This window comes from Aeromonas sp. ASNIH4 (assembly GCF_002934425.1).
Lineage (GTDB): Bacteria > Pseudomonadota > Gammaproteobacteria > Enterobacterales > Aeromonadaceae > Aeromonas > Aeromonas hydrophila.
The window spans coordinates 3,181,057-3,238,727 of sequence record NZ_CP026217.1; the positions used below are offsets into that span (position 1 = coordinate 3,181,057).

The following is a 57,671-nucleotide window of genomic DNA, read 5'->3' on the forward strand; positions in this document are numbered from 1 at the left end:
CCGCTGCGGCGCTATCCCTTTGGCGATGAGCGCGGTGAGCACGGCTTCCGCCCTTGCCGCAGACAACGTCCAGTTGGAACGAAAAATTTCATTATTTATCTGCTGGTTATCGGTATAACCGCGCACTCTTACATAGTTATCGACCTGCTTCAGAATACTTGAAAGAGTATTTAGCACGGGATCGGCATTGGTACTCATGAAGGCGCTGCCACTGCCGAACAACAGACCTGAGCTCAGCTCGACGGTCAACCAGTTGTCATTGAGCGTTAACTTAACTACCCCGGCATCGACCAGAGAACCCATGCTCTCCTGCAATTGCGTATCGATCTTCGCAAGAGTCATACCATCTTGCGCGATGGGAACACCTGAGATGGGAGCCAAAGAGGGTGAGCGGGCTGTGGCGCTCTCCAGAACCGAGGAGGCGGCAGATACCTCGTTGTTCAACAACGACTTTCCCTGCCCTTCCAGCAAACCGTCGCTGCGTGGCTGCATGACGTTGAATGCCTGGGTCATGCCATCGATGACCGCGCGATACTTGTCCTTGTTGACCAGTGCCACCGAATAGAGCACCACGAACAGGGCAAAGATCAGCGTCATGTAATCGGCGTAGGAAACCAGCCAGCGATCGAGATGTTCCCGACCTTGCAGATGCAAACGGTAGCGCTTGCGCATGGCTATTCTCCCTTCAGATAAGCCTTCAACCGCCGTTCAACCTGAGGACCATTTTCGCCATGGGCGATTGCCATCAAGCCTTCCAGTGTCATCTCCTGAAACAGGGCGTAATGATAGTGAAAAGCCCGCAACCGGTTGGCAATCGGCAGGTATAACAGGTTGGCAAAGCCAACCCCGTAAATAGTGGCGACAAACGCAACGGCGATACCGGCACCCAGCGAGGCGGGCTCTTCCAGATGAAACATGGCCTGGATAAGTCCAATCACGGCACCGATGATACCTATGGTCGGACTGTAACCCCCCATGGCTTCAAAGACTCTGGCGGAGTGTTCGTTTCGCTCCTGCTCGATGTCGATATCCGCTTCCAGCAACATGCGAATATCATCTATCGACACCCCGTCCACTATCATGGTGAGCCCCTGCCGGGTAAATTCGTCGCTCTCCTGATCGGCCTGATTTTCCAGTGCCAGCAACCCCTGTTGGCGTGCAAACACGGCCCAGGCTTGCAATCGTTCAGCTTGGGCGACCAGATCCCAGGCGGGAGGCAACAGCATCCAACGGGTCTGTCTTATCGCTTCCAGCAGAAACTTGCGTGGCGTCTGCAAAATGACCGCCCCCCAGGTTCCCCCCACCACAATGACGAAAGCAGGCCCATCAAGCAGGGTGAGCAGGTTGCCGCCATGCCATAACTGGGCAATGGCGATGGCTCCCAGTGCCAGGATAAGGCCGAACATGCCCATCGTTAGCGGCCCAGCTCAACCAGGATTCGTTGTGCAACCCGATCCAGCGGCAGTGATTCCGTGGCGATGCCGGCTTTGGCAACCGCTTGCGGCATGCCATATACCACGCAGGAGGCTTCATCCTGTGCCCAGATAGTAGAGCCCTGCTCCTTGAGCAGACGCGCACCATCCCGACCATCTGCCCCCATTCCGGTCAACACGATGGCGAGCACCTTGTCGGCATAGGTTTTGGCGGCAGAGGCAAAGGTGATGTCGACACATGGCTTGTAATTCACCTTGTCATTGCCATCGACAATCCGGATACGGGCACCCGCACCACGCCCTTCCAGCAGCATCTGCTTGCCGCCCGGAGCCAGGTAAGCATGACCAGGTTTGAGCACATCGCCATCTTCCGCTTCCTTGACCCCGATCTGGCACAGACCGTTGAGGCGAGCGGCAAACGCAGCGGTAAAGGTTGCCGGCATATGCTGGATCAACAAGATGGGATGAGGGAAATCACCGGGTAATTTGGTCAACACGTTCTGCAGCGCAACCGGGCCACCCGTCGAGGTACCGATGGCCACCAGCTGATAGCTCTTGCCACTGCGTTTGAAGGCTGCCGCAGGCATGGCTCGCGGCGGCTCGGCCTGACGCTCTGCTGGCCGGGCGATTGGGCTGCCTAGCGGGGAACGGGCGGCAGGCTCAGGCGCTTTGGGACGAGCAGGTGCTGCCATCAGGAAACGCTTGCGAGAAATCTCCTTGACTCGCTGCTGCAACAGGCGAACGGCCTCATCCTTGTCACGGGCAATATCTTCAAATTTCTTGGGCAGGAAATCGAGCGCCCCGGCATCCAGCGCATCCAGCGTCGCCTTGGCCCCTTCATGAGTCAAAGAGGAGAACATCAGGATCGGAGTCGGACACTTGGCCATGATCTCGCGTACGGCGCTGATGCCATCCATCACAGGCATCTCGATGTCCATGGTGATCACATCCGGGCGCAGCTGGATCGCCTTGTCCACGGCCTCACGTCCATTTTGAGCCGTATCGATCACCGTCAGCATGGGATCCTGAGTAATGATCTCGCTGACCCGACGACGGAAGAAGCTCGAATCGTCGACAACTAATACCTTGACTGCCATTGTTATTTTTCTAACTCCTTGGGCCTGGGCTATCAATGTCTACGGGCATACGCCTTGAGCAGACTCGGCACATCCAGAATGAGTGCAATACCGCCATCGCTGGTGATGGTGGCTCCCGCCATGCCTGGGGTACCTTGCAACAGGCTGTCCAGCGGCTTGATCACCACTTCTTCCTGGCCAATCAGGTTATCCACGACAAAACCGATCTGCTGCGTGCCAATCTGCACGATGACCACATGACCCGTATCTTGCCGTGACTTCTTGTGCTTGCCCCTGACCAGCCAGTTGTACAGATAGAAGAGCGGGATGGCTTTTTCGCGCACTATGATGGTGAGCTGGCCATCCACCATGTTGGCCTTCTTGAGGTCCAAGTGGAAAATCTCGTTCACGCAGCCCAGCGGCAGCGCGAAGGTCTGCTCACCCACTTCCACCATCAGGGTCGGCAGAATGGCCAGGGTCAGCGGCACCTTGATTTCAAGACGGGTGCCCTTACCCCAGGTCGAATCGATATGCACCGAGCCATTGAGGCTGACGATACTGGTCTTCACCACGTCCATCCCGACACCACGGCCGGAGATATCCGAGATCTCGGACTTGGTAGAAAAACCGGGAGCAAAGATCAGATTGTAGGCATCGTTATCGCTCATCCGCGCCGCCGTATCGGCATCCAGCACGCCACGGCTGATGGCGATGGACTTGAGCTTCTCGGGATCCATACCTGCCCCATCATCTTCGATGCACAGCAAGATATGATCGCCCTGCTGGGAAGCACTCAGGGTAATGGTACCCTGCCGTGGTTTGCCTGCTTTTTCACGGACATCCGGCATTTCAACCCCATGGTCACAGGAGTTGCGCACCAAGTGAACCAGCGGATCCGCCAGCGCTTCAACCAGGTTCTTGTCCAGATCCGTCTCTTCCCCGACCATCACCAGCTCAATTTCTTTCTTGAGGGTACGAGCCAGATCACGAACGACGCGCGGGAAGCGACCAAACACTTTCTTGATGGGCTGCATGCGGGTTTTCATGACCGCACCCTGCAGATCTGCCGTCACCACATCCAGGTTGGCAACCGCTTTTGACATGTCTTCATCGTTGCTGGCAATACCAAGGCTGACCAGACGGTTACGCACCAATACCAGCTCACCCACCATGTTCATGATGACGTCCAGCGTCTTGGTATCCACCCGAACAGTGGTATCGCTTTGCACTGCGTTGTCTGCAGGAGCGGGAGACGGTTGCTTGGCTGGCGCAGGGGCTGGTGCAGGTTTTGCCGGTGCTGCAGCCGGTTTGGCGGCAACGGGGGCTGGGGCCGGCTTGGCTGCCGGAGCTGGCGTAGCGGCTGCGGGAGCTACCGCGGTCTGCACAGGCGCTGCTGGCGGCGTAATACTGGTTTGCGGCCCTTGGCCACGACCGTGCAGTTCATCCAGCAGACGCTCGAATTCATCGTCATCGATCAGTTCATCGACTTCTTTTTGTACTGATTTCAATGGATTGCTTTCGGGGGCACCGCCATGTTGGCCCTGACCATGCAACTGATCGAGCAGAGCCTCGAATTCATCATCGGTAATATCACCAGAGCTTGCCACCACCGGGCTAGTGGCAGCAGTCGGTGCGCCTCCCACCCCATGCAGTTCATCGAGCAGGCGTTCGAACTCATCGGCGGAGATCTCGTCGATGGATCCCCCACCGCTGACGACGGAAGACGCGGGGACGGGATCGGCGACAGGTTCCGGGATAGCTGCGGCCACCTCGACGACCTCTTCAACGGCAGGAGCCATCTCTTCGGACGCCACATTGCCACCCGCAGAAGCGGTCAACAGCTGCTCTTCCCCTTCAGGCTTGCAGAGCTCATGCAGGTCGTGCAGGATTTCAGCGGAAGCCGGGCTTGGTGGCTCGCGATTCTGCACCTGGGCAAACATCACATTGATGGCATCCAGCGCCTGCAAAATGACATCCATCAACTCGGCGGTAACGGTCCGCTTGCCATTGCGCAAGATATCGAACACGTTTTCGGCACCGTGACAAACATCCACCAACTCGGTCAGCGAGAGAAAGCCGGCACCGCCTTTGACGGTATGGAAGCCGCGAAATATGGCATTCAACAGATTCTTGTCATCGGGTCGCTTTTCCAAGTCGACCAGTTGTTCAGACAACTGTTCCAATATTTCGGATGCTTCGACCAAAAAGTCTTGCAGTATGTCTTCATCAACTTCGAAGGCCATGCGTCACTCCATTAAAATCCCAGGCTAGACAGCAGATCGTCCACATCATCCTGACCATTGACCACATCGGAACGAGTCTCAGGGTTCATGATGGGGCCTTCAGCTTCAATCCCGCTTACAGGAAGGCTGCGAGAAGAATGCTCAGCAGATGCCTCACCAAACATAGTCAGCATTTCTATTAATTTAGTTTCAACTTCCTGAACCAACTTGATGACCTTGCGGATCATCTGGCCGGTCAAATCCTGAAAATCTTGCGCCATCAGGATTTCTGTCAGCAGTTGCCGTAATTTATCGGCATCAGATTCAGAAGCCTTAATGAAATCATCCAGTTGGTGACATAAAGACTTGAACTGCCCAACACTCATCTCTCTGCTCATCAGGGCATTCCAGTTGGGCAGAACAAGCTGAATATTGTCATTTAGTCGATCGGCAATCGGTAGACTGGCTTCCACGGCATCCATGGTGCGATTGGCAGCCTTGTCCGTCATGTCGATGACATAACTGAGTCGCTCCCGCGCATCGGGAATTTCATGGGTGGCCAGATCGGGGATCCGGGGATCTAGCCGAAAATCTTGTAGGGAATCATGCAGTTGTCGGGTCAACTGACCCACTTTGTCAAACAGGGCCGCCGCATTGGGAGCACACGCATCGGCGATGAGCGTGTCGGCCTGTTCAAATTCACCTTGCTCAAGATGGGCAACAAGCATCCTTGCCTGATCGAGCGAAATCATTGCACTCGTTTTGGCCTTCATCCCTGCTGCTCCTTAGCCGATTCGTTCAAAGATTTTGTCGAGTTTCTCTTTGAGCGTTGCAGCAGTGAAAGGCTTGACGATATAGCCATTGACGCCGGCCTGGGCAGCTTCAATGATCTGCTCGCGTTTCGCTTCGGCAGTCACCATCAGCACCGGCAGGTGTTTGAGTTTGTCATCGACACGAATAGCCTTGAGCAGGTCGATGCCTTGCATGCCAGGCATGTTCCAGTCGGTCACGACAAATTGAAAATCACCGTTTTTCAACATTGGCAAGGCCGTGTTGCCATCGTCTGCTTCGTGGGTGTTGTTGAATCCCAAGTCACGCAGCAAGTTCTTGATAATCCGGCGCATCGTTGAAAAATCGTCAACAATGAGGATTTTCATGTTCTTGTCCAAAATTCCCTCCTAAATAGCCGCCAGAGCGGCTCACTTACATGATGCAGATCGCAGGTTTTGTTTTGCGGATTATGCCTTAGAGTTTTGTTTCAGTGTAGCCAGTACAAACACTTATACATGCCAATCTCTTAAACGCGCGCGTAATCTGTGCATCGCCTGACTGTGTATCTGGCTCACGCGAGACTCGCTGACGTTCAATATCTCGCCTATTTCACGCAAGTTCAGTTCTTCATCGTAGTAAAGGGAGAGCACCAGCGCTTCCCGCTCCGGCAGGCGGCCGATGTGTTCGGCCAGCGCTCCTTGAAAACGCTCGGCGGCCAGTTCATCAAACCCGTTGCTGCCCGGCTCGTCATCGGGGTGGCCAATGACATCCTCGCTGACGCCAAGATCTTCGATGCCGATGATCTTGCCGCAGGAGACATCCTGCAGCATGGCGTGATACTCACCGAGGCTGACTCCCATCTGGGCGGCGACTTCGCTATCGCGAGCATCACGGCCATGGGCTTGTTCAACATTTTCGATGGCTTCGGCGATGGTGCGGCTGTTGCGGTGCACCGAGCGCGGCACCCAGTCCCCCCGCCGGATCTCGTCGAGCATGGAACCGCGGATGCGGATCCCGGCGTAGGTTTCAAAGCTCGCCCCCTTGCTGCCGTCAAAATTGCGGGAGGCTTCGAGCAATCCAATCATACCTGCCTGGATCAGGTCATCCAGCAAGACACTGCTTGGCAGGCGAGCCAACAAATGCTGGGCGATCCGTTTCACCAGCGGAGCATGACGCTCGACCAGCACATAGGAATCCTGATGACGCAAGTACGCTTGGGCTTTATTCACGGGAACCTTCCTGTGCTATGACCGGCTTTTGCAGCAAATTTTCCAGGAAAAATTCGAGATGACCACCGGGTTGGTTAGGAATGGGCCAGCTTGCCGCCTTGTTGGCCAGCGCTCTGAACGCCAGCGCGGCCGGGGACTTGGGGAAGGCTTCGACAATCAGCTTCTGCTTGCGCACGGCGGCTCGCAAATTGGTGTCATAGGGGACGCAGGCAACCAGCTCCAGCGAGGTATCCAGGAAACGGTCGGTGACCCGGGTCAGCTTGGCGTAAAGTTCCTGCCCTTCGCGCAAGGAGCGAACCATGTTGGCCACCACCTTGAAGCGGAAGACGCCGTGCTCCTTGGAAAGGATCTTGATGAGGGCGTAGGCATCCGTGATGGAGGTCGGTTCATCGCACACCACCACCATGATGTCCTGGGCCGCACGGGTGAAGCTCAGCACCATGTCGGAGATGCCGGCCGCCGTATCCACCAGCAGGATGTCGACCTGGGTCTTCATCTCGCTGAAAGCGCGAATAAGCTCGGCATGTTGCACCGGCGAGAGCTCGACCATGGACTGGGTGCCCGAGGTGGCCGGCACTATCATCATGCCGTAAGGGCCCTCGACGATGATGTCGTCGATGGTGCACTCGCCGGCCAGCACGTGGGACAGGTTGCGATGCACCCGCAGCCCCAGCATGACGTCCACGTTGGCCAGGCCAAGGTCGGCGTCCAGTACCATCACCCGTTTGCCCTGGGCGGCCATGGCTCCCGCCACGTTCAGGGTCACGTTGGTCTTGCCGACGCCACCCTTGCCACCAGACACGGCGATCACTTTTACTCGATTGTTTTGACGCATTTTGCGCAGACCACTCGCCTGATCCATATACATGTTACTCATAAAACTCCGAATCTTCGGCCTCGCCAAAGCCTGTGCCCCAGAAATAGGGTTCTTCTGTTTCCCGCTCCAGCGAGCCCATGGCAGCTCCGACGAGCTGTGCCGCATTGGCGACCTGAATATCTTCCGGAACCCTTTGTCCATCAGTGATATAGCTGATAGGCAGCGCATTCTGGATACACACGTTAATCACTTCGCCCAGATTCAGACTCTCATCCAATTTGGTAAGTATGCAGCCGCTCAATGGAATACGCCGGAAATGGTCCACCGCTTCCTGCATCACCCGACGCTGGGAAGTGGCCGACATCACCAGGTAGCTGCGGATGCGTACCTTGGCATTCTTGACCAGGGTATCGAGCTGCTCGGTCAGCCGGATATCGCGCTGCCCCACCCCGGCGGTATCGATGAGCACCAGCCGGCGGTGACGGAACTGATAAAGCGCATTGGCCAGCTCCTCGGCATCCCGCACCTGCCGTACCGGGCAGCCCATGATGCGACCATAGGTCTGCAGCTGTTCATGGGCACCGATCCGGTAGTTGTCGGTGGTGATGAGCGCCACCTGCTCGGCGCCATACTTCATGGCAAACCGCGCCGCCAGCTTGGCAATGGTGGTGGTCTTGCCCACCCCGGTCGGCCCGAGCAGGGCAACCGCCCCACCCTGCCGCAGAATTTCGTCTTCGCTGATCTTGAGCTGGGCCGTCAACACCTCGGCCAACTGGGCCATGGCCTGATGGATCGACATATCCTCGGGGATAAGGCCAGCCAGCTGATCGGCAAAGGCATCGTCAAACCCTATCTTCTTGAGCTCCTTGATGAGCAGGGCACGCATCGGCTCGCGACGCTCAACCTCCTGCCACATCAGGCCGGAGATCTGGTGCTCCAGCAGCTTGCGGATGCTGGCCATCTCCTTGCGCATCCCCTCCATCTCCTGATCCCGCTGGGGGGATTGAGGAGCACGGCCGGGCGTGGCGGCTCTCGCCTTCGGTTTGGCGGGCTCGGGAGCTGCTCCCCATTGTCCCTGTTCGGCCAGAGTTCGGGGCGCGCCGCTGGTAGCGGCCGACGGAGCGCCGCTCTGGCCCCCCTGACCGTTCTGGGCCGGGTTCAGCTTCTGCTGGCGGGCCAGCAAGGCGGCCAGGGTGTCGGCATAATGTTCGTTCTGCTCCTGGGCCGGACTCGGTGCAGGGCGGGCCATCTGCCGTCCGGCAGACGAGATATTGACGCTCTCATCGTTCAACTGACGGCGAACCGGCGCATCTTTGGGTCCCGGAACCTGGGATTGATAATCGACAGCGGCGACTATCTCCACCCCACCGGTGACCTTCTTGTTGGACATGATGACGGCATCGGGCCCGAGAGTCTCCTTGACCTCGGCCAGAGCCGTTCGCATGTCCTTGGCAAAAAACCGCTTAATCTTCACCCGTCATCTCCGCTAACTAGTTCTGTCCTACCGCACTGACGATGCGGATTTGCTTATCATCAGGCACTTCCTGATAAGACAGAACGCGCAATCCAGGAATGGCATTCTTGACAAATTTCGCCAGGGTATTGCGCAGTATCCCTGATGTCAGAAGCACGGCCGGTTGGCCTTCCAGTTCTTGTCGTTGAGTGGCTTCTACCAGCGAGCGTTGCATCCGCTCCGCCAGACCCGGCTCGATGCCGGCGCCATCACCACCCCCTGCCTGCAGGGATTGATGCAATATACGTTCCAATTCCGGTGCCAAAGTGATCACCGGCAATTCGGGATCCGGGCCGGCAATCTCCTGCACGATCAGCCGGCGCAGGGCGATACGGCAGGCCGCCGTCAGCACTTCCGGATCCTGGCTGCGCGGGGCATATTCCACCAGGGTCTGCAGGATAGTGCGCATATCGCGGATTGGCACGCCTTCATTAAGCAAATTCTGCAATACCTTCACCAGGTTACCCATGGTGATAACTTCAGGAACCAGCCCTTCCACCAGCTTGTTCTGGTGCTTCCCAATCATGTCGAGCAACTGTTGTACTTCGTCATGGCCCAGCAACAGGGCGGCATGGTTGGAGAGGATCTGGCTCAGGTGAGTGGCCACCACGGTCGCGGTATCCACCACTGTGTAGCCAAGGGTCTGCGCCTGGGAGACCTGCTCCTTGGCAACCCACACCGCCTCCAGTCCGAAAGCGGGATCCCGAGTCGCAACCCCCTGGATCTGGCCGAACACCTGGCCCGGATTGATGGCCATTTCCTTATCATGGTAAACATTGGCCTCGCCGGTACTGACTCCCATCAAGGTGATGCGATATTGGTTCGGGGCGAGATCCAGGTTGTCGCGGATATGCACCGCAGGCACCAGAAAACCCAGCTCCTGGGAGAGCTTCTTGCGCACCCCCTTGATCCGGTTGAGCAGCTCGCCGCCCTGGTTGCGATCCACCAGCGGGATGAGTTGATAGCCCACCTCCAGCCCGATGATGTCCACCGGCATCACGTCGTCCCAGCTCAGGTCTTTCTGCTCGTGGGTCTGCTCCGTGCTCGCCGGCATCAGCTCGCCCTTGGCCACCTTGGCCGCCAGCTGTTTTTCGCGGCGCAGCAGCCACCAGGCACCGGCAGCGGCGATGGCCCCCAGACTCAAGAACGCCAGATGGGGCATGCCGGGCACGCTGCCCATCATCAGCAGGATACCGGCTGAGATGATCAGGGCTTTGGGATTGTCGAACAACTGCCCCAGCACCGCGGTGCCCATGTCCTGATCCGTGTTCTGGCGGGTCACTATGATGGCGGCAGCGATGGAGAGCAGCAGCGACGGGATCTGGGCCACCAGACCGTCACCGATGGCGAGCAGGGTATAGATCTGGGCCGCTTCGCTGAAAGTGAGCTGGTGCTGCACCATCCCGATGATGAAGCCGCCCAGGATGTTGATGAAAAGGATCATGATCCCCGCCACCGCATCCCCTTTCACGAATTTCGAGGCACCGTCCATGGAACCGTAGAAGTCGGCTTCCTGGGTCACGTCCTGGCGGCGCTTCTTGGCCTCTTCCTGATTGATGAGACCGGCGTTCAAGTCCGCATCGATGGCCATCTGTTTGCCGGGCATGGCATCCAGAGTGAAGCGGGCGCTAACTTCTGAGATCCGGCCCGCACCCTTGGTGACCACCACGAAGTTGATGATCATCAGGATCATGAAGACGATGATGCCGACCGTGTAGTTGCCGCCGATCACCACGTTGCCGAAGGCTTCGATCACGTGGCCGGCCGCCGCACTGCCGTTGTGGCCTTCCAGCAGCACCACCCGGGTGGAGGCGACGTTGAGCGCCAGCCGCAGCAGGGTCGCTATCAGCAGCACGGTCGGGAAGGCGGCAAATTCGAGCGGACGGCGGGTGTAGACGGCCACCAGCAGCACCACGATGGAGAGCGCGATGTTGAAGGAAAACAGGATATCCAGCATCAGCGGCGGAATGGGCAGCACCACCATGCCAAGAGAGGCCAGCACCAGCAGCGGCGTCCCCAGGCCCTTGGTCAACAGCCACTTGTACTCTTTGATTCGGCCCAATGATGCCTGGAGTTTCATCGTTTTTCTCAATCTCAAACCGCTGATGCCAGATTAAAGCAAACATCAAGCCAATAATACAAGACATTGAAATACAATGATTTTATTTTGACTGTGTCAGAAGTTTGTCATTTGCGGAATTCGGTTGGAATGGGCAGATCCTTGGCCAGCGGATTGGGACGGCGACCACGGCCACGACGGAACTTCTTGAGCTGATAGACATAGGCCAGCACCTGGGCCACGGCGGCGAATAGCCCTTCCGGGATCTCGTGACCAATCTCGGTGGCGTGGTAGATGGCGCGGGTCAACGCCGGGGACGGCATCACCGGGATCTCGTACTCCCTGGCTATCTCTCTGATCTTCATCGCGATTTCATCGGTGCCCTTGGCCACTACCTTGGGCGCGCTACCCGGCTTGGCAGTATCGTACTTGAGCGCCACCGAGTAGTGGGTCGGGTTGGTGATCACCACGTCCGCCTTGGGCACATCCCCCATCATGCGGCGCATCGCCATCTCCATCTGCAAGCGGCGGATCCGCCCCTTCACCTCGGGTTTGCCTTCGCTGTCCTTGAACTCGTCCTTGACCTCCTGCTTGGTCATCTTGAGCTGGCGCATGTGGTTCCACTGCTGGAACGGCACGTCGATGGCCACGATGGGAATGAGGGCGCAGCAGAGGATGATCAGCATCCACAGCAGCAGATCCAGCGCGTCTATGATGCCGCCCGGGTAGCCCTCGAGGGAGAGATTGAGCAGGTGATTGAACTGGCTGGAGAGCATCCACCAGGCGAACAGGGAGATGAACACCACCTTGGCGATGGACTTGACCAGCTCGACCAGGGATTGCACCCCGAACATCCGCTTGATGCCGTTGAGCGGGCTCAGCTTGCTCCACTTGGGCAGCATGGCCTCGGAGGAGAAGTTCATGCCCCCCATCAGGATGTTGCCGACGAAGGCGGCGATGGCCACCAGCATGAACAGCAGACCGAGTGGCTGCAACAACTCGCGCAGCAGGGCCGGCAACATGGTCATCATGGCATTGGGATCGAACGCCTGCTCCCGATCCAGGGTGAAGCCCATGGTGAGCACCTTGACCATAGCGCCGGCCAGGCTCTCCTTGACCATCAGCAGGCCAAACACGGCCGCCAGCAGGACGCTGGCGGTCCCCAGCTCCTTGGATCGTGCAATCTGCCCTTTTTCCCGGGCTTGTTGCAGTCGTTTGCCCGTGGGTTGTTCGGTACGTTCCTGATCGGTATCAGCCATGCTGACCCCCGCACAGGTCGAGGCAATCCGGCATCCAACCCGCCGGAGCGCCGTTGTTCAGTAGCACCATGCCAACTGTGCAGATCCAGGAGATCCATCCCAGGTAGTGGAGCCCCCAGCCTGCCGCCGGCATCTTACTGCCCCCCCAGGCACTGGGTGCCGATGAGGGTGCAACTGGTCTCCTGCACCCGCTCCCACATGCTGTCGAAATGGCCGAGGAAGCCACCGATGGTGAGCCAGAGGATCAGCAGGCCCGACATCATGCTGACCGCAAAGCCGATACTGAAGATGTTGAGCTGGGGGGCGGCGCGAGTCATGACGCCGAAGGCAAAGTTGATGAGCAGCAGGGCGACGATGGCGGAGAGCGCCATCACCAGCGAGGCTTGATACATAACCCCGAGAAAACCGATCAGATCGCGAATGGAGGGCAGGCTGAGGCCGCTGTCCGACACCGGCAGGGTATCAAAACTCAGCACCACCATGCGCAGCATGATGAGGTGACCATCCACCGCCAGAAACACCAGGGTCGCCAGCATCAGGTAGAACTGGCCCACCACCGGCGCCGACTGGCCGTTCATGGGATCCACCAGGGTGGCGAAACCCAGGCTGGTCTGCATGGCGATGATCTGACCGGCCATCACGAAGCTTTCCATCAGGAACTGGGTCATGAGGCCGAGCGCGACCCCGATGAGCAACTGCTGGCCCAGCACCAGAAAACTGCCGACCGAGAACAGCTCGATCTTGGGCATGGGGGGGAGCAAAGGGGCAATCATCAGGGTCAGTGCCAACGCCAGGCTGATGCGCACGCGAGCCGGTGTCAGCCGGCTGCCAAACACCGCCATCACCATCAGCAGCCCGCTCACCCGCGCCAACGGCCAGACGATGGAAGACAACCACTCCATGATGAGAGCGGTTGTGTAGGTCATCCCGGCACCTTGCGGGCCAGCGAGGCCGGCAACAGGCGCAGAAGGCCGCTCTGCTCGAGCGGGCCCCTCATCCCACCACCTCCGGAATTTGGCTCACCATCAGCAGGAAGAAGTCCATCAGACTCTGCAAGCCCCAGTGCGCCCCTGCCCCCAGTGCAAACAGGGTGACGATGAGACGGGGCAGAAAGCTCAAGGTCTGTTCGTTGATGGAGGTGGCCGCCTGGAAGATGGCCACCAGCAGGCCGACGCAGAGGCTCGGCAGGATCACGGCACACACCATGATGGTGACCAGCCAGAGCGCCTCGCGAAACACGTCGATAAAGGTTTCAGGACTCATGCCGTTCGCTCCTTGCGTTGCTCGCCCTTAACCACCGGCGCCCAGCCCGAAGCTGTTGGCCAGGGATCCCAGGATCAGGTTCCAGCCATCCACCATGACGAACAGCATCAGCTTGAATGGCAGGGAGACCAGCATCGGCGACAACATCATCATCCCCATCGCCATCAGGATACTGGCCACCACCAGATCTATCACCAGGAACGGCAGAAACAGCATGAAGCCTATCTGGAACGCGGTCTTGAGCTCGCTGGTGACAAACGCCGGGATCAGCACCCGCAGCGGCACGTCGGCGGGCTTGTCCACCTGCACGTTCGCTATCTCCATGAAGGTGTTGAGATCCTTGATCCGGGTCTGGGCCAGCATGAACTGGTGGATGGGCAGCTCGGCCTTCTCCAGCGCTTCCTTGGCCTGGATGGTCTCGGCCAGATAGGGTTGCAGCGCCTCGTTGTTGATGCGATCCAGCACCGGCGACATGATGAAGAACGACATGAACAGGGCGATCCCGATCAACACCTGGTTGGAGGGGCTCTGCTGCAGGCCGATGGCCTGGCGCAGGATGCCGAGCACTATGATGATGCGGGTAAAGGAGGTCATCATGATGACCATGGCCGGCAGAAAGGAGAGCGCCGTCATCAGCGCCAGCACCTGCAGGGTTAGGCTGTATTCCTGGCTGCCGTCCGCCATGGTCTTGATGGTGACTGCCGACATGCCGTCCTGGGCCAGCGCCAGCGGCGAGCAGAGGATCAGGAGGGATAACAGGCCGACCAGCAGCCCACCGTGCGGCCGTGAGCCGTTAGCTTTTTTCATGCTTGCCCATCAATTTGCCAAGCTGCTGGGAAAACGCTTGGGGCTGGCTCTCGTCCAGCGGCTCTTCCAGGCGATAGAGAAAGTTGACCTGCTGCGGCGTCACCCCGAGCAGCAGCTGCTGTTCGCCCACCTTGACCACCAGCAGCTTCTCCTTGTAGCCCACCGGCAGGCTGGCGATGACCCGCATCTGGCCGCCCCCCATGGCGGTGGCAATCTTGCTCTTCTTGAGCAGGAAACCGAGCACCAGGATGAGGCCGATGACCATCAGGCTGGAGAGCAGCCAGGAGGTGAGGCTGGGCGGATTGGCGCCCGCACCGGGTTCGGCCTGTGCGGGGAGGGACAACAGCAGTAACGGGAACGCGCGGATCATTTGAGTTTCTTGATCCTTTCGATCTGACTGATGACGTCAGTCAACCGGATGCCGAACTTGTCGTTCACCACCACCACCTCGCCGTGGGCGATCAGGGTACCGTTGACCAGTACGTCGAGAGGCTCGCCCGCCACCCGATCCAGCTCCACCACCGAGCCCTGGTTGAGCTGCAGCAGGTTGCGGATGCTTATCTGGCTGCGGCCCACTTCCATGGCGATGGTCACCGGAATATCCAGAATGGTGTCCAGCTTGCGCCGCTCCTCGGCACTGATGGGGGCATCATCCTTGAGCTCTTCGAGGGGAGCGGGCTTGGCTTCGGCAGTCACCTGCTCTTCCAGCGCGGCTGCCCAAGCGTCCGCCATCAGATCCTCTTCATCAGTTCCGCTCATCTTGAATTCCTTATGCTGCTTTCTTGACGGCCTGCCAGCGCAGAACGCCGTTTATCGTTGTTGATCTTCGATGCTGCGCTCGAGCTCTTCCAGCTCGGCCTCACCATCGATGCGTACACCGCCCCGGGTCACCAGATGCATCTCGGTCTTGACCCCTTCCGGGCGCTTGAGTTTATCGGTGATCTTGAGCGCCACATTGTCCTTGGTCCGCCCCATCTTGGCATGGAAGGTGGGCAAGTCCTCCACGAACACCAGCAGGTTCTCCGGCATCTCCACCGGGATGATGTCGCCGGGTTGCAGCTCCATCAGCTCGCGCAGGGTGAGCTCGGTTTCCAGCAACTTGGCTCGCAGCTCCACCTTGACGTCCATGATCTCGTCGCGCAGCGCCTTGCTCCAGCGCACGTCGGTATCACCCTTGTCGCTCTGCACGCCGGCATCCAGCAACTCGCGGATGGGCTCCAGCATGGAGTAAGGCATGGCCACGTGAAAGTCACCGCCACCGCCATCCAGCTCGATATGGAACGAGCTGACCACGATCACCTCGGTGGGGCTGACGATGTTGGCCATGGCCGGGTTCACCTCGGAGTCGAGGTACTCGAAGCCCACGTCCATCACCGGCGCCCAGGCGTCTTTGTAATCCTCGAACACAAGCTTGAGCAGCATCTGGATGATGCGCCGCTCGGTGGGGGTGAACTCGCGCCCCTCGATCTTGGCGTGGTAGCGACCATCGCCACCGAAGAAGTTCTCCACCAGGATGAAGACCAGCCGCGCCTCCATGGTGATGAGCGCCGTCCCCTTGAGCGGACGGAAACGCACCATGTTCAGGCTGGTCGGCACGAACAGGGTGTGCACATACTCGCCGAACTTGAGCATCTGCACGCCGTTGATGGAGACCTCGGCGGTGCGGCGCATCATGTTGAACAGGCTGATCCGCATATGGCGGGCGAAACGCTCGTTCACCAGCTCCAGGGTCGGCATGCGACCACGGACGATGCGGTCCTGGGAGGAGAAGTCGAACTGGGCGACGCCGGGATCTCCCGCCGCGCCTATCTCTTCCTCTTCGACATCATCGACCCCGTGCAAGAGGGCATCAATTTCGTCCTGACTTAACAGATCGCTCACGCTTCACCCTTATTGCATGACAAAGCCGGTAAACAGCACTTGTTCGATAACGGGGGAAGAGACCAGGTCATTGAGCACCCGACGGCACTCTTCCAGTGAATCCTTGCGCAGCTTCTCCTTGCCCTCGAAGGTCATCAGCTGCTCGCTGGTGGCCGCACTGAAGACCCGCAGCAGGGTGCCTTCAATGAGGGGGATATTCTGCTTGGCCAGCGTCTCGTCGGCGGTGCCGCGCACCATCAGCTGGATCTTGATCTGCACCAGCCGGTCGCGCTGACCACCGGAGACGTTGAACACGAAGGGGCGCGGCATGCCCACGTAGAGCGAAGGCTGGGGTGCCGCCTCTTTGGGCTTGGCATCCTTGCCTTCTCCCGCGGCCTCGGCCGCCGGTTTATCGCCGCCGGACAGCATGAACCAGGCGCCGGCCCCACCACCGCCCAGCACAATCACGGCCAGGGCGATAATCATGATCAGCTTTTTTTTCTTGCCTGCCGCCGGGTCTTTCAGCGTCAGTTCGTTATCGTCTGCCATCCCTTGTCCACCCTAGTCTCAAACTTGTTCGATATCATAAACTTACTCGGGCTGGCATCAAGCATAGAAATCAATTCCGCTGTCGTTTGTCGATTCCGTCGACAAACGCATACCGGCGCCCGTGACCTCTGCCTCAGTTTGGCCTGTTTCGGCAAAAGATCCGCTGCCTTTTTGGCCTTGCTGGCCCTGACCGGCAAACGCCGACTGGCCCTGTGATTGCTGCTGCGGCTGTTGTTGCACCAGAGTCTGGCCCAGCTGGATGCCCTGCCCGGCCAGCATATCACGCAGCCGGGGCATGGCCTGCTCCAGCATTTCCCGGGTCTGGCCATGCTGCACCACGAAATGGACGTTGGCCTGGCTGTCCGCCCCCATCTGGATCTGGATCTTCATCTTGCCAAGGCCGAGGGGATCGAGCTGGATCTCCGCCTGTTGCAGTTTGTCCACCAGCATCAGGTTGACCTTCTGGTGCAACTGGGCCGGCGCCTCCGGATCGGCCAGCTTGAGGTGGGGCAGGTTGGCGGGCTCGCGCCGCGCGGCCGCTTCGGTGGCCGCCGGTCGGTTGTCATGACCCACCGCCTGGGGCTGGCTGTTCTGCTGGACCTGCTGGCTGCGGCTGCTCTCCGGGGTGGTGGTCGTCTCGCTGCTCTCCTGGGCGCCGCCGCGAGCCAGCTCTGCCACCTTCTGCTTCACGTCGACTTTCACCTCGCTGCGAGCCCTGGGGGCGTCGCTGCGCTCGGTGGCTTCCATCTGCTTGAGCCCGGCTGACAGGCTGGCCAGGGACGCTTGCGGACCCTGCGGCTCGCTGCTGGCCAGCACTTGTTGCGGCGCCACCAGCACGGGTTCGCTGGCGGGGGCGGTGGCCGGCGCCGGTGCGCCGCTGCTGGCGGCAGGAGCAGGCTGGCCCTCGGCCTTGGCGGCTACCGGCTTGGACTGCCCATCCCCCTCGGCGGCGGTCTGCGTCGGCGCCTTGTCGGTGGCGACGCTGCTCGACCCAACATCGGTGCGGGTCATCCCCTCTTCAAACGCTCTGGCGGCGCCGGGCTGAGTGGCCACGGCCTGGTGGGTGGCCTGCAGCGGAGCGGTTTTTACCGGTTCTTCCTTGCCCGCCATGGGCGGCACCACAGGCTTGGCCCCCTTGTCGGCGCCCTCCAGCTGGATCTTGGTGTCATTCTCACCCTGTTCGCTTAACGCGGCGGCGGGCACCTTGCTCAACAAGGCCACCCGCTCGGCGGCGGAGAGCTCGCTTTTGCTCCCCTTGGTCTCTTTGCCACTGTTATCGGCCTGTGGGTCGGCATTGGCGCCGGCACCGCTCTCCTTGCCACCGCTCTCTTTCCCGGCTCCCTGCAGCTGAGCCGCCAGGGCGGCGTCATCCGTCACGACGGCATCCGGCTGCGCGGCTTTCGCATCAACTGGCACACTGGTGTCTCCCGTGAGCAAGCTGGCAGCCTGGCGGGCCAGCGCAGCGGCACTGGTCGTCGCCCCCTGCTTGTCGCCGCTGCCGGCGAGCGGCTGGGTGAGGGTGGCCGATGCCTCGGCCGACTCGGCGTCCGCGTCTTTGTGCGGCAACATCTTGCCGTCTGTTTCGACGACGGGGGCGGTAGCGACCAGATTGATGGCCGGCGGGGCGACCAGGGAGGTGTCCTGTTTGAGAGCATCCTGCAGACGCTGCAAGAAATCGTTGGGGACGAGAGCGGGGTCGGGCTCACTCCCCTTCTGTGGTTTGTCGTCGGCGCCAGCGGCCTCTTCGGCCTCATTCGCCAAAGATTTGGCAGCCTCGCCCTTGGCGGTCGGCACCGGCTTGTTGCTGTCCGCTGCACCAACATTCCCCTGCTCGGCGCCGGACCGCACCGGAGCCTTGCTATCAGCGTTGGGGGCCTTGCCATCGGCTTTGGCATTGACCTTGTCTGCCTGCTGCACCCGGTTCATCACCTCGGAAAAGCCGACCTTGCCGTCGCTCTGCAGGGCCCCTTCACCGCCATCCTGGCTCGCCGTCAGCACAGCGCTCTTATCGGCAGCGGCAGCGGTCGGCGCGGCGGGAGAATTGGTTAACAGTGTCTGCATCATGGTGAAGATTCCTGGCGACATTCGGCTTCGGGTTTATCCTCAGCTCCCCGGGGGAAGTGAGGCGCACACGGGATGACAAGAAGAAAGCAAGTTACAGGCCAGAATGGTGGAAACGGCGCAGCATGGCATACTCGTCCAGCATCTTCTGCTCCTGACGCTGGGCTTTCTGCTGCTCGCGTCCCGCCTGTTTGGCCAGCAGCAACTCCACCGCCTTGCGCCGCTGCTGGGCGGCCAGCCACTCCTCGCGGCGCAGCTCCAGCGCCTGGCGTACCTGCAGCACTCCTTCGTACTGCTGGGTGGCTGCCTGCTCGAGCTTGTTGATGAAGGCGTGATACTGGCTGTTCTGCTGGGCACCTATGCCCTGCAGGCCGCGGTCGGTCCACTGCTGGTGGTAGATCTGGCGGTACTGGTTGAGCGCGTCCTGCTGCTCCATGAAGATCTTCAGATCCTGCTGGGCCTTGGCCAGCGCCAGCGCCGCCTGCTGTTCGGCCTCCACCAGCCGCTCCGACAACATTACCAAGCCTTTACTCATGGGCACGCCTCCCTCTTATCTTCTCGTCAACGCATCAGCGGCATGGCCACCAGCTGCAGGGCCTGCAGGCCTGCATCGTAGTGAATGACCTCGCGCATGCCTTGTTGCAAGAACTGATCCAGATAGGGTTTCTGGATGATGGCGCGGTCGATGCGGGGGTCGGAGCCCTGGCTGTAGGCACCGATGGTGATGAGATCGCGGTTCTGCTGGTAGAGGGAGTAGAACTGCTTGAGGGTGCGCGCCAGCTCCATGTGTTCCGGCGAGGTCACCATGGGCATTACCCGGCTGATGGACTTTTCGATGTCGATGGCCGGGTAGTGGCCCGCATCGGCCAGCTCGCGCGACAGCACGATGTGGCCGTCGAGAATGGCCCGCGCCGCATCGGCGATGGGGTCCTGCAGGTCATCCCCCTCGGTCAAGACAGTGAAGAAAGCCGTAATCGAGCCCTGGCCGTCGCTGCCGTTGCCGGCCCGCTCCACCAGTGCCGGCAATTTGGCGAACACCGAGGGCGGATAGCCCTTGGTGGCCGGCGGTTCGCCCACCGCCAGGGCGATCTCGCGCTGGGCCTGGGCGTAACGGGTGAGCGAGTCCATCAGCAGCAGCACGTTGAGCCCCTGATCGCGGAAATACTCGGCGATGGCCAGCGCCGTCTCACACCCCTTGAGCCGCATCAGCGGCGAGGCATCGGCCGGCGCCGCCACCACCACGGAGCGGGCACGCCCCTCCTCCCCCAGGATCTCCTCGATGAACTCCTTCACCTCGCGGCCCCGTTCGCCGATGAGCCCCACCACCACCACGTCGGCCACCGAGCCGCGGGTCATCATGCCGAGCAGCACGGATTTACCGACGCCGGAGCCGGCGAACAGCCCCATCCGCTGGCCCTGCCCCACGGTCAGCACGGCGTTGATGGCGCGCACCCCCACGTCCATCGGTTGATGGATCGGGCGGCGGGAGAGCGGGTTGATGCGGTGCTGGGCAAACTGCACCGTCTGGGAAGAGAGGATGGGGCCGAGCCCGTCCAGCGGCTGGCCAATGCCGTCGATGACCCGCCCCAGCAGGTTCATGCCGACCGGGATGCCGTGCTCCTCGGTGATGGGCACCACCCGGGCGCCCGGAATGACCCCCTTGAGCTGCTCGCTCGGCATCAGAAACAGCCGATCGCCGGAGAAGCCGACCACTTCAGCCTCCAGCGAGCCGTCCTGGGTATCGATGCGACAGAGTGCCCCGATGGCGGCGCGGCAGCCGATGGCTTCGAGGGTCAGCCCCACCACCCGGGTCAGCTTGCCGGCCACCGGCGGTTTGGGGGCGATATCGCGTACCCGATACCCTTGCAACCGATTGAGTAACGAGCCGCTCATCCGGCCTCCTGAGATATGACGTTGAATGGGTAGAAAAAGCAGACGGGCCGCACCCTGGCGGCCCGCACGCCCTTAGCCGCGGGCATCCTGCGATGCATTGTCGCGCAGGAAGTTGCGCAGCAGCTGATCGATGCGCCCTGCGAGGGTCAGATCGATGCTGGAGAGTTCGGTGGCCAGTTGCAGATCGCCGGGAGAGAGGGTGGGATCGCTTTGCAGCCGCCAGTGGCGCTTCGCGCACTCCTCGGCGCCGAACGCCTGCTCGACCCGGGCCAGATCGTCCGGGTGCAGCATCAGGGTGACCCCCAGTTCGGCGGCCGGCAACAGCGCCAGCCCCTGCTTGAGCGCTTCGAGCAACAGCCGGGGCGAGGTTTCAGCCTCGTGACGAATGAGGGCGCGGGCCAGCTGCATCACCAGGGCGATGAGCTGTTGCTCCACCGCACCGTCCAGCTCCTTGAGCGGGTTGGCGAGGCGATCGATGAGCCCCTGCCAGTGGCTCATCTGCTGATCCACCAGCTCGCGGCCGAGGGCCAGCCCCTCCTCCTTGCCCTGCTCCAGCCCGGCGGCATGACCCTGCTGCAGACCTTCCAGCTTGCCCTCTTCGAGCCCCTTGGCGTAACCGGCTTCACGCCCCTCGGCCATGCCCTCTTCCCAGGCGGCCTGGCGAATTGCTTCGAGCTCCTCGGCAGTGATGCTGGGGGCCGGTTCCTCCACCGGCTCTTCGACCGGGACCTCTTCTTCCTGCCGATACCAGTCCGGCGTCAGCCCGAGGGCATTGGTCTCGACTTCGGCCTCGACCTCCATCTCGGGCCAGCCCCAGGTCTGGATCTGGCTCTCATCCCCGTCGGGTCTGACATAACCGCGCAGCTTGTTGTTGTTCATCTGTCTGCCGCACTCCTCGCCATAATGCTGCCCGGTCTGCTATTCCCGTCGACGTGACCGCTCATCAGAGGAACTCCTCGCCGCCACCGGCACCCAGCATGATCTCGCCGGCATCCGCCAGACGGCGGGCGATGGAGAGGATCTCTTTCTGGGCGGCTTCCACTTCGGAGACCCGGATCGGCCCCATGGCCTCCAGATCGTCCGCCAGCATCTCGGCGGCCCGCTTGGACATGTTCTTGAATACCTTCTCGCGCATCTGATCGTCGGAGCCCTTGAGCGCCCGTTGCAGCAGATCGCCCGGCACTTCCCGCAGCATGGTCTGGATGCCGCGATCGTCCACATCGATGAGGTTTTCGAACACGAACATCAGATCCTGGATCTGCTGGCTCATCTCCTCGTCCGACTCGCGGATGGAGTCCATCAGCTGGCCTTCGATGTTGGTGTCGAGGTAGTTCATGATGTTGGCTGCCGCCTTCAGGCCGCCCATCTTGGCTGCCTGGGCACCCGCCGCACCGGCGAACTGTTTCTCCATGATGTCGTTGAGCTCTTGCAGCGCCGCCGGTTGCACCTCTTCCAGATTGGCGATACGCATCACCAGGTCGAGGCGCACCTGTTCCGGGAACTGGCTCAGGATCTCGGCCGACTGTTCCGGCTCCAGATAGGAGAGAACGATGGTCTGGATCTGCGGGTGTTCGTTCTGGATGATGCTGGCCACCTGGCGGGCATCCATCCACTTGAGCGAGTCGAGGCCGCGGGCACCTGAACCCAGGATGATCTGGTCCACCAGGTTGCTGGCCTTGTCTTCGCCAAGGGCCGCCACCAGCGCCTTGCGCACGAAATCTTCGCTGCCGATACCGATGTTGGTGTACTTCTGGATGTCGTCGATGAATTGGCGGTGGACCGCCGCCACCCGGTCGTGGCTGAAATCCGACATGGAGGCCATCGACATGCCGAGCCGCTGCACCTGCTTGGGCTCGAGATGGCGGAAGATCTGGGCGGCATCCTCTTCGTTGAGGCTCAGCATCAATACCGCCGCCATCTCCATCCCGCTCATCTGATCCAGGATCTGGCGCTGACTGTCGGTGATGTCATTGCCGGTGACCTGTGTCTTGTTTTCGTCAGCCATCTTTGTTCGCTACCCATTCTTTAATGACCTGTGCGGCCAGATCCGGTTCGTTCGCCACCAGCGCACGTACCGCCTTGAGCAAGTCCTCGTCACGGTGCAGATCCGGCAGTTTCAGATGGCCGTCACGTACCCCGAACACCGGCTCGGATTCAGCCTGAGCCGCCAGCAGACTGAGCTCGTCATCCCCACCCAAGACGGTGTGGTTGTCGAAGTCCAGTTCCCCTTCCGGCTTGGCATCCGGATAGAGCAGGCGCTTGAGCATGGGCCGCACCACGGTGACGATCAACACTATGATGACCAGCACGGAGGCGGCAATGCGCACCGCACGCCAGAACCAGGGCTGCTCGTAGAGCGGCGCTTCGGCCACGCTTTCGAGCTCGGGCCGGTTGAACGGGATGGCGACCACCTCCAGAGTATCACCACGGGTCACATCAAAGCCAAGGCCACCGCTCAGCAGACGGCGCAGGGTATCAAGTTCGGGCTGGGTACGGGGCTCGCGGGTCACCTTGCCATCGGCAGCGGTAGACGCCTTGTAATCCACCGCCACCGAGACGGTCATGCGGCGAATGCCACCCATCTGGCGCCGGATATGGCTGACGGTGGTATCCAGTTCGAAGTTGCGGGTCGCCTCCTTGCGGGAGCGGCCGGAAGAGGAGGCGGTCGTTTCGGCATTGGGGCCGGTCGCCTGCTGCGGAATGTTGGAGGCGGCAGGCGGCTGGTTGGAGAGGGCGCCGGGCACGCCACCGTTGCTGCCGTTAGCGCTGTTCTCTTCCATGGTCATTTCGGAGCGCACCGCCGGCAAGTCCGGGTTGTAGGTCTTGCGGGTCTGCTCCTGCTGGGAGAAGTCGAGGGAGAGATCGACCTCCGCCGTATAATTGTCGGCGCCGAGCACCGGGATCAGGATGGCGTCAATTTTTTGTTTGTATTCCAGCTCCTGCTTCTGCTGCATCGCAAACTCCTTGCGAGTCTGGGCAGAGAGGGGATCCTGGGAGCCCGAGTTGAGCAGGCGGCCGTTCTGGTCGGTCACGGTAACGCGGGTCGGCTCCAGACCGTGCACGGCGGAGGCAACCATGTCGACGATGGAGTCCACTTCCCCCTGGCCGAGGGCATTGCCCTTGAGGCTCAGCACCACAGTCGCGCTGGGTTTGCGTTCGTTGCGGGCAAACACGTTGTCTTTCGGGATGGCCAGCAGCACCTGGGCCTTGGCCACGTTCTGGAACTGCTCGATGGCGCTGGCCAGCTGGCGCTCGCGGCTCAGCTTGAGGCGCTCGCTCTCCATCCGCTGGCTGACGCCGAAGCTGGAGTCCTTGAGCAGGATGTCTTCCCCGTCACTGGTGGTGTCGGTGGCGTTGGCCAAGCCGGCACGAGTCAGTGCCAGCCGGATGCTGGAGTAGTTCTCGGCACTGACCAGCACGCTTTTGCCATCCACCTGATAGGGGATCTTCTGCTGATCGAGGTAGTCGAGGGTCTTGACCAGCTCCTGGGTGGTGTAGGTGCCAAGGGGCCGCATGTCCGGCTCCTTGCCCCACAGCAGGATGAAAACGGCGATCGCCAGACAGATGGCCAACCCCAGGATCAGGGTGATCTGACGCAGCACATCCGTGTTGGACAGAAAGCCGAGCGCTGAACTCTTCTGCTCATTCTCATCGAGGGCGGCACTGCCCTCATCGTTCATCAGCAGTTCGCCGTTTTGGTCATTAGCCACGATTTATGTCCTTATTGCTGACATGTTCATGATGTTCAGTTGTCATGGTGAGCGCGCTTATACCGGCATGTTCATGATGGTCTTGTAGGCATCGACCATCTTGTTGCGTACCTGTACCGTCGCCTCGAAGGCGATGGAGGATTTCTGCCCGGCGATCATCACCTGGGACAAGTCGACCGAGTTGTCGCCCATGTCGAAACGGGTACGCAGATCGTTGGCGGCCCCCTGCAACTCGTTGACGTTGCCAAGAGCCTGTTGCAGCAACTGGCCAAAGTCGGACGTGACCTGGCGGCCGGGCTGGGTCAGCGGCGTGGCGCCGGCTTCGACCTTGAGTGCCTGCATCTCTTGCATCAGGCTGCTTGCACTAATTTCCATATTCCATCCCCAGACAAATCATTGACGCTGTCAGGGTGTAAGCAATTAGGGTGCCAACAAGTAGAAAACCACCAGGCAAGCGGGATGAGAGGGGGCAAGCAGCCCGTAACAGGCGATGCGAGGGCAGATTCTTCGTCAGGTGACAGGCCTTCCCGTCAGCCAGCAAGATGCGGGCCGACGGAAAAGACCGGAAAGCGGGTGACTAGCGGGTCAGATCCTTGTCCACCCAATATTTTGAGCCAGAGATGTTAGCATCGAGCAGCAAGCCTTTCTCGCCGATCTGGTAGATGGCCATGCCGCCGTTGTACTTGGCGCTGAGCTCGGCGCTCTCCTTGCCCGCCACGGCCCCCATCTCGGAGGTGGCCTCCCAGCCCTGACTGACGAAGGCATCGAACCTGGCCTTGTCTTCAAACAGGATCACCTGCTGGTAGAACTTGCCACCGAGCCCGGCCGCGAGCCCGGCACCGAACATCTTCATGTAAGTGTGCTTGCCGCTGGTACGATTGACCGCCACCCCGGCCCCCTGGTTGGTGTGCAGCATCAGGGAGAACTTGCGCGAGTCGAACACCGCATAGCCATAAGCCTTGTCAAACAACAGCTTGGCCGAGGGTTGCTGGTTGAATAGCCGCACCAGGGCGGTGTCAGCCATGGTATCGAGGGCAAGCCGCGCCTCGTCGGCCGTCTTGGGCTCGAGCATCTCGTCGAGCTTCTTGTCGGCCACCGTCAGCCACTCCTTGCCGGTCGCCACGCTCTTGTCGGTCCAGGCGCCGGCGGTGTTGAACGCCTCCGAGCCCCACTGGGAAACCGATGTCCAGGTCGCCTTGGAGAAATCCGTGACGCTCTGCCACGCCTCCTTGCTGGTGTCGCTCACCGCGCTGCCGAGCTCGCTCGCGGCCGCCTTCACCTTGGCCCAGTCAGCCAGGCTGGGAGCCGACGCCAGCGCCATGGCCGTTGCTATCACCAGGAATCGAATCTTCATGCTGTGCTCCACCCTTTGTGATGAGTTGATGGTCACAGTAGCAGATCTGGCCTAAGCCGGATAAGCCCAAAGGCACGAGGCGGGTCAATCAGTGACGCTCATCATGATGGGCTCCATCCGATTGGCGACCTCAATGGAGTAGAGCCCGCCGCCGCTCTCACGCTATCTCGGGCAGAGCCGCAACAGGGCAAAACGAGGTAGCGCAAGTCATGACACCAGGCCCGCCGCCTAGCTGGCGGCAGGCTCTCGGTATTGCTGATGGATGGCGCGAAACGCCTCCTTGTTGCCCAGCGCCGCCGCGACGCAGGCGGGGTCGAACTGACTGCCGGCGTGGGTTTCGAGGTAGGCAAAGGCCGCTTCGAACGTCCAGGCCTGCTTGTAGGGTCGCTCGCTGGTGAGCGCATCGAACACGTCGGCCACCGCGACGATGCGGGCCTCCAGCGGGATCGCCTCCCCCGCCAGCCCCTCCGGATAACCCCGCCCGTCGAAGCGCTCGTGGTGATAGGCGATGATGTTCTTGAGCATGTCGGTGTGATGAATGCCGTCGAGACCAAACTCGCTGATCATCAGGGCGATCATCTCCCGCCCCTTGAGCGGGTGGATCTTCATCACCCCGTACTCCTCTGGCGTCAGCTTGCCGGGTTTGAGCAAGATGGCGTCGGGCACCGCAATCTTGCCGATGTCGTGCAGCTCGGAGAAGAGATAGATGAACTCCACCTCCTCGTCGCTCAAGGGATAACGGGTGGCCACGGCGCGGGCGATGAGCCGTGAATAGGCCGACATCCGGTGCAGGTGATTGGCGGTCTCTTCATCCCGGTAGCGGCTGAACTCCCGCGCCGTGGTGAGCGCGCCGCTCAGGGTCTGAATCGAGAAAAATTCCACTGCGATGATGGCCGCCAGGATCTGAGCGTATGCCGCCAGTTCGCCACGGATGGCGGGGTCGAAGTAGCCAGGCTCCCTGGCATCGCAAAACAGAAAACCGAACAGCTTGCTGTTGAACAACAGCGGCTCGGTGTAGCTGGATTCATAACCGGCCGCCAGCAGCTTGCGGCTGTGCTCGGAGGGGGAGCCCAGCAGCGAATCCAGCGTGTCGAGCACCCTTGCTTGCCGGTGTTCGGCCAGATAGCGCAGGGAGGGGACGTCGCTCAGCTTGACCTCGTACTGCACCAGCGGGGAACTTCCCTCGGTGCTGTGGGCGAAGGTCTTGAGCCTGTCCGTGTGCTGGTCATAAATCGCGATGGCCACCCGGCTCAACTTGTCAAACCGCTGCCTGAGCGTGGCGTGCACGTTCTGCATTCTCTCGCCAAATGAGCTGTCCATCCCATCCTTCCTTCCAGTCTGCCTGCAGGGAGTATAGTGACACCCGTCTTCCTGCTCTCGCAAAATTGAGTTGAAACTCAACAGCCAGCAAACTGACGGAGCAAGGGTGCCGTCATCGGCCCGTATCGGTTCAAAACGGGCCTGCCTTGGCACAATCCTGCCTCGCCGGAGATATTGTTCGATTCCGCCGTGCCGGCTGTATAGTTTTTGGTTAGCCATTCCGGTAAAATCCGCGCCCTAAAACTAGAGCCACCTAAGAGTGATTGAGCGATGTCCAACACAAAACAGGCCCCCAAAGTAGGATTCGTCTCCTTGGGTTGCCCCAAAAATCTGGTCGATTCCGAGCGCATCCTGACCCAGCTGCGTACCGAAGGGTACGACGTGGTGCCCAGCTATGACGATGCGGAAGTGGTGGTGGTCAACACCTGCGGCTTCATCGACAGCGCGGTACAGGAGTCCCTGGAAGCCATCGGCGAGGCCCTGGCCGAAAACGGCAAGGTGATCGTCACCGGCTGCCTCGGTGCCAAAGAGAACCAGATCCGCGAGATCCACCCCAAGGTGCTCGAGATCACCGGTCCCCACGCCTATGAAGAGGTGCTGGGCCACGTCCACAAATACGTGGAAAAACCGACCCACAACCCCTTCACCAGCCTGGTGCCGGCCCAGGGCGTCAAGCTGACCCCCCGTCACTACGCCTATCTGAAGATTTCCGAAGGCTGCAACCACCGCTGCACCTTCTGCATCATCCCCTCCATGCGCGGGGATCTGGTGAGCCGTCCCATCGGCGAAGTGCTGGCCGAAGCCAAGCGCCTGAAAGAGGCCGGCGTGAAGGAGATTCTGGTGATCTCTCAAGACACCTCCGCCTACGGCGTGGACGTCAAGCACCGCACCGGTTTCTACGACGGCATGCCGGTCAAGACCAGCATGGTGGCCCTGTGCGAAGAGCTCGCCAAGCTCGGCATGTGGGTGCGCCTGCACTACGTCTACCCGTACCCGCACGTGGATGATGTCATCCCGCTGATGCGCGACGGCAAGGTACTGCCCTACCTCGACATCCCGTTGCAACACGCCAGCCCGCGCATCCTCAAGCTGATGAAGCGTCCGGGCACCGTCGAGCGCACCCTGGAGCGGATCCAGAAGTGGCGCGAGATCTGCCCCGAGATCACCCTGCGCTCCACCTTCATCGTCGGCTTCCCCGGCGAAACCGAAGAAGAGTTCCAGATGCTGCTGGACTTCATCGACAAGGCGGAGCTGGATCGGGTCGGCTGCTTCAAATACAGCCCGGTCGAAGGCGCCAAGGCCAACGAGCTGCCGGATCCGGTGCCGGAAGAGGTGCAGGAAGAGCGTTTCCAGCGCTTCATGGAGCTGCAGCAGCAGGTCTCCATCCGCAAGCTCGCCCGCAAGGTCGGCAAGGAGATGCTGGTGCTGATCGACGAGGTGGACGAAGAGGGCGCCACCGGCCGCTCCGCCGCCGATGCCCCCGAAATCGACGGCCTGGTCTACCTGAACGGTGAAACCGGCCTCAAGCCCGGCGACATGGTCAAGGTCCGCATCGATGAAGCGGACGAGTACGACCTGTGGGCCAGTCTCATCAACTGACCCGCGACAAGCGCCAACAAAAAAGCCAGTCAGTGACCCTGACTGGCTTTTTTGTTGGCGCCACTTAGCGGATAAATACCGTTACCGCAATGGGTTAGAGGGAATTAACCAATAGGGTGCTGATTCAGTCCCGATACAGCCAGGGCTGTTAGGATCCGGATTGACTCTCCCCGTCATAAGCCCTCTAATTGACAGCCTGGATCCCCATGATCGCGCACCTTATGAAAATATTGTTGGTCGAAGACGACAAGCTGCTCAATCACCACCTCAGCACCCTGCTGACCGAAGCCCAGAATCAGGTACACAGCACCGACAGCGCCCAGGTGGCACTGCATTACGCCGCCGACTATCCCATCGACGTGGCCATCATCGATCTGGGCCTGCCGGACATGGACGGTTTGCAACTCATCCGCCAGCTGCGCGAGCAGCAGATCCCCTTCCCCATCATCGTATTGACCGCCCGCGGCAACTGGCAGGACAAGGTGGAGGGACTGGAAGCCGGGGCGGACGACTACCTGGTCAAGCCGTTCCAGAAGGACGAGCTGCTGGCCCGTCTCAACGCCCTGGTGCGCCGCAGCGCCGGCTTCATCTCCCCCAGGGTCAAGGCCGGCGACTACGAGCTGGATCTCTCCCGCAAGGAGCTGACCATCGCCGGCACCCCGGTGGTGCTCACCAGCTTTGAATACCTGATCCTCGAATACCTGATGCGCAACGCCCGCCAGGTGGTCTCCAAGCAGCAGCTGCTGGACCAGCTCTACGGCGACGGTGAAGGAGACCCCAACACCATTGAGGTGATGGTGAGCCGGCTGCGCAAGAAGCTGGATCCGGAGGGGACCATCCAGCCCATCTCCACCATCCGCCGCCAGGGTTACATCTTCAACCTCTCGTGCAACTGATGGGCTCTCGTCTGCTGCGCCCCATGCGCTTCATCCGCCGCTCGCTGCACATCAAGCTGATGCTGAGCGCCATGCTGGTCATCGCGCTCATCATGGCCTTCTCGGTTTACATCCTCTATCTGGGTCACACCGAGGAGCAGGCTCAGAAGGCCAGCACCCGCATGCAGGAGAACCTCTCCAAGCTGTTCTCCTCCAAGCTGCCGGACGCCCATGCCACCACGGATCTGGGCCGGATCACCCCGGATGCCGTCGACCCCAATCTGGATACCCTGATCTGCCGGGCCGACGGCCAGCTGAGCTGGTCCAGCATGCACATGCCGGAGGTGATCCAGGCCAGGGACACCATCTGCCAGGATCTGATGAAGTATCTGGGCGGACTGGATCAGGACTACTTCTTCAAACGCCACACCATCAAGAACGGCGAGAGCTACTTCATCTACAGCCTGCGCTTTTTGCGCAATCACGGCGACGGCCCCACCACCTATTACGTGGTGATGGTCGATTCGGCCAAGCGCTACCTGGCCCAGACCCGCGCTTACCTCTACCAGTGCATTCGCCAGGCCCTGCTCGCCTACTCCCTGCTCGGCGCCCTGCTGCTGCTCACCAGCTTCTGGAGCCTGGGCTCCCTGCGCACCATGGCGCGCCAGATGGACGAGATCCGGGCCGGCAAGCGGGAGGCACTCTCCAACGACTATGAGCGGGAACTGACGCCGCTGACCGAGTCGGTCAACCAGCTGCTGGAGAACGAACGCCAGCAGACCCAGCGCTACCAGCACGCCCTCAACGATCTGGCCCACAGTCTGAAAACCCGGCTGGCGCTGATCCAGATGACGGCGCAGGAGGTCAAGCTGGGGCGCGACATCCACGACAACATCAATGAGCAGATCCTGACCATGGATCAGATCATCCAGTACCAGCTGCGCTGCGCCGTCACCGGCCGCAAGCGCCTCGCCAGCAAGGGCACCGAGCCGGTGCCCCTCATCGAGAAGCTGCTGGCCAGCCTCGCCAAGGTCTATCGCCACAAGAAGCTGCAGACCCGCTTCAAGTTCGATGATGACGTCTTCTTCGCCGGCGAGCAGGGGGACTTGATGGAGCTGATGGGCAACCTGCTCGACAACGCCTTCAAGTTCGCCATCAGCGAGATCAAGGTGACTGTGAGCCGCCGGCTCGACCGGCTGCGGATCGAGATCGAGGACGACGGCCCCGGCATCGACCCCGGCAAGTCGCAGCAGATCTTCCAGCGCGGGGTACGCGCCGACAGCTCCCCCGGCCAGGGTATCGGGCTGGCGGTGGTCACCGAGATCGTACACAGCTACGGCGGCCAGATCATGGTGGATGAGTCCCCGCTCGGGGGCGCCCGCTTCACCCTCGACCTGCCCTGAGCCCATCCCGGCCCACACACTGCACCTGCCACCCGGCAGGCACAGTGCCTTGCGGCGCAGGCCCATCCTTGTTGTAGATGACGACATCCCCATCCAGCCGGCAACCCGCAGGCATAAAAAAACCGGCCGCGAGGGCCGGTGAAACAGTTCAGGCTTGTCAGGTGACAAACGCACCCAGCGGATGAAGACAAGTCCCAACTCCTTATGGAGCCCTGCCTTCTTGAGTACGTGCTGACACTCTACGCCATGGTCACTGAATCAAGGCTGAACCATGGCCGATCCGTCCCCTGGCAAGCCGCCTGCTTATAGCTTGATGCCGAGCGACTGGCGCAGATAGGCGCCGGCGCCGAGCAGACCCGGCCCCTCGTGGGTGATGAGGAAGACGGGGATATCCTTGAGGTAGGATTTGAAACGCCCCTTGTCTTCGAAGGCCACCCGAAAGCCCGAGCCGATGAAGAACTCCTGAAAGCGCGGCACTATGCCACCGGCGATGTAGACGCCGCCGAAGGTGCCCATGTTGAGCGCCAGGTTGCCGGCAAAGCGGCCCATCAGCACGCAGAACAGGCTCAAGGTACGGCGGCAGTCCAGGCACTCGCCCGCCAGCGCGCGCTCGGTGATGTCCTTGGGTTCGAACGCCTGCGGCTCGCGGCCGTCGGATTTCACCAGACCACGGTAGATGTTGACGAGGCCGGGGCCGGAGAGCAGCCGCTCGGCCGAGACATGGCCCAGTTCGGCGCGCATCACCTGCAGTACCGCATCCTCTTCTTCGCTGTTGGCGGCAAAGTCCACGTGGCCACCCTCGCCCGGCAGACTCAGCCACTGCTCGCCGGTGTGCACCAGGTGGGCCACGCCAAGACCGGTACCGGCCCCGTAGATGGCGATGGGCTTGCCGGCCGCGGGCGCCGCGCCCCCCAGCTGGATGCAGTCAGCCGCGTCCAGCACCGGCACCGCCATGGAGACGGCGGTAAAATCGTTGATCACCTGCAACCGGCTCAGGCCCAGATTGGCCTGCATCTCGCTGATGGAAAACTCCCAGCTGTGGTTGGTCATGGCGACCCAGTCGCCGTTGATGGGGCAGGCGATGGCGATGCAGGCTTCGCCCACCTGCACCTTGTGTTCATCCAGATAGAGGCGAACCACGGCTTCCAGACTGGGATGAGCCAGCCCGGAATAGGTCTTGGCCTGGGAAATGGTGCCGGTTGCCAGCTCGCACAGGGCCAACCGGGCATTGGTACCGCCTACGTCGCCGACCAGCGCATGGGTATGCTGCATAAAACAACTCCTTCGTTACTGGGGTCGGGGCGGCCGTTACCGTCCCGCACTTATTATTTGGTGCCAATTCTACCCGAGCCCCTCCCCTTGCGGCGCGTTTGATGGGTGCAACTGTGCGCCCGCTCACAGTGTTGTTGCTTTGCAACATTTGTAAGCGCTTTCACGGAATGACTGGAAGTTTGTAACCAAAACAACGAAATAATTAGACATGAGTCATACTTTGCAGGGCCGAGATTAGTTTCGATAAGAGCTTGTCTTGTATAGTCATCAAGTTGATTGGAAACCTGCTTAGCCATGAATTTAGTGCAAAGACACTGAAGCTAAATTACAAAAACGCCTGGTGGTGATGATGAATACCCTTGATAAAATTACTAATAATTTGGAAAGTTTCAGTAAATCAGAGCGTAAAGTCGCCGAGGTCATCCTGGCCTCCTCGCAGACGGCCATCCACTCCAGTATCGCCACCCTCGCCAAGATGGCTGACGTCAGCGAGCCGACCGTCAACCGTTTCTGCCGCCGTCTCGATACCAAAGGCTTTCCCGATTTCAAACTGCATCTGGCCCAGAGCCTGGCCAACGGCACGCCCTATGTGAACCGCCACGTGGAAGCGGAAGACGGGCCCGATACCTATACCGCCAAGATCTTCGAATCCACCATGGCCTGCCTCGATGCCGCCAAGAACAGCCTGGACATCTCCGCCATCAATCGCTGCGTCGATATCCTGACCCAGTCCAAGAAGATCAGCTTCTTTGGCCTCGGCGCCTCCTCCGCCGTCGCCCGCGATGCCCAGAACAAGTTCTTCCGCTTCAACATCCCGGTGGTGAGCTTCGATGACATCGTCATGATGCGCATGAGCTGCATCAACAGCAGCGAAGGGGACTTGGTGGTGCTCATCTCCCACACCGGCCGCACCAAGGCGCTGGTGGAGATTGCCGCGCTGGCCCGCGAGAACGACGCCACCGTCATCGGCATGACCGCCAAGGACTCCCCGCTGGCGCGCGAGTGCAACCTGGTGCTCTCCATGGACGTGCCGGAAGACACCGACGTCTACATGCCGATGGCATCGCGCATCGCCCAGCTCGCCCTGGTAGACGTGCTGGCGACCGGTTTTACCCTGCGCCGTGGCATGAAATTTCGCGAAAACCTGAAGAAAGTCAAAGAAGGTTTGCGCGAATCCCGCTTTGATACACCCCACTCTTCGTAAGCAGCGGGGGCTTCGGCCCCCGGCTGTCTCTGCCACCTTCCTTGGTGTAGTATTGTAATTTAGTAACAAAAGCCACCCAGATGGCTTGCAAGCGGGTGCAATGGGTCATGCGCTTGACGGGGCAGTATCTCAAGTCATATCAACTTCAAAACTGGAGTCTTTCATGCCAAGACGTACAAAGATTGTAACCACACTCGGTCCGGCCACCGATCGCGAAGGGATCCTCGAGGGGATCATCCGTGCCGGTGCCGACATGGTGCGGATGAACTTCTCCCACGGCACTGCTGAAGACCACATCCTGCGCGCCAACCAGGTGCGTGACATCGCCGCCAAGCTGGGTCGTCACGTCGCCATCATGGGCGACCTGCAGGGCCCCAAGATCCGCGTTTCCACCTTCAAGGACGGCAAGATCTATCTGGCCGTCGGCGACAAGTTCATCCTCGATGCCGCCCTCGGCAAGGGTGAAGGCTGCCAGGAGCAGGTCGGCATCGACTACAAGAGCCTGCCGGGCGACGTGATCGCCGGCGACATCCTGCTGCTGGACGACGGTCGCGTGCAGCTGAAGGTGGAACAGGTCGAAGGCCCCCGCATCCACACCACGGTCACCGTGGCCGGTCCGCTCTCCAACAACAAGGGCATCAACAAGAAGGGTGGCGGTCTCTCCGCCCCGGCCCTGACCGAGAAGGACAAGGAAGACATCAAGACCGCCGCCCGTATGAACGTGGACTACCTGGCCGTCTCCTTCCCCCGTTGCGGCGATGACCTGCGTTACGCCCGCGAGCTGGCCCGCGAAGCCGGCTCCAACGCCAAGATAGTGGCCAAGGTCGAGCGCGCCGAAACCGTCGCCACCGACGAGGCGATGGAAGACATCATCCTCGGCTCCGATGCCGTCATGGTGGCGCGTGGTGACTTGGGTGTCGAAATCGGCGATCCCGAGCTGGTCGGCGTGCAGAAGAAGCTCATTCGCCACTCCCGCCGTCTGAACCGTGTCGTCATCACCGCCACCCAGATGATGGAGTCGATGATCAACGCGCCGCTGCCGACCCGTGCCGAAGTGATGGACGTGGCCAACGCCGTGCTGGACGGTACCGATGCGGTGATGCTCTCCGCCGAGACCGCCGCCGGTCAGTTCCCCATCGAGACCGTCACCTCCATGGCCAGCGTCTGCGTCGGTGCCGAGAAGCACCCGAGCCTGAACGTCTCCAACCACCGCATGAGCTACACCTTCACCTCGGTGGAAGAGGCCGTCGCCATGTCCACCATGTATGCGGCCAACCACCTGGAAGGGGTCAAGGCGATCGTGGCGCTGACCGAATCGGGCACCACCCCGCTGCTGATGTCCCGCATCAGCTCCGGCCTGCCGATCTTCGCCATGTCACCGCACAACAAGACCCTGGCCTGGACCAACCTCTACCGCGGCGTCACTCCTGTGCTGTTCGACGGCGACGAAACCAAGCCGGTCTACGAGGTGTGCCGCGACGCGCTGGACGTGCTCAAGGCCAAGGGGCTGCTGCAAAGCGGTGACATGGTGTTGCTGACCCACGGCGACAAGATGGAAACCGTCGGCAGTACCAACACCTGCAAGGTGATGATGGTCGAGTAATCGCCCTTCACCGGCACCAAAAACGGCTCCCGCAGGAGCCGTTTTTTTAGGTTCTTCGCGGGATCTTGGGGAAGTGGAAGTTGACAGACAGGGTGCTGGTAAACTGGCTGTCTCCAAACACACCACCACCATCACCCTGCTGTCGCCGTGCATCATATTGATATTGCCTCCTTCTGGCCAGGTTATACCGTCATCGCCCAAGCGCTTTCTGCCAACCATCACACCCTGTTTACCCTTGAGCCTCGCGCCGACTTCTTGCCCCGTTGTCGCCGATGCCTGCAACCCACGCCATTGATCCACGACCAACGTATCCGCCGGGTGCGTGAGCGAGACCTATTTGACCGACAAGTCTGGTTACAACTGCCTGTTCGCCGCGTCGACTGTCTGCGCTGTGGTCGCGTCAGTGAACATATCGACTGGCTCCCCTCTGGCTCCCGCCTCACCCGGCGCATGCAGTGCTGGATTGAAGCGCTCGTTCAGTACCTCCCCATCCGCCATGTCAGCCAGCTCACCGGGGTCGGTTGGCACACCATCAAGGAGATCGACAAGCGCCGTTTGCAGACCAGTGTGGGCACCATCGAACTTGGGGAGGTGCGGCGGCTGGTGATGGATGAGTTTGCCCTGCACAAGGGACACCGCTATGCCACCGTGATCATGGATGCCGAGCGAACCCGCGTCCTGTGGGTGGGGCACGGCAACAGCCGGGCCGCTATCCGTCCCTTCTTCGAGCAGCTCGGCGAGCGATGCCAGCAGATTGAAGCGGTGGCGATGGACATGAACACGGCGTTCGACCTGGAGGTGAAGCAACACTGCCCGCAGGCGGAGGTGGTCTACGACCTGTTCCACGTGGTGGCTCGCTATGGCCGAGAGGTGGTGGACCGGGTGCGAGTGGAGCAGGCGAATGCACTGAAAAGCGATAAACCGGCGCGAAAAGTGGTCAAAAGTGCGCGTTGGTTGCTGCTACGTAATCGGGCGAAGTTGAGTGAAAAACAGGATGTGAAGTTGCAGGAGCTGTTGGCGGCGAATCAACCGCTGGCGATGGTGTACGTGCTGAAAGAGGGGTTGAAGGGCATCTGGTATGCGCCGAGCGTGTGGGAAGGATGGCGACGATGGCGGAGCTGGATGCGGCAGGTGAAGGAAAGCGGGCTAGCGCCGCTGCAACGATTTGGTCGAAATTTATCGAAATATATGCGGGGGATCCTGGCGAGTGCAAACTACCCGATGCACACGAGTGTGCTGGAAGGGGTGAACAACAAGATCAAAGTGATAAAGCGTATGGCATATGGATTTAGGGACTCAGAATACTTTTTTCTGAAAATCAAGGCGGCCTTCCCCGGAAAGCCGCGATGAACCTTTTTTTATGGCGAAACCGCCGCCTCAGCCGCGAAACAGTTCGACCTTGTCGCCGTCCTGCAGGCTGCCTGCACCGCGTACCACCACCCTGTCACCCTGCTTGAGCGCCCCGCTCACCGCCACCTGCCGGCTGTCGCCAAACAGCACGGTCACCGGCACCCGGTTCACCGTCAGCTCCTCGCCGCGCTGCTCCACCTGATAGACCACGCTCCCCTCGGTGTTGAGCACCAGGGCATCGCGCGGCAGCAGCATGGTCTGCTGCTCCGCCAGCGGCAGCGCCACCCGCACCGGCGAGCCGATGATGAAGCGGCCCGCTTCGGGCTTGAGGCGCAGCTCGATGAGGCGCGACTTGGGATCGGCGCTCGCCGCCCGCTGGTAATAGACCCCGTGGCCGCTGAGCTGCTCCCCTTCCACCCGCAGCCGGGTCTGGGGCGCCAGCTGGCCGGCCCAGACGATGGGGGCCTGCAGCCGGATGTCGGGCTGATCGGGATTGACCAGCTCCAGTGCCTGCTCGCCGGCATCCACGTGCTCTCCCGGCTGGATGAAGTGGTTGTTCACCACCCCGTCGAACGGCGCGAAGATGTGGCTTCTGCGCAGCTGCTCCTCAATCTGGCGTACCTGTACCCGCGCCAGCCGCTCGGCCAGTTCAGCCTGCTCCACGTCGTAGCGGGCCTTGTCATACTGGCTCTGGGAGGTGCTCTTCTGGCGGTGCAGCGTCGCCAGCCGGCCAAACTCGGCGCGGGCGAAGCGCACGTTGCTCTCCCACTTGGCCTGTTCGGCCTGGGCCTGCTCCAGCGAGAGCCGCAGCGCCGCACTGTCGAGGCGCAGCAGCTCATCCCCCTTGCTGACCCGGCTGCCGAACTCGGCGATCCACTCCACCCGGCCGCTCACCTCGGCGCTGAGCGCCGCCTGCTGGCGACTCGCCACCGTGCCGCTGACCCAGATGCTGGCTGCCGCCTCCCCCCGGGTCACGTCCGCCAGGGTCACCATCTTGCCCTGCGCCAGCGCGGGGAACACGCCCCCCGCCAGCAGCGCCGCGCCCACTACCATCCTTGTAAAACCGAGTGTCATCGATGAGCTCCTTGCTCAGGCCCGCTGGCGCAGGGCGAGCGGTGATTCGACCCGCTCTCCCAGTCGCAGGAAGGCGGGCAACAGGATCAGGGTAAACAGGGTGCTGCAGCTCATGCCGCCGACGATGACGGTAGCCAGCCCCCGGTAGATTTCACTGCCCTCGCTCGGGCTCAACATCAGCGGCAGCATGCCGAAGATGCTGGTGAGGCTGGTCATGGCGATGGGCCGCATCCGGCTTTGCAGGGCATCGGCCACCGCCAGCTGGCGGCTCATCCCCTCCCGCTCCGCGGTGCGGGTCTGATGCACCAGCAGGATGGCGTTGTTGACCACCAACCCCAGCAAAATGACGAAGCCGATGATGGTCAGCAGATCCATCGGCAGCGGCACCAGGAGGCCGCTCAGGTGCAGCGCCAGCACGCCGCCGACGGTGGCAAGCGGCAGGGTCAGCAGCACCAGCACGGCATCCTTGAGGGAGGCAAACACCCCCCACAACAGGATCAGCAGGATCATCACGGCAAACAGGAAGATGGCCCCCAGGTTGCCGAGCGCCTGCTGCAGGCTGTCGGCATTGCCGGAGACGCGCAGCTCGCCGCCGGCGGGCAGCAGTGGCCGGATGGCGGCAAAGCTTTTGCTCTGCAGGGTATCGAGCACCTGCTCCATGCTCATCCCCGCCGGGGGCGAGATCTGCAGGCTGATGCTGCGCCGGCCGTCGGCCCGGAAGATGCTGGCCGGCCCCATGTCGTGCTCCACCCGCAGCAGCTCGCCGAGCGGCACGATGCGCCCGGACGGGGTCGCCAGCGGCACCGCCTTGAGCTCGTCCGGGTTGGCCGAGGTCTGCCCCATCAGCATGATGTCGAGCCGCTCCTCCCCGTCGAAATACTCGCCAACCCGCAGCCCGTCGCCGAAGGTCTGGATGATGGCGGGCATGGGGGTGCGATCCCAGCCCACCTCGGCCAGACGTCTGTCCTGCGGCACCAGCCGCAGCTCGGGGGCGGTAAAATCGAGATCCGGCTGCGGCCTCACTTGGGCGCCAGGCAGATCCTGCTTGACGATGGCCATGGCGGCCCGCGCCGCTTGGTAGAGCTCGGCCAGATCCCCCCCCTGCAGCAGCAGGGAGATGCCATTCTCGCTGTCAAAACCGCCGAACAGCGACCCCTGGCCGCCAAACACCTGGGTGTCGGGGATCCCCACCAGCAGCTGCTTCATCAACAGCTGCTCCAGCACCTTGATCTGCTCCTCCTCTTTCGGCCGCACCCCGATCTGGGCGCCGCCCGGGTAGCGCAGGATGTAGTAGTTCTTGAGGGCCGGCTCCCGCTCCCCCTTCATGTAAGGGGCGAGACGGGCGATCAGGGTGTCGATCACCTCCTCCCGCTGGGCCTGGAGGTTAAAGCCCGGGGTGAAGTTCATCCAGACATCCACCGCGTCGCGTTTCACGTCCGGCAGATAGTCCATCTTCGGCAACAGGGCCCAGGTGGCCAGCGCCGGCAGGCTCATCATCAGGGTGATGACGGTCCAGCGCTGGCGGGAGGTGCCGGTCCAGCGGATCACCCGTCGGGTGGTGCCCTGCCACAGCCCCTCATAGGGATCGATCAGCCGCTCACGTCCCATCCAGCACGCCGCCACTGCCGGCAGCACGGTCACCGCCACCAGCATGGAGACGGTCACCGCGCAGGCGATGGTCAGCGCCAGATCGGCAAACAGCTGACCCTCCACGTCGTTGAGCAGCAGCACCGGCAGGAAGATGGCGACTGTGGTCAGGGTGGAAGCCACCAGGGCGGTCCACACCCGGCTGGTGCCGTCCAGCGCCGCCTCCGCCTTGCTCAGATCCCCCCGCTCGTGGCGCCGGTAGATGCTCTCCAGCACCACAATGGCGGCATCAAGCACCATGCCCACCGCAAAGGCGATCCCTGCCAGCGAGATGACGTTGAGGGTCCGCCCCAGCACCTTGAGCAGGCAGAAGGTGAGCATGATGCTGATGGGAATGGCGATCGCGATCATCAGGGTCGCCTTGAGCTGGCGCAGAAAGACCCAGAGGATGGCGCAGGAGAGCAGCACGCCGAGCCCCAGGTTGGCAGTCACCATGCCCACCGCCCGGTTGATGTAGAGGGAGGCGTCGAACGACTGCTCCATGTGCAGGCCGACCGGCTCCAGCACCTCGCGGTTGAGCTCGCCCACCTTGAGCTTGATCGCCTCCAGCGCAGCCAGGGCGTTGGCACCGCTCTCCTTGAAGATCTGGGCCGCGATGGCGGTGTTGCCGTTCTGGATGCGCAGCACCGGGTTCTCCTCCCGGGCCAACCTGACCTCGGCCACATCACGCAGGTAGATGGGCAGGCCGTCGCGCCAGTCCACCACCTTGTCCCCCAGGGTCGCCACGTCGTAGCGGCCGGCAAAGCGCAGCTTGTACTCCCAGCGGCCAATGTCGAGGGTGCCGGCGGAGACATCCCAGCCGGTGCTGGCCCGGCTGGCCAGTACCGGGATCTCCACCCCCAGCTCGGCGGCGCGGTAAGGATCGAAACGGATCTGGATCTGGCGCTCGTTGATCCCCTCGATGTCGACCGTCGACACCCCGGGGATGCGCTCCAGCTCCGGCTTGACCCGCGCCTCGATCAGCGCCTGATGATCGTCGATCTGCCCCTTGGCACCGGGCAACTGCTGGATGAAGAAGAAGGTGAGGGTGTCGTTGCTGCTGTAGTTGTTGACGTAGGGGCCGCCAATCTTGTCCGGCAGGCCGGAAACCCGGTTCAGACGGGAGATGACGTCGAGCTGGGCCCGCTGCATGTCGGTGCCGAGGGCAAACTCCAGGTCGATTTCGGTAAAACCCGGGAAGCTGTTGCTGGTGAGGTTCTTGAGCCCCTGCACCCCCTGCATCTCCTGCTCGATGGGGTCGGTTATCTCCGACTCCATCTCCTGGGGCGAGGCCGAGCGCCAGTCCACCGAGATGTTGAGGTGCGGGCGATCGATGTCGGGAAACAGCTGGATCGGCAGCCCCCGGATGCTGAGCAGGCCCAGCAGAAAAATCAGCACGATCGAGACCGCCACCCAGATGGGGCGTTCGATCGCCGTTTTGGCGAGATTCATTCACTCTTCCTGAGTTTGTTGTTGTCGGCCATTCCGCTGGCCTTGCTTCCTGCCCCAAGGGTGGGGGGCCATTGCATTAAACTGGAATTAATCGAGGTTGTAAATGCAGGGTTAACAAACAAAAAAACCGGCCATGACGGCCGGTTTCAGGTTCAGGAGTGAGCGCTCTCTCAGGCGGCGTGCACCACCGGATTTTGCTGGGATAATCCCTCCAGCTCGCCCGGGGCGAAGTTGTCCACCTGGATCGCCTCGTAGCGCAGGGCATCGGCGGCCAGCAGCTTGTCCGCCTCGTCCTTGCTCAGGATGGATTGGGACAGGGCAGCGGCAACCAGCTCCGGCAGCGCCAGTTTGCGGGGCAGTTTGCCCTCTTTCTGGGCCTGCACCAGTTTCTTCTCGTAGGGCTGCACTGCGACCATAGCCAGGAAGGCCCGCTCCATCAGACCGACCGGATCCGCCTCGTCCTTGCCTACGTAGCACAGCGCCGTCAGACGGTCGCGGAACTCACCCGGCTTCATCATGGCCAGACAGATGGCGTGGCAGCGATCGTCGGCCGGCATCTGGTAACCGACGCCGAACGGGAACACCACGCGCTTGAGCACGGCACCCACCACCTTGTTCGGGAAGTTCTGGAAGAAGCCCTCGAACGCCTTGCCAATCAGGTAGAGGTTGCGCTCCACCGCGTACTGCACGAACGGCAGATCGGAGACCATGCGGCCCTGATCCTCGTAGTGCTTGAGGGTGGCGGAGGCCAGGTAGAGGTGGCTCAGCACATCACCCAGACGAGCGGAGATCATCTCCTTGCGCTTGAGATCGCCACCCAGCATCAGCATGGAGACGTCGGCGCACAGCGCCAGCCCTTTACTCATGCGGGACAACTGCTTGTAGTAGCGTGCGGTCTCACCGCTCACCGGGGAGCCGTTGAACTGGCCCAGGGTCAGCCCCTGGAACAGGGAACCAAAGAAGTTGCCGGCACCAAAGGCGATGTGCTTCAGCAGCAGGGCGTCAAACTTCTCGAGACCGCGCTCCACATCGGTATCGGCCGCCGCTTCCAGCTCGGCAAACACGTACGGGTGGCAGCGGGTGGCACCCTGCCCGAAGATCATCAGGTTGCGGGTCAGGATGTTGGCCCCTTCCACCGTGATGGCCACCGGAATACCCATGTAGGCGTAGCCGGTGTAGTTTTTCGGGCCCAGCTGGATGGCACGGCCGGCGTGGATGTCCATGGAGTCATCCATGATCTGGCGCGCCATCTCGGTCATGTGGTACTTGGAAATCGCGGTGACGATGGCCGGAGCCTGACCCAAGTCCAGGGAGCCGGCGGTCATGCGGCGGGCCCCTTCCAGCTGATAGGTGAGGCCGCCGATGCGGGCCAGTGCCTCTTGCACACCTTCAAACTTGCCGATGGACATGCCGAACTGCTTGCGCACGTAGGAGTAGGCGCCCACGGTGCGGCTCGCCATGTGACCACAAGCGGTGCCCAGAGCAGGCAGCGAGATGCCGCGACCGGCGGAGAGGCACTCCACCAGCATGCGCCAGCCGCGACCGGCGTAATCCGGGCCACCGATGATCCAGTCGAGCGGAATGAACACATCCTTGCCGAAGGTCGGGCCGTTCAGGAACGCCAGACCCATGGGGTAATGGCGATCACCGACGCGCACGCCGGGGTGGCTGGTCGGGATGAGCGCGCAGGTGATGCCAAGCTCTTCCTTGTCACCCAGCAGTTTTTCCGGGTCATAGAGTTTGAACGCCAGCCCCAGCACGGTGGCACGAGGGGCCAGGGTGATGTAGCGCTTGTTCCAGTTGAGGCGAATACCCAGCACCTCTTCGCCCTTGTGCATCCCCTTGCAGACGATCCCCTTGTCAGGGATGGCGCCCGCATCGGAGCCCGCTTCCGGCCCGGTCAGGGCGAAGCAGGGCACTTCCTTGCCGTTGGCCAGCCCCGGCAGCCAGAAGTCCTTCTGGGCCTGGGTGCCGTAGTGCATCAGTAGCTCGCCCGGGCCAAGGGAGTTCGGCACCATGACGGTGACCGCCACGCTCAGGCTCTTGGTCGCAATGCGGGTGACGATGGTGGAGTTGGCAATCGCCGAGAACTCACGGCCGCCGTAGGATTTCGGGATGATCAGGGAGAAGAAGCCTTCGTTCTTCAGATAGTCCCAGACCGGCTCCGGCAGGTCTTTGGTCTCGTTGACGATCTTGAAGTCGTCGACCATGGCGAGCAGGGTTTCGACCTGGTTGTCGATGAAGGCCTGCTCCTCGGCGGTCAGCTCGGCCTTGCCGTAGCCGTGTAGTTTTTTCCAGTCGGGGTTGCCGCGAAACAGCTCCCCATCCCACCAGACGGAGCCGGCTTCCATGGCCTCCCGCTCGGTGGCCGACAAGGGCGGCAGTATCTTCTTGAAGATGCCGAACACCGGGCGGGTGACCACCTTTTTACGGATGGAGGGCACGCCGAGCACGACGGCTATCGCCAGCACCAGCAGGATAAGCAATGTGATCATACTCAAGTTCCTTCTATTTCACTGTTTCCGTTGATTTATTGTTGGTTGTTACACGGCCAGGGAGAGCCTGGTCGACTCCACGGGCGCCCCGACACCGGACGCCAGATAAGGAATGACGTTGCGTACCAGCCCCTCCACATCGAGCTGCTGGCCGAAATCGGCCTGGGCGATGTCGCGCAGCGCATCGGCCGAGGCCATGGTGAACACGACGGTGCCCAGGGTGAAGTGCAGCCGCCAGAACAGATCCGCCGGCGACAAGGCCGGGTTGGCCTTGGAGATGGCCTGGGTGATCCGTTGCAAAATGGGGCCGTAGTGGGCGGTGATGAAGCGGCGCAGGTGGCCCTGGCTGTCGATGTAGCCACGACCCAGCAGCTGCATGAAGATGGCCGGGCCGTTGGTGCGCACTGCCACCAGCTTCATCAGCGGGTCGACGAAGCTCTCGAACACCTGCAGCAGGGTCAGCTGCTCCTGCGCCATCAGGGTATGCAGGCGTGCATCCAGCTCGGGCATGAACAGGCTCAGATAGCGATCGAGCACCGCTTGGATCAGCTCCTTCTTGGAGCCGAAGTGGTAGTTCACCGACGCCAGGTTGACATCGGCCTCGCTGGTGATCAGACGCAAAGAGGTATCGGCGAACCCCCGTTCGGCAAACAACACCTCAGCGGCATCGAGAATACGGTTTTTGGTATCGATTTTACTCACAGGACACCTCACTTAAACGAATGTTTAAAAAGTACGTTTCACAACCTTTTGTGTCAAGAGAATGTGAACGGGTGTTAGTGAAATGTTTTTGTTGAAAATGGGGAACAAGGCGGGAACTTCACGGACGAATCGGACTCTATATCTATGCCACTGCAATTAAACATTAAGTCTCGCCCAACCTGCTTCATGCTAGTTGGGCATTTTTTTGCCCGGTAACCGTTCAGCGCGCTGGCAAACAGGCAAAAAAAAACCGTCGCAGGGCGCGACGGCGGGGAAATGAGGTTGCACCATCCTGATCCAACCCATCGATGCGAGTTCAGGCTTTCATCGATGACGCCATCATGACCGCCAAGCGTGTTCAAACTTTGTCAGCCAGAGCCCAATTTGTGACAAAGTATGACAAGCCACGACATGGTCTCGACCCGCCGCCTTTGCTATGCTGGCGCCTCACGCCAGAGGGGAAGATAAGATGAAGTACACGGTCGATACCCACACCCACACCGTCGCCAGCACCCACGCCTACAGCACCATTCACGACTACCTGCCCATCGCCAAGGCAAAGGGGATCAAGCTGTTCGCCACCACGGATCATGGCCCCGACATGGCGGACGCCCCCCACTTCTGGCACTTCGTCAATCTGCACGTGCTGCCACGGGTGGTCGACGGGGTCGGCATCCTGCGCGGCATCGAAGCCAACATCAAGAACATCGACGGCGAGATCGACTTCCCCGAGCGCTACGAGTCGCGGCTCGACATGATCATGGCGGGCTTTCACGAGCCGGTGTTCCCCCCCTGCGACCAGGCCACCCACACCCAGGCCATGATCAACGCAATCAAGAGCGGCCGGGTCGACATGATAAGCCACCCCGGCAATCCCGCCTTCCCCATCGATATCCAGGCCGTGGTCAAGGCGGCGGCAGAGTATCGAGTAGCGCTGGAGCTCAACAACTCCTCCTTCAGCCACTCCCGCCCGGGCAGTGAAGGCAACTGCCGCGCCATCGTCGAGGCGGCGCGGGACATGGGTGCCTACCTCACCTTCGGCTCCGACTCCCACGTGGCCTTCAGCCTCGGGGATTTCGAGCACTGCCACCGACTGGTCACCGAGGCCGGCTTCCCGGCAGAGCGGATCCTGGCGCGCTCCCCCCGTGCGCTGCTCGATTTTCTCGAAAGCCGTGGCCGGGCCCATATTCCGGAGTTCGCCGACCTCTGACATTGACCGTAACTCCATGAGCCCACTCATAAAACTGAGTACAGCTCATTGACTTGCCCCGCTGTTTTCGGGAATCTAGTGGCACGCCGGTATAGCTCAGTTGGTAGAGCAGCGCATTCCAATACTACGTACCGGCTTCTGGGGGTGACGACTATAACGCGGCAAAATCACACTCGGATGGGCCATGACCGGACACTGGACACCCATTTGCCAGAGAGTGTCCAAGCCACCGGAATGATCATAATGGCCATGACTGAGCACCACCATCTGACAGTCGTTTAACCGGATGTCTAGCCGTTCGGCATTGGCAAGCAGTGTTTGACCCGAGCCGGTATCAAACAGCAAATTCAGCTCGGGTGAATGCAACCAGAGCGCAAAGCCATGTTCAGTCTGTAACTCACCTTGACCATGATTGTCACAAAGCACCGTGATCTGGATTTCAGCAATCATGGGCCATACTCCCATCAGGTGGTGCGATAAACTTGGCAGAGGCACGAGCCAGGCGCTGCTCTCCGGCGATGCACTGTCCGGCAATATGCAACCCAGAGAGTAGCCATGCTTCGAGCTGATAGATGCCCCGCCGCTGCCCAAGTAGCTGGGCACAGATCGTAATAGTCTGACCCACGCAGATCGGTGCAACGAATCGAACCGTCAACTCCGCGGTCAGCGCCTTGATTCCCTGCATGAATAAACAGTGTGTCATCGCAGCATCGAGTAAGGTGCTGGTCATGCCACCGTGCAACAGTCCGGTGTAGCCCTGATGTTTCGGGCTCACCACAAAGGGAGCTCGCACGGAACCATCCGGTTGTTGCGAGAACGCTAGTTCCAAGGAGTCCGGATTGTTGTCACGGGAGCCACAAACCATGCAATGGGCATGACTTGGTTTGGCATTGAGATAGGGTGTCATCCATTCCTTCTTAGCGGCAGGCCGATAACCAGACTGCCGCATCGGATCATCAATTAACTGGCTAACTCGTCTACGGCTGCCAGCGCCTGTGTGCCATAGATCACCGCAGGACCGCCGCCCATCAGGATGGCAACATCAATAGTTTCAACCAGTTCCTGCTTACTCGCCCCAGCCTTCAGCGCCGCTGCCACATGGGCCGCGATGCACCCATCACAGCGGGCAGCAATCGCAATTGCCGTTGCCATCAACTCTTTATGTTTAATGCTGAGTTCACCTTCGTACATCGCTGCTTTGTGCAAAGCTAGAAATGCATTCATGGTATCTGGACTGGCCTTGCGATAAGCCGATCCAAATTGACGTTGTTCCTGATTAATCTCTGTGTAGTTCTTAGCCATAAATACCTCGACTAGTTGTTGTTGCAGATCAAAACGAATCGATAACCATCTGATAGGTCTTATAGCCCCCAGTCAGATTGCGAGCTTGAAACCCGTTTTGTACCAACATGCGATAGGCAACATGTCCGCGCAAACCGACTTGGCAAGCCACCAAAATTTCTTTATCGACGGGCAGCGTATATAAACGATCCCGTAACTCATCGAGTGGAATATTCAACGCATTCGGAAAGGAACCTGATACCTCCAGCTCTGGCGGATTTCGAACATCCAGCACAACTTGATCGGAAGCTCCCAGCAGTAGTTCTTCGGTGTGACAAATCGCCTCATCACCATTCATCACATTACTGGCGACCATGCCTGCCTGGTTCACCACATCTCGCGCAGAGCCAAAAGGGGGCGCATACGTCAGTTCCAGGTCTGCCAACTGCTGAACGGTCATGCGGGCACGTTGTGCAACAGCTAAAACATCAATTCGTTTGTCGATACCATCCAAACCAGCAGCCTGGGCCCCCAGGATCTGGCCATCCGTTGGATCAAACAGTAATTTCAAGGTCACCGGGTGAGCACCGGGGTAGTAACTGGCGTGGCTAGCGGTATGCACGTAAATCTTTTCATAGGTCATATTCAAGCGCTTGAGTGTTTTTTCATTCAAGCCTGTACTGCCAATTGCCATGTCAAACAATTTGCAGATCGCTGTGCCTTGTGTCCGGCGATAATGCTCATGGCGACCGAGCATATTGTCCGCAGCAATACGTCCTTGCCGATTAGCTGGCCCTGCCAACGGCACCAGTGCCGCGTCGCCGGTAACGAAATTCTCCGTCTCCACCACATCGCCAACCGCATAAATATCCGGTTCAGACGTTTGCATGGCGCTATTAACCTTGATACCGCCCAGAGCACCTAATTCCAGACCAGCTTTTGCGGCCAGTGTCGTTTCAGGTTTTACCCCAATGGCAAGGATGACCATGCCTGTCTGCAACATATCGCCGGAACTCAGCATCAAATCCAGATCATGGGTATGTGTGACGGGTTTGTCATATACAGCGGTCGCTTCAGGCTCGGCAGGATGGAAGTCAGCCACAGAAATGGCCGCCAAACCGGTTTTAAGACGCAAATCGATGCCTTTTTCACACATATGGCGGTGTAACATATTGGCCATTTCACGATCAACCGGGGCCATAACTTGATCGGAGAGCTCCAAAAGGGTTACGTCAATCCCTCTATGGTGCAGTGCTTCAACCATCTCCAACCCAAAAAAACCACCCCCGACAACAGTGGCGTGCTTAGGCTTCTCTGCGGCCAGTGCGACCAGGATCTTATCCATATCCGGTATATTGCGCAGACTGTAAACATGATGACTATTAATGCCCGGTATTGGCGGTTTGATCGGTGACGCGCCAGGGCTTAATAACAACTTATCATACGACTCCAGATAGGTTTCCCCCGTCAACGTCTGCCGAACCGTTACGGTTTTATTCTTGGCATCAATGTCTATAACGTCATTAAATACACGAACGTCAACATTGAATCTGTTTTTGAAACTATCAGGCGTTTGAAGTAGCAAGGCATCCCGTGACTCTATTTCACCGCTGATATGGTACGGCAAACCACAGTTGGCAAAAGAAACAAACTCCCCACGCTCGAGAACTATGATTTCAGCATCTTCTTCCACTCTTCTTGCCCGTGCAGCGGCTGATGCCCCACCGGCGACACCACCGACAATTACAATCTTCGTCATAAAAATTCCTTACGGTACGATCAATTAACAACTTTTATTCAGGTCGACACAATTCAGCAGCAAATACAGCTTTTACGGTGCGGACTACCAACCAGGACAATAAAACAGTCAATAAACACAACAGCACGCCCGATAACGCTTGGAAAAATAGAGATGATGTTAGATGTGTCATTTTTATGGTGGCAATAGTTAAAGCGGCTAAAGGGAAGGAATAGGCCCAGGAAGAGATAAAAAATGGCACTTTGAGAAATCTAAATATATTCATCGCAAGCAATAGGCCCAGAAACAGCGCCATGTAATAAATAATCCGCGCAAAAACGTCTAGCTCACCCACCATGCCGATATAGGAAACAAATCCTACAGAGGGTGGGGCCAAAAGAATAAACAACATGGGTGTCATACGAGCAGGTAAAGGCTCATGAAAGAACAGTCGGTACATAATGATCGTGAGTAATACGATCCAAAAAACGATCCCGATGCTGAAACAAAACCAGCTCAGCTCGGTATAACCCAATTGGCTGCCCGTAATGGGAACAATAATATTACCCACCACAGGAATAAACCAACTTGGGTTCGCATGTGATAATGTGTAGTGAGTATGGTGTATCCAGCTGCTCATCACATATAAGGTGAGCGCAATTTGCAAGGCGGAGCCTATCCCCCACAAGGTGGTTGCAACCATAATTTCCTGTTGCCAGACGACTGACAGCAACAGCAGGCTAATAGAAAATGCAGGGAAGAAGTTTATACGGACTGGATGCCTAACTTCCTCAAGGACAGCCCCCGGATAGCGCCATATTTTGATAGCATAAATGATAGAAATGACTGCCATGCTAATTGATGTAACATAAGCCAAACACAGCCATATTGCAGAATTATGAAAAAACAGATTATCAGCACCTTTCCATGCCAATGTAAAACCAGATAACCCCATGATTACAGAAAAGAAAGAAACAGGGAAATATGCAACTCTCGGTGTGTCTTGGCCTGACTCATTCAATATTTCATTTGGATTCATTTTAGTCACCACAATTAGGGAGGTGATTTAAAATTACTACATTAGACATCTCTAATGCAACGATTCTTTCACCACAAAGCATCATCATGACGATACAAGCATGCATAAGCTTTTGATTATCCGGCGATTAAAACTAGAAAAACACCTAAAATAGCCGGTTAGCATTAAAACTGTTAATATTCGACATAAAATTTTTATTCGGGCAATAAAAGTCCTGACTGTATATCGAGTAGATATACAGTCAAATTAACTATTCTTGTCAGCATCGCCTGATGACAATAAAGCCAGTTTTATTACCGTTATTGTTGTTCGTTACCTAAACTCAACGATATCCACTTAGGAGTGACAGCAACGCCCATGGCCTCGACCTTGCATTTGTCCCTGACGGCAGTTTGCTTTTTTGGGGTGATGTTGTTCACTCGACTGGCAACAATGTCCTGCGGGGTCGCTCCCCTCGTGTCCTTCGTGCCCACAGCCGCAACCTCCTGACTTCTTCTTCGTCTCGTGATTCAAGGATTGACGGCCTTGGCTGGCCTGATTGAGTTGCACCAACCCGCTGGCGACAGGATTACCAAGGTCGCTGGCTAAACGACGCCCGCAGTTAGTCTGGTAGACGGCAAACTGTCGAGCTAACAACTTACCCAACATCTGTTCGCCAATATTGCGCACCACGACTCGGTTAACCTGTTGTTCCGCCAACAGATCGACCATTTTCTGTTTTCCTGCACAATTGGCTGCCAGTGCAGGGTTATCAATGCGATTTATTTCAACGCCTCGTTCATCCAGAAACACCAGGCAATCAGCTTTGGTGAAATGGCTTGCGACCCGATCATCATTCATTGGAATGGCAGTGATCATGTTTTGTATCTCCTTCGTCCTCAAGGTGCATCATGAGCGCCTTGCCCTGAGTCAAACAGTCCACAACCTTGAAACGAGCTGCTTTCAGGACATTGGCGAGTGTCTGCCGGGAAACCCCCATTTCAACAGCCGCTTCTTGCTGCTGCATGCCGAGTAAATCAACCAATCGCAAGGCTTCAAATTCATCATCTTTCAAGCGCACTTGCTCCAATTGACTCATGGGGCGAGCATTCGGCTTGAAGCAACTATCCGCTGGGCGGCCGCAGATGTTGCGTGGGATCTTGGGTCTAGCCATGGGGGCTCCTTGTTGGCATATGCTATATATACACCTCGTATGTGGCATATGCAATAATTGATTGCGAAAATGCAGTGATCTGCCTAATCTGTTAAAAGCACGGTTGCTTCAACCTTTTTGAGAAATTAACCATAACTTTCAGATGGTTAAATTGAGTCATCAAAAGGCATTCACGACCTGCCGATAAAATCAGGCCTATCATAATGAAGTTTGAGGAAAATTATGCATTACCACCAATACTACCCCATTGATGTGGTGAATGGACTTGGGACTCGTTGTTCGCTGTTTGTTTCCGGTTGCGAACATCAGTGTAAAGGTTGTTACAACCAATCAACGTGGCGGTTGGACTCCGGTTATCTCTTTACCCAAGAAATGAGCGATCGAATCATCGCTGACCTCAAGGACACCAAAGTTCGAAGAAGAGGCCTCAGCCTCTCAGGTGGCGATCCTCTTCATCCAGCTAATCTTGTCGAGATATATGCGCTTGTGACTCGAGTAAGAAATGAATGTCCCGATAAAGACATCTGGTGCTGGACCGGCTACCGACTGGATGAACTAACACCGGATCAACGCTCCATCGTTGATCTCGTGGATGTTTTGATTGATGGAAAATATATAGCCGAAATTGCGGATCCAAGTTTGGTCTGGCGAGGAAGTAGCAACCAAGTAATCCATGAATTTGATCGCTCAGGCGCATGGTGGCGGCAAAGTTCGCAGAACATCGGAACATCACAGCTGCACGCACTCAGTAGTTCCGCCAGGGTAAGCGATCAGCCCGTAACGAGACAGTGCGGTAGCCGTTCCTGATCGACTATGCCAATCCAATGAATCGATGTGAGACTGTATGGCCATTTTAGAAATTCTGACGCTCCCTGATCCCCGCTTGTCCAAAAAAGCCAGACCTGTGACTGAGGTCGATGCTATTCAGCCGCTAATTGAGGACATGCTAGAAACCATGTATCACTCTCCCGATGGTGTGGGTTTAGCCTCGACGCAGGTCGGTGCGTATTCCGGCGAAGTTGAACAGCCATTCCGGCCAACGTGAACACCCTGATCCTTAACGCGCTCACGTCACCCCGTTTCTAACTCGAGTGTTCAGATTGGGTCAACTCACTTCTCCTCTTTCTCATCGATTCTCCCTTCAGTGACAGCCGGTGAGCGTTGTGCATCAGCCGGTCCAGGATCGCATCTGCCAGAGTGTTGTCCCCCAAGCTCGCGTACCACTCTTCCGTTGGCAGCTGACTGACCACGACCGTCGAGTATTTCCCGTACCGATCATCCATGATCTCCAGCAGGGCGTTGCGCTGCTCGGCATTCACCGCTTCCAGTCCCCAGTCATCCAGGATCAGCAGCTCTATCCTTGCCAGTTGACCCAGCAGTCTGGCGTAACTGCCATCTACCTTGGCCTGGCTCAGCTCAAGTAGCAGACGCGGCAGCCGGTAGTAACGAGTGCTGTGCCCCTGCTGACAGGCTTGGTAGCCCAGCGCACAGGCTAGGTAGGTTTTTCCGCAGCCACAGGGGCCGGTAATGAGCAGGTTCTGGCCCCGGCGCAGCCACTCTCCTTGGGCCAGGTTTGCCACCTGTGACCGCTCCAGGTTGCGTGCAGACTGGTAGTCCACCTCTTGCACCGTGGCCTGGAGTTTGAGCCTCGCCTGCTTGACCAGCCGAGCTTGTTTACGCTGCTCCCGGCTCAGTTGTTCGTGTTCGACCAGCAGGCTTAGCCGCTCGATGAAGGGCAGCCCTTCGTAGGTACTTGCCTGTTCCAGTTGTTGTTGCACGGCATCCGCCATGCCAGTCAGTTTCAGGTGTCTCAAGCGGGTCAGCGTTTGTTGGGTCATGGGACGTATCCTCTCTAGTGGAAGCTCTGGGGGCCGCGGATGTTCTCGTGCTCTTGCGGCAGTTCTGGATAACTGAGCGGACTTGCGGGCAGTTGGTCGCGGCCACTGGTCAGCACCGGCTTGAGCTGCTTGAGCCGCACCAGTCCTTCCCGGTTGGCCAGCTGGCAACAGGCTTCGACTCGTGATGGCGGATACTCCCGGCTAAGACTCAGCAGTCCCAGGCAGAGTCGGTATGCCTGCTCGGCATGGGCTTTCTCTGCCAGCCGTTCGCTAACCCAGCACAAGGTGCCCGGTCCGATGTCGGCAGCCCACTGCTTAAGACGCCCTGGCGTCCAGCGTTGCTGCTTGCTGTGACGTTCCGGCATGTGCTCAGGGAGTGTGCTCATTCCCGGGATGGTTTTACGCGGATGGCTCGCGACCAGCTGTTGCTGGTGATAAACCTGAAGCAGGGTATCGCCCGCATGGAGCTCCAGTTGCTGACCCACATACTGGTGCGGCACCGAGTAATGGTGCTGCTCATAGCTGACGTGATAGTCGATGTTGACCTTGACCGTTTTGATGGCGACATAGCGATAGGGATGCACCGGTAGTGACCCCAGTGCCGGGCGGTCCAACTGCTCAAATGCGTCACGTCGGTTACCGGGCAGTTGCTTGAACGGGCGCTCGTTGAGCTCATTTAACAAAGCCCGGATGCACTGGTTGAGCTCGGCAAGCGAGAAGAAGGTCTGATGGCGTAGACGGGCCAGGATCCAGCGCTCGACGATCTGCACACCCACCTCGGCCTTGGCTTTGTCCTTGGGCTTGTAAGGACGAGCTGGCATCACCGCCACCTGATAATGCTCGGCCAACTGCTGGTAGCTGGGGTTGAGCTCGGGATCGTATCGGCAAGCCTTGCTGACACCGCTCTTGAGGTTGTCGGGGATCAGTAGTGCCGGTGTACCACCGAAAAACTCAAAGGCACGGACATGGCTTTGCAGCCAGTCCGGCAGTGACTGGGACCAGGTGGCCTCGGCAAAGGTGTAGTTGGACGCACCAAGCACGGCGACAAAGATCTGGGCCTGACGGACCTCACCCGTAGTCGGCGAGACGATGGGCACCGTGGGCCCGCAGTAGTCGATAAAGAGCTTTTCCCCCGCCTTATGGATCTGGCGCATGGAGCGCTTTTGCAACTGACACCAGGACTTGTAACGGTCACAGAACTGGGAGTAGCTGTAACAGCTATTGGGATAGCGCTGGGTGTACTCCTCCCAGAGCAGCTGTTTGGAGACCCCCTTGCGCTTGAGCTCCTGATGGACAGAGGGCCAATCCGGTACAACATGGCGGGCCGAGATGGTGGTATCGGCCTGCGGATAGAACAGGGCCGCCAGTTGGCCATCATCAAGCTCGATAGGTAAAGGCCAGGTCAGGCCGAGCGTCTGGGCACTTTTGAGGAGTTTCTGGATGGAGCCAACGCTGACCTTGGTGCAGCAACTTATCTGGCGAACAGAGAGGTCAGCTTCCAGCCGCAGTCGCAGCACTTCACGAATTTTACGCATTGCAATCCTCTTGGCAGACATAGGCTCTTCCCTGGCAAAAGGGAGAGCGTATCAAAGGTTGTTAAATCAATGCGTTAAGGATGATTCTGGTGAATGTGAACAGTGATTCCGGGATGTTGAACACTGTTTCCGGAAAGGAGGTGCAAAGTGTTCAGGTTGAACCGGAATGAGCGTTCACGTTGGTCCGGAAATGGTGTTCACGTTGAACCAGAATCGGTGTTCATGATCGGCCGGAATATGCAGTCGGGCGACAGGAAGCCATCATCGTCATCGACTATTCAGAAACGCGGGACCAACCACTGATTTTGCTAAATCCGCACATCACGACAACCAGTGAGGAGATGGTTTGTGGAACTGAGGGGTGCCTTTCCATTCCTGATTACTACGCCGATGTGGAGCGTTATTCCGCAATAACGGTTTCCGCGTTAGATCGAGAGAGTAGAAGCATTCAGCTAGAGGCTGATGGCTTTCTGGCTATTGCCTTACAACACGAGATTGATCATCTGAATGGTGTGCTATTTATCGATCATCTTTCTCCACTGAAGAGAAATATCGCGCTGCGAAAGGCTAAAAGAATCAAACGCGCACAATACCAAGATTGGGTGAGATGAGAGGAATACAGAAAAAATCTGTCCTCGGGATCACTTCATGTTGCGAATGCGGATGACGTCATGGCTCATTGGGTCGTTGCACCGTTGCGTTGTGGGTAACCCAGCCCTATGACTTTATGCAACTCATTGGCCAAATTCAGCATTCACTTGCTATTAGTAGTCAGTTCCCATGTTGCTGCCGATAAACCTCATCTTGGGGGTTCTCAGTACGCCTCCAAAAGCAAAAGATACAGCGGTACGTTACACATTGGTCAGGTTAATGCGATTAAGTGGTCAAACTCAATGCGACTGGATGGTCAAGCAAGTGCGATTACGCACATGTCGTTGCCCCAGCTGCGATGCGCGGCTGCAGGCAAGGAAGGGAGACGTTAACGAGCACCATTTTGCTCATCACGATAGCAGTGCAGAGTTGTGTGAGTTTGCGCTTGAAACCAGCATTCGCTTAATGCTGCTGGAGACGTTAGGACAGATCCAGTCGATCAGTACGCCGGTTTTTTTGTGGGGAAAGGAGACCATCATTCGCGGACGAGAAAATGTGGCACTGACATTCGATCTCGACTTGTCACAGGGTAATCAAAGCCCGCATTTCATCTATAGAACGCCGCAAAACGATGACTACCGAGTGGGTCTCTACCTGCCTGCCGCCGGACAAAACACGCCACCGCTTTGGTTGGAGGAGTTCACCACAGCAAAGCCAAAAATCGGACTATTGCAGCTCAACTACAGAGCGATTGCCGAGCAGCTACAGGGCGGTCACAACAACGAATATGTCGCCAAGCTGATCAGCATTGTTCAAACCGAGACCAAAGCGCTGAGCTGGCTTTACCATCCACGCTATCAGGAGCGGGTGAAACAACGCCAGCAGCAAGAAGAAGAGAAGCGCCAGCAACAACACAATGAACGGCAGGCTCGATTACAGCAGTATCCAATACTGCAAGCACAACAGGCAGAGCAAGTATTACAAGCCAAAACCCGCTTACAGCTGGCCTACCATGACCTGGAGCACCGCCCCTACGGCTCCAATCAAGAATGGGCGCCGTTGTCGGGTGAGACAGTAAGTAAGGGGAACTGCGTCCGCCGCTGCCGCATTTGCGGAGCACCGGTGGACCCACCCACTTCTTCCGGTTGCTGCCGTAACCGCCAGTGCTTCATTGCACGACGAAAATATGGCATTCGATGCTGAACCACTCAACAAGTCGAGGAAGAAATGGACGACTACATGCCCCAGCTGATCCGGATCATGCCCGACTATGGTGGCGAATACGTCTTTGATGAAGATGGTGGGGTAACTCGGTTAACTTTGGTGTTTGAAGAACATCCCAATATTGAAAGGATTACTGAGATCGAATGGGGTCTTTTGAAAGTTGCCGACTGGATTGAACACTGTGAATTCCTAGGCGAAAAGATCCCTTGGGAGAAAATTGATACCAGTGGACTGCAACTGGCGCAAGAGATGGCCATCGCCCTCGGCGACATCGGCATTCCTATCGTTTATCAATTGAGTGATAAGGATCGAACGCAGATCCATATCAGCAACACAGGAGAACTTAATCCGGCAACACTTCCCAGCAGCCATTTTTACGTGGACCGTTGAAACTCAGCTTGTTGGCCTTCTTCATGTCGGAGACTGCTCGCTCAACCGTGGATTTAGCGACTCCAAGCTGCTCAGCCACTTCCTTCAGCGTGAGATTGGGAGCCGCGTTCAATAACTGCAAAACCTTCTCCTGCGTGTTTGTGCGCCGTTTAACTGGAGTTTTCACACTCGTTTCAACCTGCGTTTTTACCCGCGTTTCTACCAGCATATCCGACGGTGAGCCCTGCTGCAGCTGAGTTCTCCACGTTGTTAATGCTTCGAAGATGGCATCCAACAAGAACTCAACAAAGCTGGCGTCATCCTTTCGCAAGATAGCCTTGTTCAATTCACGTTCATATCCGGGAATGTCAGCGCATAACATTGATTCGAGAGGCAAATAAGCCAAATTCGGATACCACAGACCCAGCACCTGTTTTTGCCAAAGCAACGCGAGAATTTCGTTGCCCTCAAGGAAGGGAGATAACCGTCGGATCTCGAAATGGACCACACAGGAGGCGATCAGGGGATGAATCTTTGATTCCTGAAACCAGGAAAACAACCGATACATCCGAGTCGATACATCATGATAGCTAGGAACTTGGCACTGCAATGAGCCATTATTGGAGACCTCATTGGAACGTCTGAACTCTCCAGGTGCCTGACTGATCCCTGCCGACAGATGAGCGTGAGCTGAAAGCAGCCCATCGACAGACGTGGTATCTATGGTCGGCAATTGGCTGAATAACATCGCAAGGTTACGCACAAGCTGACTCACCCGCTCTAGTTCAGGTAACGATATCCCCTGACACATCGATCGGATTTGCTCAGACTCCAGCGTTGTATGCTCAAGTGTCAGGAGCGATTGGATGCTGCGGATATGACCATCGGAATCAGGCGAGACGATCTGCCGACCGACCGTGTGCAGTTGCAATGATCCGACCAACTCGGCAATGTTGCAAACTTGGCTGGCCATCCGATGAGTCAGGGCAAAGGTAATAGACGGTTTTTTCATGCCAGCCTCTGACTGATTCCATCAACGGTAGATAACGCACCATACCAAAAATTTAGGTTCTTCGCGCAAGCGTGGGGAAAGGTAAGTTGACAGACAGGGATCGGGTAAACTGGTAGTCGCCAAACAAACCGGTTCCTTCACCCTGCTGTCACTATGCATGATATTAATTTTGCCTCGTTCTGGCCAGGCTACGACGTTTCTGTCCATAGCCGCTGTGCCACACAAATTACTTTCGCTCTTGAACCTCGTTCTAACCACCTGCCTCTTTGTGGCAAGTGTCATCAGCCCTGCCCATTGGTCCACGATCGTCGCACCCGCCTAGTCCGTGACCGCGATCTGTTTGAACTGCGGGTTCGCCTGCAAGTCCCCATCCGTCGCGTTGACTGCCTGCACTGCGGCCGGGTGTCTGAACATATCGCGTGGTTGCCTCCCAGTTCACGCATCACACAACGATTGCAGAGCTGGGTTGAGGCCTTGCTTGAGTTGATGCCCATCAGTCATGTGGTAATCCCCCCGAAAAACCAGGGTGCTCATAAGTAGAATTTTCCCGTACCTTGAACGCAGGAGGTTCTACATGAAAACATCACGCTTTAGCGATACCCAGATCATCGCCATCCTCAAACAAGCTGAGGCTGGAGCTCCCGTCCCGGAGCTCTGCCGCGAGCATGGCATAAGCACGACCACCTTCTACAAGTGGCGTTCCAAATTCGGGGGGATGGATGCCTCCCTCATGGCTCGACTCAAGGAGCTGGAGGACGAAAACCGCCGCCTCAAGAAGATGTACGCCGAGGAGCGCCTCAAGGCAGAGATCATCACCGAGGCCATGGCAA

General features: G+C 59.1%; 56 protein-coding genes (2 of these 56 only partly in view). 14 read left to right on the top strand and 42 right to left on the bottom strand.

Features of this window, described 5'->3' with window-relative positions; genetic code table 11:
• The 27 genes from C2U40_RS14595 to C2U40_RS14725 form a co-directional block, all read right to left on the bottom strand.
• On the bottom strand, positions 1–672 hold the 5' portion of the coding sequence (locus C2U40_RS14595) for an OmpA family protein (RefSeq protein ID WP_103827867.1). Its footprint begins 255 nt before the window's first position; only the first 672 of its 927 coding nucleotides appear in the window; it begins with the start codon at positions 670–672; its stop codon lies beyond the left edge, outside the window.
• 2 nt (positions 673–674) lie between these two features.
• Positions 675–1,412, bottom strand: a complete 738-nt coding sequence (locus C2U40_RS14600; protein ID WP_024943899.1) for a flagellar motor protein — start codon at positions 1,410–1,412, stop codon at positions 675–677.
• Between the two features lie 2 nt (positions 1,413–1,414).
• Positions 1,415–2,530: a protein-glutamate methylesterase/protein-glutamine glutaminase gene (locus C2U40_RS14605; protein ID WP_016350060.1), complete on the bottom strand. Its 1,116-nt coding sequence runs from the start codon at positions 2,528–2,530 to the stop codon at positions 1,415–1,417.
• 32 nt (positions 2,531–2,562) lie between these two features.
• Positions 2,563–4,752, bottom strand: coding sequence for a chemotaxis protein CheA (locus tag C2U40_RS14610; RefSeq protein ID WP_103827868.1), 2,190 nt, complete (start codon positions 4,750–4,752; stop codon positions 2,563–2,565).
• An 11-nt stretch (positions 4,753–4,763) separates the two neighbouring features.
• Positions 4,764–5,504, bottom strand: coding sequence for a protein phosphatase CheZ (locus C2U40_RS14615; protein WP_011705289.1), 741 nt, complete (start codon positions 5,502–5,504; stop codon positions 4,764–4,766).
• Positions 5,505–5,516: 12 nt separating this feature from the next.
• The gene (gene cheY / locus C2U40_RS14620; RefSeq protein ID WP_005298814.1) at positions 5,517–5,888 is read right to left on the bottom strand and encodes a chemotaxis response regulator CheY; all 372 of its coding nucleotides are present in this window, start codon (positions 5,886–5,888) and stop codon (positions 5,517–5,519) included.
• Positions 5,889–6,011: 123 nt separating this feature from the next.
• Positions 6,012–6,731 (bottom strand): RNA polymerase sigma factor FliA, encoded by a 720-nt coding sequence (locus C2U40_RS14625; protein WP_103827869.1) that lies wholly within the window; start codon positions 6,729–6,731, stop codon positions 6,012–6,014.
• Positions 6,724–7,599 carry a MinD/ParA family protein gene (locus tag C2U40_RS14630; RefSeq protein WP_010634619.1) on the bottom strand — a complete coding sequence of 292 codons (876 nt, stop codon included), beginning with the start codon at positions 7,597–7,599 and terminating at the stop codon, positions 6,724–6,726. The genes C2U40_RS14625 and C2U40_RS14630 overlap by 8 nt, the downstream gene beginning before the upstream one ends.
• Position 7,600: 1 nt before the next feature.
• Positions 7,601–9,022 (bottom strand): flagellar biosynthesis protein FlhF, encoded by a 1,422-nt coding sequence (flhF, locus tag C2U40_RS14635; RefSeq protein ID WP_103827870.1) that lies wholly within the window; start codon positions 9,020–9,022, stop codon positions 7,601–7,603.
• 16 nt (positions 9,023–9,038) lie between these two features.
• Positions 9,039–11,141, bottom strand: coding sequence for a flagellar biosynthesis protein FlhA (gene flhA / locus C2U40_RS14640; protein WP_103827871.1), 2,103 nt, complete (start codon positions 11,139–11,141; stop codon positions 9,039–9,041).
• Positions 11,142–11,248: 107 nt separating this feature from the next.
• A complete protein-coding gene (flhB, locus tag C2U40_RS14645) occupies positions 11,249–12,379 on the bottom strand; it encodes a flagellar biosynthesis protein FlhB (protein WP_101615990.1) in 1,131 nt (376 codons plus the stop codon).
• 134 nt (positions 12,380–12,513) lie between these two features.
• A complete protein-coding gene (gene fliR, locus C2U40_RS14650; RefSeq protein WP_011705283.1) occupies positions 12,514–13,305 on the bottom strand; it encodes a flagellar biosynthetic protein FliR in 792 nt (263 codons plus the stop codon).
• 67 nt (positions 13,306–13,372) lie between these two features.
• On the bottom strand, positions 13,373–13,642 hold the full coding sequence (gene fliQ, locus C2U40_RS14655) for a flagellar biosynthesis protein FliQ (RefSeq protein WP_011705282.1): 270 nt from the start codon (positions 13,640–13,642) through the stop codon (positions 13,373–13,375).
• 27 nt (positions 13,643–13,669) lie between these two features.
• Positions 13,670–14,449, bottom strand: a complete 780-nt coding sequence (gene fliP, locus C2U40_RS14660; RefSeq protein WP_016350054.1) for a flagellar type III secretion system pore protein FliP — start codon at positions 14,447–14,449, stop codon at positions 13,670–13,672.
• Positions 14,436–14,819, bottom strand: coding sequence for a flagellar biosynthetic protein FliO (gene fliO / locus C2U40_RS14665; RefSeq protein ID WP_103827872.1), 384 nt, complete (start codon positions 14,817–14,819; stop codon positions 14,436–14,438). Before fliO ends, fliP begins: the two co-directional genes overlap by 14 nt.
• Positions 14,816–15,208: a flagellar motor switch protein FliN gene (gene fliN / locus C2U40_RS14670; protein ID WP_011705280.1), complete on the bottom strand. Its 393-nt coding sequence runs from the start codon at positions 15,206–15,208 to the stop codon at positions 14,816–14,818. Before fliN ends, fliO begins: the two co-directional genes overlap by 4 nt.
• Positions 15,209–15,259: 51 nt before the next feature.
• Entirely contained in the window at positions 15,260–16,330 is a 1,071-nt protein-coding gene (fliM, locus tag C2U40_RS14675; RefSeq protein ID WP_011705279.1) for a flagellar motor switch protein FliM, read from the bottom strand.
• A gap of 9 nt (positions 16,331–16,339) precedes the next feature.
• On the bottom strand, positions 16,340–16,858 hold the full coding sequence (gene fliL, locus C2U40_RS14680) for a flagellar basal body-associated protein FliL (RefSeq protein ID WP_011705278.1): 519 nt from the start codon (positions 16,856–16,858) through the stop codon (positions 16,340–16,342).
• 57 nt (positions 16,859–16,915) lie between these two features.
• Positions 16,916–18,922 carry a flagellar hook-length control protein FliK gene (locus tag C2U40_RS14685; RefSeq protein ID WP_181014802.1) on the bottom strand — a complete coding sequence of 669 codons (2,007 nt, stop codon included), beginning with the start codon at positions 18,920–18,922 and terminating at the stop codon, positions 16,916–16,918.
• Between the two features lie 91 nt (positions 18,923–19,013).
• Entirely contained in the window at positions 19,014–19,454 is a 441-nt protein-coding gene (fliJ, locus tag C2U40_RS14690; protein ID WP_011705276.1) for a flagellar export protein FliJ, read from the bottom strand.
• Between the two features lie 26 nt (positions 19,455–19,480).
• Positions 19,481–20,812, bottom strand: a complete 1,332-nt coding sequence (gene fliI, locus C2U40_RS14695; RefSeq protein WP_011705275.1) for a flagellar protein export ATPase FliI — start codon at positions 20,810–20,812, stop codon at positions 19,481–19,483.
• 72 nt (positions 20,813–20,884) lie between these two features.
• The gene (fliH, locus tag C2U40_RS14700) at positions 20,885–21,691 is read right to left on the bottom strand and encodes a flagellar assembly protein FliH (RefSeq protein WP_103827873.1); all 807 of its coding nucleotides are present in this window, start codon (positions 21,689–21,691) and stop codon (positions 20,885–20,887) included.
• Between the two features lie 64 nt (positions 21,692–21,755).
• Positions 21,756–22,817, bottom strand: coding sequence for a flagellar motor switch protein FliG (gene fliG, locus C2U40_RS14705; protein WP_011705273.1), 1,062 nt, complete (start codon positions 22,815–22,817; stop codon positions 21,756–21,758).
• On the bottom strand, positions 22,810–24,522 hold the full coding sequence (gene fliF / locus C2U40_RS14710; protein ID WP_181014803.1) for a flagellar basal-body MS-ring/collar protein FliF: 1,713 nt from the start codon (positions 24,520–24,522) through the stop codon (positions 22,810–22,812). The genes fliG and fliF overlap by 8 nt, the downstream gene beginning before the upstream one ends.
• 57 nt (positions 24,523–24,579) lie before the next feature.
• The gene (fliE, locus tag C2U40_RS14715; protein ID WP_011705271.1) at positions 24,580–24,897 is read right to left on the bottom strand and encodes a flagellar hook-basal body complex protein FliE; all 318 of its coding nucleotides are present in this window, start codon (positions 24,895–24,897) and stop codon (positions 24,580–24,582) included.
• A gap of 202 nt (positions 24,898–25,099) precedes the next feature.
• Positions 25,100–25,876, bottom strand: coding sequence for a beta cell expansion factor BefA (gene befA / locus C2U40_RS14720; RefSeq protein WP_041217144.1), 777 nt, complete (start codon positions 25,874–25,876; stop codon positions 25,100–25,102).
• Positions 25,877–26,104: 228 nt separating this feature from the next.
• Positions 26,105–27,196, bottom strand: a complete 1,092-nt coding sequence (locus tag C2U40_RS14725) for an HD-GYP domain-containing protein (protein WP_181014804.1) — start codon at positions 27,194–27,196, stop codon at positions 26,105–26,107.
• Positions 27,197–27,466: 270 nt separating this feature from the next.
• Between C2U40_RS14725 and rimO the strand changes: the two genes are divergently transcribed.
• The 3 genes from rimO (at position 27,467) to C2U40_RS14740 (ending at position 31,073) form a co-directional block, all read left to right on the top strand.
• Complete coding sequence (rimO, locus tag C2U40_RS14730; protein ID WP_103827875.1) at positions 27,467–28,795, top strand: 30S ribosomal protein S12 methylthiotransferase RimO; 1,329 nt, start codon at positions 27,467–27,469, stop codon at positions 28,793–28,795.
• 221 nt (positions 28,796–29,016) lie between these two features.
• Positions 29,017–29,691, top strand: coding sequence for a response regulator (locus C2U40_RS14735; protein ID WP_016350040.1), 675 nt, complete (start codon positions 29,017–29,019; stop codon positions 29,689–29,691).
• Entirely contained in the window at positions 29,691–31,073 is a 1,383-nt protein-coding gene (locus tag C2U40_RS14740) for an ATP-binding protein (RefSeq protein ID WP_181014805.1), read from the top strand. The genes C2U40_RS14735 and C2U40_RS14740 overlap by 1 nt, the downstream gene beginning before the upstream one ends.
• A 303-nt stretch (positions 31,074–31,376) precedes the next feature.
• Here the strand turns inward: C2U40_RS14740 and glk are convergent, their stop codons facing one another.
• Positions 31,377–32,345 (bottom strand): glucokinase, encoded by a 969-nt coding sequence (glk, locus tag C2U40_RS14745; protein WP_103827876.1) that lies wholly within the window; start codon positions 32,343–32,345, stop codon positions 31,377–31,379.
• A 349-nt stretch (positions 32,346–32,694) separates the two neighbouring features.
• Between glk and C2U40_RS14750 the strand changes: the two genes are divergently transcribed.
• From C2U40_RS14750 to C2U40_RS14760, 3 genes are all read left to right on the top strand, one after another.
• The gene (locus C2U40_RS14750) at positions 32,695–33,549 is read left to right on the top strand and encodes a MurR/RpiR family transcriptional regulator (protein WP_181014806.1); all 855 of its coding nucleotides are present in this window, start codon (positions 32,695–32,697) and stop codon (positions 33,547–33,549) included.
• A gap of 163 nt (positions 33,550–33,712) precedes the next feature.
• Positions 33,713–35,152 carry a pyruvate kinase gene (gene pyk / locus C2U40_RS14755; RefSeq protein WP_103827878.1) on the top strand — a complete coding sequence of 480 codons (1,440 nt, stop codon included), beginning with the start codon at positions 33,713–33,715 and terminating at the stop codon, positions 35,150–35,152.
• Positions 35,153–35,299: 147 nt separating this feature from the next.
• On the top strand, positions 35,300–36,502 hold the full coding sequence (locus C2U40_RS14760; protein WP_081000878.1) for an ISL3-like element ISAeme19 family transposase: 1,203 nt from the start codon (positions 35,300–35,302) through the stop codon (positions 36,500–36,502).
• Positions 36,503–36,529: 27 nt separating this feature from the next.
• On the opposite strand, the gene C2U40_RS14765 is transcribed toward C2U40_RS14760, so the two are convergent.
• From C2U40_RS14765 to C2U40_RS14780, 4 genes are all read right to left on the bottom strand, one after another.
• Positions 36,530–37,576, bottom strand: a complete 1,047-nt coding sequence (locus tag C2U40_RS14765; RefSeq protein WP_103829224.1) for an efflux RND transporter periplasmic adaptor subunit — start codon at positions 37,574–37,576, stop codon at positions 36,530–36,532.
• 15 nt (positions 37,577–37,591) lie between these two features.
• Entirely contained in the window at positions 37,592–40,654 is a 3,063-nt protein-coding gene (locus C2U40_RS14770) for an efflux RND transporter permease subunit (protein WP_103829225.1), read from the bottom strand.
• 170 nt (positions 40,655–40,824) lie between these two features.
• Complete coding sequence (locus C2U40_RS14775; RefSeq protein ID WP_103829226.1) at positions 40,825–43,149, bottom strand: acyl-CoA dehydrogenase; 2,325 nt, start codon at positions 43,147–43,149, stop codon at positions 40,825–40,827.
• Between the two features lie 48 nt (positions 43,150–43,197).
• Positions 43,198–43,851 (bottom strand): TetR/AcrR family transcriptional regulator, encoded by a 654-nt coding sequence (locus tag C2U40_RS14780; protein ID WP_011705252.1) that lies wholly within the window; start codon positions 43,849–43,851, stop codon positions 43,198–43,200.
• A 469-nt stretch (positions 43,852–44,320) separates the two neighbouring features.
• On the opposite strand from C2U40_RS14780, the gene C2U40_RS14785 reads away from it, so the two are divergent.
• Positions 44,321–45,061 (top strand): phosphatase, encoded by a 741-nt coding sequence (locus C2U40_RS14785; protein WP_011705251.1) that lies wholly within the window; start codon positions 44,321–44,323, stop codon positions 45,059–45,061.
• A gap of 96 nt (positions 45,062–45,157) precedes the next feature.
• On the opposite strand, the gene C2U40_RS14790 is transcribed toward C2U40_RS14785, so the two are convergent.
• From C2U40_RS14790 to C2U40_RS14820, 7 genes are all read right to left on the bottom strand, one after another.
• A complete protein-coding gene (locus C2U40_RS14790) occupies positions 45,158–45,511 on the bottom strand; it encodes an MBL fold metallo-hydrolase (protein WP_103829227.1) in 354 nt (117 codons plus the stop codon).
• A complete protein-coding gene (locus C2U40_RS14795; protein WP_103829228.1) occupies positions 45,501–45,968 on the bottom strand; it encodes a PaaI family thioesterase in 468 nt (155 codons plus the stop codon). The genes C2U40_RS14790 and C2U40_RS14795 overlap by 11 nt, the downstream gene beginning before the upstream one ends.
• Positions 45,969–46,021: 53 nt before the next feature.
• On the bottom strand, positions 46,022–46,363 hold the full coding sequence (locus tag C2U40_RS14800) for a carboxymuconolactone decarboxylase family protein (RefSeq protein ID WP_103829229.1): 342 nt from the start codon (positions 46,361–46,363) through the stop codon (positions 46,022–46,024).
• Positions 46,364–46,391: 28 nt separating this feature from the next.
• Positions 46,392–48,101 (bottom strand): FAD-dependent oxidoreductase, encoded by a 1,710-nt coding sequence (locus C2U40_RS14805; protein WP_103829230.1) that lies wholly within the window; start codon positions 48,099–48,101, stop codon positions 46,392–46,394.
• 34 nt (positions 48,102–48,135) lie between these two features.
• Entirely contained in the window at positions 48,136–49,119 is a 984-nt protein-coding gene (locus C2U40_RS14810; RefSeq protein ID WP_103829231.1) for an SLAC1 anion channel family protein, read from the bottom strand.
• Between the two features lie 336 nt (positions 49,120–49,455).
• Positions 49,456–49,977 carry a NifB/NifX family molybdenum-iron cluster-binding protein gene (locus C2U40_RS14815; RefSeq protein ID WP_103829232.1) on the bottom strand — a complete coding sequence of 174 codons (522 nt, stop codon included), beginning with the start codon at positions 49,975–49,977 and terminating at the stop codon, positions 49,456–49,458.
• The gene (locus tag C2U40_RS14820) at positions 49,952–50,272 is read right to left on the bottom strand and encodes a DUF134 domain-containing protein (RefSeq protein WP_042648361.1); all 321 of its coding nucleotides are present in this window, start codon (positions 50,270–50,272) and stop codon (positions 49,952–49,954) included. The genes C2U40_RS14815 and C2U40_RS14820 overlap by 26 nt, the downstream gene beginning before the upstream one ends.
• A 222-nt stretch (positions 50,273–50,494) precedes the next feature.
• Between C2U40_RS14820 and nrdG the strand changes: the two genes are divergently transcribed.
• Together nrdG and C2U40_RS14830 are read left to right on the top strand one after the other, a co-directional pair.
• On the top strand, positions 50,495–51,079 hold the full coding sequence (gene nrdG / locus C2U40_RS14825) for an anaerobic ribonucleoside-triphosphate reductase-activating protein (protein ID WP_103829233.1): 585 nt from the start codon (positions 50,495–50,497) through the stop codon (positions 51,077–51,079).
• A gap of 37 nt (positions 51,080–51,116) precedes the next feature.
• Complete coding sequence (locus C2U40_RS14830) at positions 51,117–51,317, top strand: peptide deformylase (RefSeq protein ID WP_103829234.1); 201 nt, start codon at positions 51,117–51,119, stop codon at positions 51,315–51,317.
• Between the two features lie 37 nt (positions 51,318–51,354).
• On the opposite strand, the gene istB is transcribed toward C2U40_RS14830, so the two are convergent.
• Together istB and istA are read right to left on the bottom strand one after the other, a co-directional pair.
• Positions 51,355–52,110, bottom strand: coding sequence for an IS21-like element ISAs29 family helper ATPase IstB (istB, locus tag C2U40_RS14835; protein ID WP_000194037.1), 756 nt, complete (start codon positions 52,108–52,110; stop codon positions 51,355–51,357).
• 14 nt (positions 52,111–52,124) lie between these two features.
• On the bottom strand, positions 52,125–53,666 hold the full coding sequence (gene istA, locus C2U40_RS14840) for an IS21-like element ISAs29 family transposase (RefSeq protein ID WP_103829338.1): 1,542 nt from the start codon (positions 53,664–53,666) through the stop codon (positions 52,125–52,127).
• 281 nt (positions 53,667–53,947) lie between these two features.
• On the opposite strand from istA, the gene def reads away from it, so the two are divergent.
• The 3 genes from def to C2U40_RS14855 all read left to right on the top strand — a co-directional run bounded on the left by def (position 53,948) and on the right by C2U40_RS14855 (position 55,850).
• Positions 53,948–54,256, top strand: a complete 309-nt coding sequence (def, locus tag C2U40_RS14845) for a peptide deformylase (protein ID WP_324828705.1) — start codon at positions 53,948–53,950, stop codon at positions 54,254–54,256.
• 169 nt (positions 54,257–54,425) lie between these two features.
• A complete protein-coding gene (locus C2U40_RS14850; protein WP_158656445.1) occupies positions 54,426–55,439 on the top strand; it encodes a competence protein CoiA family protein in 1,014 nt (337 codons plus the stop codon).
• 24 nt (positions 55,440–55,463) lie between these two features.
• Positions 55,464–55,850, top strand: coding sequence for a hypothetical protein (locus C2U40_RS14855; protein ID WP_103851002.1), 387 nt, complete (start codon positions 55,464–55,466; stop codon positions 55,848–55,850).
• Here C2U40_RS14855 and C2U40_RS14860 read toward each other — a convergent pair.
• On the bottom strand, positions 55,804–56,841 hold the full coding sequence (locus tag C2U40_RS14860) for a Fic family protein (protein WP_103829332.1): 1,038 nt from the start codon (positions 56,839–56,841) through the stop codon (positions 55,804–55,806). The genes C2U40_RS14855 and C2U40_RS14860 overlap by 47 nt on opposite strands.
• Before the next feature lie 153 nt (positions 56,842–56,994).
• Here C2U40_RS14860 and C2U40_RS27010 point away from each other — a divergent pair, with 153 nt between their 5' ends.
• On the top strand, positions 56,995–57,381 hold the full coding sequence (locus tag C2U40_RS27010; protein WP_146054417.1) for a transposase family protein: 387 nt from the start codon (positions 56,995–56,997) through the stop codon (positions 57,379–57,381).
• Between the two features lie 34 nt (positions 57,382–57,415).
• A protein-coding gene (locus tag C2U40_RS14865) for an IS3-like element ISKpn10 family transposase (RefSeq protein WP_099368947.1) occupies positions 57,416–57,671 on the top strand; the annotation gives its coding sequence in 2 pieces (ribosomal slippage) (positions 57,416–57,668 and positions 57,668–57,671; 1,089 coding nt in all) (it continues 832 nt past the right edge of the window).

Bases quoted from the DNA above. Each gene is read 5' to 3' on its own strand.
- C2U40_RS14810 (WP_103829231.1), bottom strand. From the start codon at position 49,119: ATGAATCCAAATGAAATATTGAATGAGTCAGGCCAAGACACACCGAGA.
- C2U40_RS14750 (WP_181014806.1), top strand. From the start codon at position 32,695: ATGAATACCCTTGATAAAATTACTAATAATTTGGAAAGTTTCAGTAAA.
- C2U40_RS14795 (WP_103829228.1), bottom strand. From the start codon at position 45,968: ATGACACCCTATCTCAATGCCAAACCAAGTCATGCCCATTGCATGGTT.
- fliJ (WP_011705276.1), bottom strand. From the start codon at position 19,454: ATGAGTAAAGGCTTGGTAATGTTGTCGGAGCGGCTGGTGGAGGCCGAA.
- fliR (WP_011705283.1), bottom strand. From the start codon at position 13,305: ATGACCTACACAACCGCTCTCATCATGGAGTGGTTGTCTTCCATCGTC.
- C2U40_RS14605 (WP_016350060.1), bottom strand. From the start codon at position 2,530: ATGGCAGTCAAGGTATTAGTTGTCGACGATTCGAGCTTCTTCCGTCGT.
- C2U40_RS14820 (WP_042648361.1), bottom strand. From the start codon at position 50,272: ATGGCTAGACCCAAGATCCCACGCAACATCTGCGGCCGCCCAGCGGAT.
- glk (WP_103827876.1), bottom strand. From the start codon at position 32,345: ATGCAGCATACCCATGCGCTGGTCGGCGACGTAGGCGGTACCAATGCC.
- befA (WP_041217144.1), bottom strand. From the start codon at position 25,876: ATGAAGATTCGATTCCTGGTGATAGCAACGGCCATGGCGCTGGCGTCG.
- C2U40_RS14740 (WP_181014805.1), top strand. From the start codon at position 29,691: ATGGGCTCTCGTCTGCTGCGCCCCATGCGCTTCATCCGCCGCTCGCTG.
- C2U40_RS14615 (WP_011705289.1), bottom strand. From the start codon at position 5,504: ATGAAGGCCAAAACGAGTGCAATGATTTCGCTCGATCAGGCAAGGATG.
- C2U40_RS14855 (WP_103851002.1), top strand. From the start codon at position 55,464: ATGGACGACTACATGCCCCAGCTGATCCGGATCATGCCCGACTATGGT.
- C2U40_RS14790 (WP_103829227.1), bottom strand. From the start codon at position 45,511: ATGATTGCTGAAATCCAGATCACGGTGCTTTGTGACAATCATGGTCAA.
- fliO (WP_103827872.1), bottom strand. From the start codon at position 14,819: ATGATCCGCGCGTTCCCGTTACTGCTGTTGTCCCTCCCCGCACAGGCC.
- C2U40_RS14770 (WP_103829225.1), bottom strand. From the start codon at position 40,654: ATGAATCTCGCCAAAACGGCGATCGAACGCCCCATCTGGGTGGCGGTC.
- C2U40_RS14815 (WP_103829232.1), bottom strand. From the start codon at position 49,977: ATGATCACTGCCATTCCAATGAATGATGATCGGGTCGCAAGCCATTTC.
- C2U40_RS14785 (WP_011705251.1), top strand. From the start codon at position 44,321: ATGAAGTACACGGTCGATACCCACACCCACACCGTCGCCAGCACCCAC.
- C2U40_RS14860 (WP_103829332.1), bottom strand. From the start codon at position 56,841: ATGAAAAAACCGTCTATTACCTTTGCCCTGACTCATCGGATGGCCAGC.
- fliQ (WP_011705282.1), bottom strand. From the start codon at position 13,642: ATGAGTCCTGAAACCTTTATCGACGTGTTTCGCGAGGCGCTCTGGCTG.
- C2U40_RS14765 (WP_103829224.1), bottom strand. From the start codon at position 37,576: ATGACACTCGGTTTTACAAGGATGGTAGTGGGCGCGGCGCTGCTGGCG.
- flhA (WP_103827871.1), bottom strand. From the start codon at position 11,141: ATGAAACTCCAGGCATCATTGGGCCGAATCAAAGAGTACAAGTGGCTG.
- C2U40_RS14630 (WP_010634619.1), bottom strand. From the start codon at position 7,599: ATGTATATGGATCAGGCGAGTGGTCTGCGCAAAATGCGTCAAAACAAT.
- fliN (WP_011705280.1), bottom strand. From the start codon at position 15,208: ATGAGCGGAACTGATGAAGAGGATCTGATGGCGGACGCTTGGGCAGCC.
- fliL (WP_011705278.1), bottom strand. From the start codon at position 16,858: ATGGCAGACGATAACGAACTGACGCTGAAAGACCCGGCGGCAGGCAAG.
- flhB (WP_101615990.1), bottom strand. From the start codon at position 12,379: ATGGCTGATACCGATCAGGAACGTACCGAACAACCCACGGGCAAACGA.
- fliP (WP_016350054.1), bottom strand. From the start codon at position 14,449: ATGAAAAAAGCTAACGGCTCACGGCCGCACGGTGGGCTGCTGGTCGGC.
- rimO (WP_103827875.1), top strand. From the start codon at position 27,467: ATGTCCAACACAAAACAGGCCCCCAAAGTAGGATTCGTCTCCTTGGGT.
- C2U40_RS14685 (WP_181014802.1), bottom strand. From the start codon at position 18,922: ATGATGCAGACACTGTTAACCAATTCTCCCGCCGCGCCGACCGCTGCC.
- C2U40_RS14775 (WP_103829226.1), bottom strand. From the start codon at position 43,149: ATGATCACATTGCTTATCCTGCTGGTGCTGGCGATAGCCGTCGTGCTC.
- C2U40_RS14800 (WP_103829229.1), bottom strand. From the start codon at position 46,363: ATGGCTAAGAACTACACAGAGATTAATCAGGAACAACGTCAATTTGGA.
- C2U40_RS14610 (WP_103827868.1), bottom strand. From the start codon at position 4,752: ATGGCCTTCGAAGTTGATGAAGACATACTGCAAGACTTTTTGGTCGAA.
- fliE (WP_011705271.1), bottom strand. From the start codon at position 24,897: ATGGAAATTAGTGCAAGCAGCCTGATGCAAGAGATGCAGGCACTCAAG.
- istA (WP_103829338.1), bottom strand. From the start codon at position 53,666: ATGTCTGCCAAGAGGATTGCAATGCGTAAAATTCGTGAAGTGCTGCGA.
- C2U40_RS14805 (WP_103829230.1), bottom strand. From the start codon at position 48,101: ATGACGAAGATTGTAATTGTCGGTGGTGTCGCCGGTGGGGCATCAGCC.
- cheY (WP_005298814.1), bottom strand. From the start codon at position 5,888: ATGAAAATCCTCATTGTTGACGATTTTTCAACGATGCGCCGGATTATC.
- C2U40_RS14735 (WP_016350040.1), top strand. From the start codon at position 29,017: ATGAAAATATTGTTGGTCGAAGACGACAAGCTGCTCAATCACCACCTC.
- fliG (WP_011705273.1), bottom strand. From the start codon at position 22,817: ATGGCTGACGAAAACAAGACACAGGTCACCGGCAATGACATCACCGAC.
- C2U40_RS27010 (WP_146054417.1), top strand. From the start codon at position 56,995: ATGCATGATATTAATTTTGCCTCGTTCTGGCCAGGCTACGACGTTTCT.
- istB (WP_000194037.1), bottom strand. From the start codon at position 52,110: ATGACCCAACAAACGCTGACCCGCTTGAGACACCTGAAACTGACTGGC.
- fliH (WP_103827873.1), bottom strand. From the start codon at position 21,691: ATGAACAACAACAAGCTGCGCGGTTATGTCAGACCCGACGGGGATGAG.
- C2U40_RS14600 (WP_024943899.1), bottom strand. From the start codon at position 1,412: ATGGGCATGTTCGGCCTTATCCTGGCACTGGGAGCCATCGCCATTGCC.
- C2U40_RS14830 (WP_103829234.1), top strand. From the start codon at position 51,117: ATGGCCATTTTAGAAATTCTGACGCTCCCTGATCCCCGCTTGTCCAAA.
- C2U40_RS14850 (WP_158656445.1), top strand. From the start codon at position 54,426: ATGTTGCTGCCGATAAACCTCATCTTGGGGGTTCTCAGTACGCCTCCA.
- C2U40_RS14725 (WP_181014804.1), bottom strand. From the start codon at position 27,196: ATGGACAGCTCATTTGGCGAGAGAATGCAGAACGTGCACGCCACGCTC.
- pyk (WP_103827878.1), top strand. From the start codon at position 33,713: ATGCCAAGACGTACAAAGATTGTAACCACACTCGGTCCGGCCACCGAT.
- nrdG (WP_103829233.1), top strand. From the start codon at position 50,495: ATGCATTACCACCAATACTACCCCATTGATGTGGTGAATGGACTTGGG.
- fliI (WP_011705275.1), bottom strand. From the start codon at position 20,812: ATGAGCGGCTCGTTACTCAATCGGTTGCAAGGGTATCGGGTACGCGAT.